55 protein-coding genes (2 of these 55 running past the window's edge) are annotated in these 55,783 nt (G+C 58.4%); 19 read left to right on the top strand and 36 right to left on the bottom strand.

Translation table 11 applies throughout. From position 1 onward, the window contains the following. The 7 genes from G518_RS0103590 to G518_RS0103560 all read right to left on the bottom strand — a co-directional run. Nucleotides 1-629: the 5' portion of an ABC transporter ATP-binding protein gene (locus G518_RS0103590; RefSeq protein ID WP_028601359.1), read on the bottom strand. 124 nt of this gene lie to the left of the window's left edge; 629 of the gene's 753 nt are visible here — the first part of the coding sequence; the start codon lies at nt 627-629; its stop codon lies off the left edge, out of view. Next, entirely contained in the window at nt 626-1,603 is a 978-nt protein-coding gene (locus tag G518_RS0103585; RefSeq protein ID WP_028601358.1) for a branched-chain amino acid ABC transporter permease, read from the bottom strand. The genes G518_RS0103590 and G518_RS0103585 overlap by 4 nt, the downstream gene beginning before the upstream one ends. After that, nucleotides 1,600-2,457 (bottom strand): branched-chain amino acid ABC transporter permease, encoded by an 858-nt coding sequence (locus G518_RS0103580; protein ID WP_028601357.1) that lies wholly within the window; start codon nt 2,455-2,457, stop codon nt 1,600-1,602. The genes G518_RS0103585 and G518_RS0103580 overlap by 4 nt, the downstream gene beginning before the upstream one ends. Before the next feature lie 127 nt (nt 2,458-2,584). Then, nucleotides 2,585-3,781, bottom strand: a complete 1,197-nt coding sequence (locus G518_RS0103575) for an ABC transporter substrate-binding protein (protein ID WP_028601356.1) — start codon at nt 3,779-3,781, stop codon at nt 2,585-2,587. A gap of 37 nt (nt 3,782-3,818) precedes the next feature. Further along, nucleotides 3,819-4,628 (bottom strand): SDR family NAD(P)-dependent oxidoreductase, encoded by an 810-nt coding sequence (locus tag G518_RS0103570; RefSeq protein WP_028601355.1) that lies wholly within the window; start codon nt 4,626-4,628, stop codon nt 3,819-3,821. A gap of 46 nt (nt 4,629-4,674) precedes the next feature. Further along, complete coding sequence (locus G518_RS0103565; protein ID WP_028601354.1) at nt 4,675-5,862, bottom strand: lipid-transfer protein; 1,188 nt, start codon at nt 5,860-5,862, stop codon at nt 4,675-4,677. A gap of 58 nt (nt 5,863-5,920) precedes the next feature. Next, nucleotides 5,921-7,486, bottom strand: a complete 1,566-nt coding sequence (locus tag G518_RS0103560; RefSeq protein WP_028601353.1) for an AMP-binding protein — start codon at nt 7,484-7,486, stop codon at nt 5,921-5,923. A 248-nt stretch (nt 7,487-7,734) separates the two neighbouring features. Here G518_RS0103560 and G518_RS0103555 point away from each other — a divergent pair, with 248 nt between their 5' ends. Further along, nucleotides 7,735-8,433 carry a hypothetical protein gene (locus G518_RS0103555; RefSeq protein ID WP_028601352.1) on the top strand — a complete coding sequence of 233 codons (699 nt, stop codon included), beginning with the start codon at nt 7,735-7,737 and terminating at the stop codon, nt 8,431-8,433. A gap of 221 nt (nt 8,434-8,654) precedes the next feature. Here the strand turns inward: G518_RS0103555 and G518_RS0103550 are convergent, their stop codons facing one another. Together G518_RS0103550 and G518_RS0103545 are read right to left on the bottom strand one after the other, a co-directional pair. Next, the gene (locus G518_RS0103550) at nt 8,655-9,437 is read right to left on the bottom strand and encodes an anti-sigma factor (RefSeq protein WP_028601351.1); all 783 of its coding nucleotides are present in this window, start codon (nt 9,435-9,437) and stop codon (nt 8,655-8,657) included. A gap of 7 nt (nt 9,438-9,444) precedes the next feature. After that, nucleotides 9,445-10,020, bottom strand: coding sequence for a sigma-70 family RNA polymerase sigma factor (locus tag G518_RS0103545; RefSeq protein ID WP_028601350.1), 576 nt, complete (start codon nt 10,018-10,020; stop codon nt 9,445-9,447). 169 nt (nt 10,021-10,189) lie between these two features. Here G518_RS0103545 and G518_RS0103540 point away from each other — a divergent pair, with 169 nt between their 5' ends. Then, entirely contained in the window at nt 10,190-10,786 is a 597-nt protein-coding gene (locus G518_RS0103540; protein ID WP_051235987.1) for a ferritin-like domain-containing protein, read from the top strand. Further along, entirely contained in the window at nt 10,786-11,217 is a 432-nt protein-coding gene (locus tag G518_RS33740; RefSeq protein ID WP_245597886.1) for a c-type cytochrome, read from the top strand. The genes G518_RS0103540 and G518_RS33740 overlap by 1 nt, the downstream gene beginning before the upstream one ends. A gap of 91 nt (nt 11,218-11,308) precedes the next feature. Here G518_RS33740 and G518_RS0103530 read toward each other — a convergent pair whose 3' ends face one another. The 4 genes from G518_RS0103530 to G518_RS0103515 form a co-directional block, all read right to left on the bottom strand. Next, on the bottom strand, nt 11,309-11,623 hold the full coding sequence (locus tag G518_RS0103530; protein WP_028601348.1) for a DUF2322 family protein: 315 nt from the start codon (nt 11,621-11,623) through the stop codon (nt 11,309-11,311). A gap of 224 nt (nt 11,624-11,847) precedes the next feature. Further along, the gene (mnmC, locus tag G518_RS0103525) at nt 11,848-13,836 is read right to left on the bottom strand and encodes a bifunctional tRNA (5-methylaminomethyl-2-thiouridine)(34)-methyltransferase MnmC2/FAD-dependent 5-carboxymethylaminomethyl-2-thiouridine(34) oxidoreductase MnmC1 (protein ID WP_028601347.1); all 1,989 of its coding nucleotides are present in this window, start codon (nt 13,834-13,836) and stop codon (nt 11,848-11,850) included. A gap of 8 nt (nt 13,837-13,844) precedes the next feature. After that, nucleotides 13,845-14,273: a hypothetical protein gene (locus tag G518_RS0103520; protein WP_036593230.1), complete on the bottom strand. Its 429-nt coding sequence runs from the start codon at nt 14,271-14,273 to the stop codon at nt 13,845-13,847. Next, nucleotides 14,270-14,542 (bottom strand): oxidative damage protection protein, encoded by a 273-nt coding sequence (locus G518_RS0103515; RefSeq protein WP_028601345.1) that lies wholly within the window; start codon nt 14,540-14,542, stop codon nt 14,270-14,272. Before G518_RS0103515 ends, G518_RS0103520 begins: the two co-directional genes overlap by 4 nt. Before the next feature lie 259 nt (nt 14,543-14,801). Between G518_RS0103515 and G518_RS0103510 the strand changes: the two genes are divergently transcribed. Beyond that, the gene (locus G518_RS0103510; protein WP_028601344.1) at nt 14,802-16,094 is read left to right on the top strand and encodes an O-acetylhomoserine aminocarboxypropyltransferase/cysteine synthase family protein; all 1,293 of its coding nucleotides are present in this window, start codon (nt 14,802-14,804) and stop codon (nt 16,092-16,094) included. A gap of 42 nt (nt 16,095-16,136) precedes the next feature. Here the strand turns inward: G518_RS0103510 and G518_RS38245 are convergent, their stop codons facing one another. Beyond that, on the bottom strand, nt 16,137-17,183 hold the full coding sequence (locus G518_RS38245; protein ID WP_051235939.1) for a helix-turn-helix transcriptional regulator: 1,047 nt from the start codon (nt 17,181-17,183) through the stop codon (nt 16,137-16,139). Nucleotides 17,184-17,239: 56 nt separating this feature from the next. On the opposite strand from G518_RS38245, the gene G518_RS0103500 reads away from it, so the two are divergent. From G518_RS0103500 to G518_RS33730, 5 genes are all read left to right on the top strand, one after another. Further along, complete coding sequence (locus G518_RS0103500; protein ID WP_084651401.1) at nt 17,240-18,253, top strand: Bug family tripartite tricarboxylate transporter substrate binding protein; 1,014 nt, start codon at nt 17,240-17,242, stop codon at nt 18,251-18,253. Nucleotides 18,254-18,256: 3 nt separating this feature from the next. Continuing rightward, nucleotides 18,257-18,958: an aspartate/glutamate racemase family protein gene (locus G518_RS0103495; RefSeq protein ID WP_028601342.1), complete on the top strand. Its 702-nt coding sequence runs from the start codon at nt 18,257-18,259 to the stop codon at nt 18,956-18,958. 29 nt (nt 18,959-18,987) lie between these two features. Beyond that, a complete protein-coding gene (locus tag G518_RS0103490; RefSeq protein ID WP_036593227.1) occupies nt 18,988-19,368 on the top strand; it encodes a RidA family protein in 381 nt (126 codons plus the stop codon). Between the two features lie 233 nt (nt 19,369-19,601). Next, nucleotides 19,602-20,924 (top strand): ammonium transporter, encoded by a 1,323-nt coding sequence (locus G518_RS0103485; protein WP_028601340.1) that lies wholly within the window; start codon nt 19,602-19,604, stop codon nt 20,922-20,924. 2 nt (nt 20,925-20,926) lie between these two features. Further along, the gene (locus G518_RS33730) at nt 20,927-21,220 is read left to right on the top strand and encodes a hypothetical protein (protein ID WP_084651399.1); all 294 of its coding nucleotides are present in this window, start codon (nt 20,927-20,929) and stop codon (nt 21,218-21,220) included. Nucleotides 21,221-21,376: 156 nt separating this feature from the next. Here G518_RS33730 and G518_RS0103475 read toward each other — a convergent pair whose 3' ends face one another. The 5 genes from G518_RS0103475 to G518_RS0103455 form a co-directional block, all read right to left on the bottom strand. Beyond that, complete coding sequence (locus G518_RS0103475) at nt 21,377-21,925, bottom strand: VOC family protein (RefSeq protein ID WP_028601339.1); 549 nt, start codon at nt 21,923-21,925, stop codon at nt 21,377-21,379. 75 nt (nt 21,926-22,000) lie between these two features. Next, nucleotides 22,001-22,225, bottom strand: a complete 225-nt coding sequence (locus tag G518_RS0103470; protein ID WP_028601338.1) for a DUF2783 domain-containing protein — start codon at nt 22,223-22,225, stop codon at nt 22,001-22,003. 8 nt (nt 22,226-22,233) lie between these two features. Continuing rightward, complete coding sequence (locus G518_RS0103465) at nt 22,234-23,901, bottom strand: FAD-dependent oxidoreductase (RefSeq protein ID WP_028601337.1); 1,668 nt, start codon at nt 23,899-23,901, stop codon at nt 22,234-22,236. A 248-nt stretch (nt 23,902-24,149) separates the two neighbouring features. Continuing rightward, the gene (locus G518_RS0103460) at nt 24,150-25,112 is read right to left on the bottom strand and encodes an MBL fold metallo-hydrolase (RefSeq protein ID WP_028601336.1); all 963 of its coding nucleotides are present in this window, start codon (nt 25,110-25,112) and stop codon (nt 24,150-24,152) included. Between the two features lie 79 nt (nt 25,113-25,191). After that, nucleotides 25,192-26,025 (bottom strand): IclR family transcriptional regulator, encoded by an 834-nt coding sequence (locus G518_RS0103455; RefSeq protein ID WP_051235935.1) that lies wholly within the window; start codon nt 26,023-26,025, stop codon nt 25,192-25,194. Nucleotides 26,026-26,153: 128 nt separating this feature from the next. Here G518_RS0103455 and G518_RS0103450 point away from each other — a divergent pair, with 128 nt between their 5' ends. Together G518_RS0103450 and G518_RS0103445 are read left to right on the top strand one after the other, a co-directional pair. Beyond that, complete coding sequence (locus tag G518_RS0103450; RefSeq protein WP_028601334.1) at nt 26,154-26,696, top strand: NADPH-dependent FMN reductase; 543 nt, start codon at nt 26,154-26,156, stop codon at nt 26,694-26,696. A 197-nt stretch (nt 26,697-26,893) separates the two neighbouring features. After that, complete coding sequence (locus G518_RS0103445) at nt 26,894-27,418, top strand: disulfide bond formation protein B (protein WP_028601333.1); 525 nt, start codon at nt 26,894-26,896, stop codon at nt 27,416-27,418. A 135-nt stretch (nt 27,419-27,553) separates the two neighbouring features. On the opposite strand, the gene G518_RS0103440 is transcribed toward G518_RS0103445, so the two are convergent. The 5 genes from G518_RS0103440 to G518_RS33725 all read right to left on the bottom strand — a co-directional run bounded on the left by G518_RS0103440 (nt 27,554) and on the right by G518_RS33725 (nt 33,223). Next, the gene (locus G518_RS0103440) at nt 27,554-28,336 is read right to left on the bottom strand and encodes a DUF169 domain-containing protein (protein ID WP_028601332.1); all 783 of its coding nucleotides are present in this window, start codon (nt 28,334-28,336) and stop codon (nt 27,554-27,556) included. Nucleotides 28,337-28,656: 320 nt separating this feature from the next. Continuing rightward, on the bottom strand, nt 28,657-30,003 hold the full coding sequence (argA, locus tag G518_RS0103435) for an amino-acid N-acetyltransferase (RefSeq protein ID WP_028601331.1): 1,347 nt from the start codon (nt 30,001-30,003) through the stop codon (nt 28,657-28,659). Nucleotides 30,004-30,164: 161 nt separating this feature from the next. Further along, entirely contained in the window at nt 30,165-30,917 is a 753-nt protein-coding gene (locus G518_RS0103430) for an alpha/beta fold hydrolase (protein ID WP_245597885.1), read from the bottom strand. Continuing rightward, nucleotides 30,910-31,923, bottom strand: coding sequence for a Bug family tripartite tricarboxylate transporter substrate binding protein (locus G518_RS0103425; RefSeq protein ID WP_036593225.1), 1,014 nt, complete (start codon nt 31,921-31,923; stop codon nt 30,910-30,912). The genes G518_RS0103430 and G518_RS0103425 overlap by 8 nt, the downstream gene beginning before the upstream one ends. Nucleotides 31,924-32,023: 100 nt before the next feature. Next, the gene (locus G518_RS33725) at nt 32,024-33,223 is read right to left on the bottom strand and encodes a LysR family transcriptional regulator (RefSeq protein WP_281170508.1); all 1,200 of its coding nucleotides are present in this window, start codon (nt 33,221-33,223) and stop codon (nt 32,024-32,026) included. 102 nt (nt 33,224-33,325) lie between these two features. On the opposite strand from G518_RS33725, the gene G518_RS0103415 reads away from it, so the two are divergent. From G518_RS0103415 to G518_RS0103400, 4 genes are all read left to right on the top strand, one after another. Further along, nucleotides 33,326-34,549 (top strand): CoA transferase, encoded by a 1,224-nt coding sequence (locus G518_RS0103415; protein ID WP_028601328.1) that lies wholly within the window; start codon nt 33,326-33,328, stop codon nt 34,547-34,549. Nucleotides 34,550-34,555: 6 nt separating this feature from the next. Then, nucleotides 34,556-36,232 (top strand): acyl-CoA dehydrogenase family protein, encoded by a 1,677-nt coding sequence (locus G518_RS0103410; RefSeq protein WP_084651393.1) that lies wholly within the window; start codon nt 34,556-34,558, stop codon nt 36,230-36,232. 88 nt (nt 36,233-36,320) lie between these two features. Beyond that, nucleotides 36,321-37,070 carry a 2OG-Fe dioxygenase family protein gene (locus G518_RS0103405; protein ID WP_028601326.1) on the top strand — a complete coding sequence of 250 codons (750 nt, stop codon included), beginning with the start codon at nt 36,321-36,323 and terminating at the stop codon, nt 37,068-37,070. 73 nt (nt 37,071-37,143) lie between these two features. After that, on the top strand, nt 37,144-37,593 hold the full coding sequence (locus G518_RS0103400) for a universal stress protein (RefSeq protein WP_028601325.1): 450 nt from the start codon (nt 37,144-37,146) through the stop codon (nt 37,591-37,593). A 91-nt stretch (nt 37,594-37,684) separates the two neighbouring features. On the opposite strand, the gene bktB is transcribed toward G518_RS0103400, so the two are convergent. After that, entirely contained in the window at nt 37,685-38,869 is a 1,185-nt protein-coding gene (bktB, locus tag G518_RS0103395; protein WP_028601324.1) for a beta-ketothiolase BktB, read from the bottom strand. A gap of 641 nt (nt 38,870-39,510) precedes the next feature. Between bktB and ppk2 the strand changes: the two genes are divergently transcribed. Then, nucleotides 39,511-40,416: a polyphosphate kinase 2 gene (ppk2, locus tag G518_RS0103390; protein ID WP_028601323.1), complete on the top strand. Its 906-nt coding sequence runs from the start codon at nt 39,511-39,513 to the stop codon at nt 40,414-40,416. A 14-nt stretch (nt 40,417-40,430) separates the two neighbouring features. Here the strand turns inward: ppk2 and G518_RS0103385 are convergent, their stop codons facing one another. Continuing rightward, a complete protein-coding gene (locus tag G518_RS0103385) occupies nt 40,431-41,237 on the bottom strand; it encodes a glycosyltransferase family 2 protein (RefSeq protein WP_169457890.1) in 807 nt (268 codons plus the stop codon). Nucleotides 41,238-41,308: 71 nt separating this feature from the next. Between G518_RS0103385 and G518_RS33720 the strand changes: the two genes are divergently transcribed. Then, nucleotides 41,309-41,857: a dTDP-4-dehydrorhamnose 3,5-epimerase family protein gene (locus G518_RS33720; protein WP_169457889.1), complete on the top strand. Its 549-nt coding sequence runs from the start codon at nt 41,309-41,311 to the stop codon at nt 41,855-41,857. Nucleotides 41,858-41,885: 28 nt separating this feature from the next. On the opposite strand, the gene G518_RS0103375 is transcribed toward G518_RS33720, so the two are convergent. The 4 genes from G518_RS0103375 to G518_RS0103360 all read right to left on the bottom strand — a co-directional run bounded on the left by G518_RS0103375 (nt 41,886) and on the right by G518_RS0103360 (nt 46,484). Next, complete coding sequence (locus G518_RS0103375; protein ID WP_051235929.1) at nt 41,886-42,674, bottom strand: SDR family NAD(P)-dependent oxidoreductase; 789 nt, start codon at nt 42,672-42,674, stop codon at nt 41,886-41,888. 113 nt (nt 42,675-42,787) lie between these two features. Next, nucleotides 42,788-43,726, bottom strand: a complete 939-nt coding sequence (locus G518_RS0103370; RefSeq protein WP_028601320.1) for a LysR family transcriptional regulator — start codon at nt 43,724-43,726, stop codon at nt 42,788-42,790. Between the two features lie 95 nt (nt 43,727-43,821). Beyond that, nucleotides 43,822-44,823: a Bug family tripartite tricarboxylate transporter substrate binding protein gene (locus G518_RS0103365; protein ID WP_028601319.1), complete on the bottom strand. Its 1,002-nt coding sequence runs from the start codon at nt 44,821-44,823 to the stop codon at nt 43,822-43,824. A 50-nt stretch (nt 44,824-44,873) separates the two neighbouring features. Further along, nucleotides 44,874-46,484: a sulfatase family protein gene (locus G518_RS0103360; protein ID WP_028601318.1), complete on the bottom strand. Its 1,611-nt coding sequence runs from the start codon at nt 46,482-46,484 to the stop codon at nt 44,874-44,876. 1,048 nt (nt 46,485-47,532) lie between these two features. On the opposite strand from G518_RS0103360, the gene secD reads away from it, so the two are divergent. Further along, nucleotides 47,533-50,046 carry a protein translocase subunit SecD gene (secD, locus tag G518_RS0103350; RefSeq protein ID WP_028601316.1) on the top strand — a complete coding sequence of 838 codons (2,514 nt, stop codon included), beginning with the start codon at nt 47,533-47,535 and terminating at the stop codon, nt 50,044-50,046. A 254-nt stretch (nt 50,047-50,300) separates the two neighbouring features. After that, entirely contained in the window at nt 50,301-50,834 is a 534-nt protein-coding gene (locus tag G518_RS0103345; RefSeq protein ID WP_156909258.1) for a hypothetical protein, read from the top strand. Between the two features lie 156 nt (nt 50,835-50,990). On the opposite strand, the gene G518_RS0103340 is transcribed toward G518_RS0103345, so the two are convergent. From G518_RS0103340 to G518_RS0103315, 6 genes are all read right to left on the bottom strand, one after another. Beyond that, on the bottom strand, nt 50,991-51,578 hold the full coding sequence (locus tag G518_RS0103340) for a BPSL1445 family SYLF domain-containing lipoprotein (RefSeq protein ID WP_028601314.1): 588 nt from the start codon (nt 51,576-51,578) through the stop codon (nt 50,991-50,993). A gap of 104 nt (nt 51,579-51,682) precedes the next feature. Continuing rightward, nucleotides 51,683-52,309 carry an RluA family pseudouridine synthase gene (locus G518_RS0103335; RefSeq protein ID WP_245597884.1) on the bottom strand — a complete coding sequence of 209 codons (627 nt, stop codon included), beginning with the start codon at nt 52,307-52,309 and terminating at the stop codon, nt 51,683-51,685. 31 nt (nt 52,310-52,340) lie between these two features. Beyond that, complete coding sequence (locus G518_RS0103330; RefSeq protein ID WP_028601312.1) at nt 52,341-53,645, bottom strand: c-type cytochrome; 1,305 nt, start codon at nt 53,643-53,645, stop codon at nt 52,341-52,343. Continuing rightward, entirely contained in the window at nt 53,642-54,397 is a 756-nt protein-coding gene (locus G518_RS0103325; RefSeq protein WP_156909257.1) for a c-type cytochrome, read from the bottom strand. Before G518_RS0103325 ends, G518_RS0103330 begins: the two co-directional genes overlap by 4 nt. A 41-nt stretch (nt 54,398-54,438) precedes the next feature. Continuing rightward, complete coding sequence (locus tag G518_RS0103320) at nt 54,439-55,488, bottom strand: 6-phosphofructokinase (RefSeq protein ID WP_028601310.1); 1,050 nt, start codon at nt 55,486-55,488, stop codon at nt 54,439-54,441. Nucleotides 55,489-55,504: 16 nt separating this feature from the next. Further along, on the bottom strand, nt 55,505-55,783 hold the 3' portion of the coding sequence (locus G518_RS0103315; RefSeq protein ID WP_051235923.1) for an OmpA family protein. The gene runs 306 nt beyond the window's last position; only the last 279 of its 585 coding nucleotides appear in the window; its start codon lies off the right edge, out of view — the gene reads right to left on this strand; it ends in the stop codon at nt 55,505-55,507.

Here is a 55,783-nt window from a genome sequence, read left to right as displayed (position 1 = left end):
ACGGCCTCCATGTTGTGCTCGATCAACAGCACGGTGCGGCCCTGTGAAACGTTCTTGATCAATTGCAGGGCAGATTCAATTTCATGATGCCCGATGCCCGCCAGTGGTTCATCCAGCAACAAAATCTTGGGATCCGGTAGCAACGTAACTCCCAGCTCCAGCGAGCGCTGTAAGCCGTAGGGCAAGGTGCCCGCAATGTCGTTGCGGTAGGCAGTCAACCCAGTCAACTCCAGGATGGAATCCAATTGCTCGCGAAACTGCTTGTCGAAATGGCGGCTAATCCAGAACGGCTGGAATCCGGGCCGTCGGGATTGCGCCGCGATAAGCAGGTTCTCGTTGACAGTCATGTCGCCGAAGATTTTGATGATCTGAAAGCTCCGGCCGATTCCCATGCGGGCGCGCTCGTATGCCGGCCGCTTGCTGATGTCTTGGTCGCCGCAGTACACCTGGCCCGAATGGCGCATTTGCCGCCCCGCCAACACGTTCAATAGAGTCGTTTTTCCAGCGCCGTTGGGCCCGATCAAGCCGTAGATACGTCCCTCCCGGAACTCATGGTTTACATCGTTGACTGCTTTCAAAGCGCCGTAGCTGACGGTCACACCCTGACACTTGAGTGCGACGTTGTTCATTTGATGCCTCGCTGGCGCAATTTCCGGCTGTTTTGGTATGCAGCGAAACCCTTCTCCAATCCGCCGACAATGCCGCGCGGGAAGAATATGGTGGCGAGAATGAACACCAGCCCCAGGACTCCGTACCAGTACTTGGTCCAGCCGCTCAGCCACTCCTTCAGTACCTCGAAGACGATCACGCCAACCGTTGCGCCCCACAGCGTGCCAGAGCCACCCAGAAGGGTCATGATGATCACATCACCGGAGGTCGTCCAGTGGAGCATCTGCGGGTTCATATACATCAACAGGGATGCCAACAAGGCCCCTGCCAGACCGCTCAAACCACCTGAAATCACAAAGGTAATCTGTTTGTAGCGGTTGACGTTGAAGCCGAGTTGGTCGGCGCGGGTTTCATTACTTCGGATGGATGCGATCACACGGCCAAATGGTGAGCTTCGCAGGGAGATCACCGCGAGCATGACCAAGGTGTAAACGCCCAGAACAAACCAGTAGTAATTCACTGGGTCGTAGAAATCAATGCCAAATAAATTGGGGCGCTCGACACCAGAAATACCGTCAGTTCCACCGGTGAAAGCGCGCAGCTTGCTGTCTGCCAAGATGAATATCAATTGGGACAAGGCCAAAGTCACTAGTGCAAAAAAGATGCCAGATACCCGAAGGGCAAAAAAACTAAATAGCAGTGCAAAAGCTGCACCTAATACTATGGCAAGGCCCGCGCCAGTGAAGAAAGAAAATCCATATTTTTGAGTTGCAAGAGCCACTGCATAGCCTCCCACACCCAAGAAAGTGGCATGCCCGAACGACACCATTCCCAATGCACCAAATACAAAATCAAAACCGATAGCGAATATTGCCCAGATGGCTGACAGAGTTACCAGTTGAATCAGAGCTTCCTCTGGGTGAACGAAGGGCAACAAGATACCTGTCACCGCCAGCATTAAGCCGAAGTAGATGTCGAATCTCAATATCTTCATGCGGTCCTCGCTGTCCGGAAGAACAAGCCTTGGGGGCGCGTCAGAAGAGTGCCAATAAGTAAGGAAAAGGTCATGATGTCAACCCAACTAGGCAGGTAAACATAGCCTATGGCTCGCACCATCCCAATTAATAGAGACGCAGCTATAGCCCCTCGGATATTTCCAAGACCTCCTAAAATAACGACAATGAAGCAGTCAATGATGGTATTGGTTGCCATGCCCAACTCAATGGGGAAAAGAGGCGCTGCAATCGAACCAGCCAAACCCGAAAGGCCGCAGCCTGCAGCAAAAACCGCCATGCGAATTGCACCCACTGGTAAACCCAGTATTCGAACCATTTCGGCATCACTGCTTGCCGCTCTCACGAGCATACCGAAGGTGCTTTTTTCTAACACGAAATACAGGCCAATTGAGACAATGGCGCCGAAGCCGATTACAAACAATCGATAGATGGGTAGAGTGCTCCCGAGCATATCAACGGTGCCACTCAATACTGCGGGAATTGCGACTTCCTGGTATCCAGGGCCCCAGATGAATCGCACCATGTCACTCAGAACCAGAATCAGGCCAAATGTCAGAATGAGCTGATAGAAGTGAGGGCGCTCATAGAGCGGCCGAAGTGCCAGCTTTTCGACCACAGCTCCCACTAATGCGGTCAAGAGCGTGGCGGAAAGAACCCCAACCACGAATGATCCCGTCCGCTTTCCGGCTTCATACGAGACATATGCTCCCAGCATGTAAACCGCACCGTGGGCAAAATTGATCACACCCAGCATTCCGAAAATAAGCGTGAGTCCAGCTGCTAGCAAAAACAGCAGCATTCCCAGACTCAAGCCAATCACAACAGTTGACATATCAATAACCGATTACGATTCGAATGGGAGAGCAGGTAACGGAAGAGGCTTTTCTAGGTGCTGTCGGACTTGGCAGTTGCCAGCGATCCAAGTCCGACTGGCTCCTAGGCCCATGCGCCGAAAAGCTTCAGCTCTTGCAAGCTGTGAAAAGCTTTGACTCTGGGAAAACTTTGGTGATCTTCATGGTCAAAGCGGGCGCAGGCGCGGTGCCTTGCACGACTTCTCCCCAAAAGCCGACTTGCAGCGCCTGATGATCACAAGCACGCATGGTTTTTTTGCCCTCTACAGAATTTTCACGGGTGCTGTTTGCGAACGCATCCACCCACTTTTCCTTATCCCAGGATCCTGTTTTTTCAACCGTGTCCAGCCACCACGACATGCCATCGTAGGCCTCTCCCGCGGCCATGGGGGGCAGCGCACCGAATTTCTTTTGGTAGGCCTCAACGAATTTGCGGTTGGCAGCGTTGTCGATGGAGTAGTGGTAGCGCAAACCGGTATTAACCCCCAGTGAAGTCGGTCCTACGGCTGCTGCCATAGTTTCATCAGCGGCGACAGGGCCAAAAACAACTTTTCCCTTGCTAAGGTTTACTTGCCCCGCTTGTTTAAGGAAAGTGACCACGTCCGAACCCGTTAGCATCAATATGACGCCATCTGCATCTGATTTGGCAATCTTATCCACAATAGATGAATAGTCTCTATTGCCGAATGCTGGGAAATCTTCCCCAACAATTTTTATGCCTTTTTGCGTGGCTTCTTTTTTAACCCACTCCCATCCATCTCGCGTCGCCTGGTAATCAGCGGTCACGGCATAAATTTTCTTCAGCCCTTTTTCCTGTGCATACACCAATGCCATGCGATTTTCCATATCCAGATTATTGGATGTGCGGAAAGCATAGCGAGAACCACCAGGCACAGTAATTTTGTCGTCAGCTGAAATTGTGATGAGATGAGGTATTTTCCGCTGCTTGGTGATATTCATGATGGCGAGCGTGGAAGCAGAGCTCAACGCGCCAAAAATCATGTGCGACCCTTCTGATATCAACTTGGTCGCTTTTTGAACGGCTGGCTGTGGCTTGGTTTCGTCGTCTTCCCACGCCATGTCGATGGGAACACCCAGTACTTTTCCACCGCGCTCGTCAATAGCGATTTGCACGCCTTTTCGCATATCCTCGCCCAACAAGCCATATGGCCCAGAAAGTGAAATCACTCCGCCGATTTTGAATTTATCTGGTTTGGTCTGCGCATGCCCTAAAGGTGCCAGGCCTACCGTGGTTATCGCAACCACCACAACACTTTTTTTGAACCACGTTGTAAATTTATCCATGATATGTCTCCTTTAGTTGACCAAAATTAATTGAGAATTAACCAATTCGAGCTGAAATTCCGCCGTCCACCACTATTTCGGCGGAAGTAATATATTTGGATTCATCGCTTGCTAGCCACAGAGCCGTATTTGCCACATCCCAGGCATCTCCCATATGCCCCATCGGGCACTGCTGGTCCCGCTTCGCCAGCATTTCCTCTACGGATTCCGTGTGGTATCCATCAGCCAGTGATATGAGGGGCTGCCTAACCATCGGCGTGTTCATCAATCCAGGCATCAACACGTTCGACCGAATGCCCTGTTTGGCATATTGCAAGGCAACACTGCGGGAAAATCCGAGCACCGCAGCCTTTGACGCGCTGTAGGAAACGTAGGCCACACCGCTGTCGCGGATGCCGGCCACCGAACCTATATTCACGATGCTCCCTTTGCCCTTTTTGAGCATGGAGGGAATAACGTGCTTGCAGGTAAGGAACATCGATGTAACATTGACATCGAAAACCAACTGCCAGTCCTGCAGGCTTTGTTCGACAACTCCTCCAATTCGAGCAGTGCCCACGTTGTTGATCAGAATGTCGATCTCACCCAGGGTCTCCACGCAAGCTTTGACCAATTTCTCTACCGCGTCAGCATCCGTCACATCGCACTGGGCGACGTGCATGGCTCCGCCCTCGTTTTCCACGATCGCCTGGGTTTCCTGCGCTGCGCTTAGATTGATGTCACAGCCATAGACCTTGGCCCCCTCACGCGCAAACAGCGCGGCCATTGCCTTCCCATTGCCCCAGCCTGGCCCCGATGAACCACAACCGGTAATCAGAGCTACCTTGCCTTCCAAACGTTTACCCATCGCATACCCTTTTAAAAAGTGCGTCAAGCCCTAGGAGGCGGTTGGCTCAGTTCGTACGCCCGTAAAGGGTCACCACAGTGGCGCCACCCAGACCTGCGTTGTGTTGCAGAGCGTGTCGTGCGTTCGGAACCTGCCGTGCCTCGGCGGTGCCGCGAATCTGGTGCGTGAGTTCGAAACATTGCGCCAAGCCGGTGGCGCCCAGAGGATGCCCCTTGGACAGCAGCCCACCCGAAGGGTTGACAACGACCGCACCGCCATAGGTATTCGCCTCGGAGTCGACGAAGGACGACCCTTCTCCCACTCCGCAAAAGCCGAGGGCTTCGTAACCGAGTAGCTCGTTCTGAGCGAAGCAGTCGTGCAATTCGCACACGTCGATGTCCTCCGGCCCCACGCCCGCCGCCTCATAGACTTGGCGAGATGCCTCGCGCGACATCTCGAACCCCACCACAGAAATCGCTGATTTGGCGCTGAACGTGCCTTCGTAATCTGAAACGAGCGACTGCCCCAACACCTCGACGTTGGAGTTGAGCCCCATCTTTTGGGCAAACTTCTTGCTGACGAAGATCGCCGCGGCTGCACCACACGTCGGAGGACAGGCCATCAAGCGCGTCATGGTGCCGGGTACTAGTGAAGAACTGGCCAGCACCTCTTCGGTCGTGACCTCCTTGCGAAACACGGCCAATGGATTCTTTGCAGCATGCCGACTCGCCTTCGCCCTGATCTTGGCGATGGTTTCCAGAGAAGTGCCATACCGTTCCATATGCTCCCGGCCAGCTGCCGCGAAGTAGCGGATGGCCATCGGCAACTCGGGGTGGCCAAACACCTCATCCATGACGCCGTTGAATTGATCAAGCGGATCAGGTCGATCATCCCAGTGACTCTTCAAGGCGCCTGAGGGCATCTGCTCGAAACCAACTGCCAGGGCGCAGTCCGCCGAACCGTTTGCCACGGCTTTGCGGGCAAGGTAGAGCGCGGTGGAGCCAGATGCACAGTTGTTGTTGACGTTGATCACAGGTATGCCGGTCATGCCAACTTCGTAGATCGCACGCTGTCCGCCGGCAGAGTCTCCATAGACGTAGCCTGCGTAAGCCTCCTGTATGTCGGAATAGGCCAGGCCGGCGTCCTGTAGCGCTTGGCGGATCGCCTGTGCGGCCATCTCCGGGTATGGGAGGTTGTCTCCGGGCTTTTTGAAGGGGGTCATGCCTACACCGGCAACTAGAACGGGCTCTTGCATCGCGAATCTCCGGGTTGATAACGTCATCACGCGTGTTTGGGATGAATTTGCGCTGGGATCAAGACACCATCCGTTCCTGGTGTTGCCAGTACTTCTTTCGGACTTCTTTCTTGAGCACCTTGCCCACCGTGCTGCGGGGCAACTGATCAACGATTTCGACATCCTTGGGTGCCTTGACGCTGCCTAGCCGGCTCTTGACGAACTGGATGAGTTCCTTTGGCGTCACGGATTGATTGGGTCGCAACTCAATGACTGCTTTGACCGCTTCGCCCCATTTTTCGTCGGGTACGCCTATGACAGCGCAGTCCTTCACGGCCGGGTGGGCCATGACTGCAGCTTCGACTTCCGAGGAGAAGACATTGAAGCCGCCGGTGACGATCATGTCCTTCTTGCGGTCGACGATGAACAGGAAGCCTTGTTCGTCAAAGTAACCCACATCGCCTGTGCAATGCCACCCGTGGCGCTGCACCTCCGCCGTGGCGTCGGGGTTCTTGTAGTACCCTTGGGTCACGATGTCGCCCTGAGCGACAATCTCGCCGACGGCACCCGGTTGAACGAGCAACTTCCCGTCATCGTCCATGATCGCTACCCGCGTAAACGGGAAGCGACGTCCTGCGCTTAGCAGCCGCTGACGCGGCGCCACCCCTCCGTCGATCAAGTGATCTTCCACTCTGAGTACTGAGATGGCACCAGGCACTTCAGCTTGGCCGTAGATTTGCAGCATGACCGGGCCAAAGACCTCAATGGCCTCGGCAAGCTTGTCAGGCGACATAGGGGCTGCGCCGTACATGAGGTAGCGCAGGGCCGAGAAGTCAAAATCCCGCACATTGGGCTGTGCCAGAAGTGCATAGATGACCGTCGGCGGCAGGAACAGCATGTTGACTTGCTCTTGCTCCATCACCTTGAGCAGGTTTTGCGGATCGATCCCGTCCATCAGGATGACGCGGCCACCACGCGCAATGAAAGGCATGGCGACCAGCCCCGCCGTGTGGGTGATAGGTGCCGCAGCCAACACCGTCATGCGGTCGGTCACCTGCATTGCCGACATGTGGTTGGCCAGGGTTGCCGTCAAGTTGCGGTGGGTCAGCATGACCCCCTTGGAACGCCCCGTGGTCCCACCGGTGCCCATGATCATGGCCAGCGACTGCGGTTGCGAAGGTGCCGAGAACATCTCGCTCGACTGGCCCTGGATCAGTTGGTCGACGGACAGGTCCGTCCTTGCGGACTCGCCCAGCGAAATGTAATGGCGAATGCGGGGGACTTTGGCGCGGATTTCGGCTACCTGATCGGCGTAGCTCGCTTGGTAGAAAAGTACATCGCAGTCCATGTCTTGCAGGAACTCGATGTTGGTCTCCACGCTGTTGCGCGCGTTGACAGGCAACCAGACACCTTGGGCGCGTAGAACCCCTAGCAACGCTGTGAATGCGGCTTCCGCGTTGCCGCTGAGTACCGCACCATGAAAGCCGGGCTCAAATCCCAGGCCTTGTAGTCCTCTTGCGATTTGGGAGGTCAGCGCTCCTGCCTGGGCATAAGTGATAGCTGGAGCATCGTGACCGCAGTCCACAAAGCAGGGAGCATCTGGGTAACCAGCGAGGCCGGCGTCGAAAAAGTCAATCAGATTCATTGCAAGCTCCCCAGTTCGGGTTGTGTTTGCTGACCCACTGGTGCCGCCAACTGACCTGTTCCTGGCGAGAACGGAAGCGGCCGGCTCTCCCCGTTGGCGGACTGTGGATTTACAGCATTCTTTATGCGAGCATCTGAGGTGTACATATTGCCTATTCGGTACGTTTGCGTCACTATTGGTACCATTAAATCCATCGAGCGGTACCAAGTCAACCGTCTGGGTACCGTATTTAGCTAGGAAAAACCCGAATGAGAAAAGCGCTCACAGATGAAGAGTTCTTCGATGGACTAATCCAGTTGTTTCTTGCTGAAGGAGTTAGAAACCTGACGGTGGGAGAGATGGCTTCACGCTTGCGCTGCTCGCGGCGTCGCCTCTATGACATCGCGCAGACCAAAGAGGAGATCTTCTGCACCACCGTCAGTCGCTTCTTTTATGGAATTCTTGAAGAGGGCAATGCGCTGACTCGCAGTGAGAAGAACCTGACTGCAGCGATTGCTGCCTACCTTGAGGTAGGTGTGCGGGCAGCCAGCCGAATCGGTGTGCAGTTCCTCAAAGACGTTGAGGATTCGGAGGCGGCACGGACCATTTTTGACAACTACCAGCAGGCAAGAACGGTAAGACTTTCACAGCTGATCGACGAGGGCGTAAGCCAAGGCGTATTCGTCAAGTGCCACGGACTCGTGGTGTCCGAACTTATCCTGGGAGCGGCACTGCGACTGCGCCGGCCCGCGTTTCTCGCGAAAGCCAATCTGACGATCGAAGACGCTTTCCAGGAGTTTTACCGGATATTGCTGGGCGGACTTATGGTCGAAACCGCTCCGCTGAAATTGGTGGAACGTGAAGGTCAGGCCCGAAAAGCCAACGTGCGAGGTTTGTCCGAGACACAACCACCAACTGGCGATGATGAGGTCGGGACGCTGTTGTTGGACGCTTGGAACCGCGACTAGGAGGCTGTCGGACTTGGAGCGCCGATAGCGAAAATGGACCGCTGCGGCCCATTTGCAGCCGGCGATTTCCAAGTCCGACAGCCTCCTAGGCGCAGGCCCCGTACATACAAGCAGTTCAGGCACTTTCCTGTCTTGTCGTCAGCGTCCTTCGAAGCCGACGAAGGCGACGGTCTGGGATGGTCCGGATTGGCGGTGCGTGTTGCGCAGTCCGATAAGTCGCCTTACATAAGCTTCTGAATCAACGCGCCTTTAAAGAGCACGGGTCCAGTGGGGCCAGTCTCGCTGGGTACTCCCCCTTTGGGCTCGAGACTGATTGCCAACGTTGGCACTTCGCGCACATCGCTTTCCCCAGCGGTGAGGCGCAGCAGCTTATCGTTGCTGAGCACACCGAGCGATTTTGGGCCACCGGAGGGCGGGAGGGCCCAGAGTTGTAGAGACCTATCAGCTGATTCCTGGTAGTTACCCACGCGTTGCAGGATTAGCTTTTTGTTCTTGGCGTCGAAGGTCACCAGCATGGACGCCGCAGCTTTGTCGTCCGCCAGTACTGCCACATATTGAATTTGCGGTGCGGCTTGTAGCGTGGCAATCTCGCTATCCAACTCCTGGCGCACGTTCAGCCCCACAACGACTGCGGCCACTGTGGCTGCAGCGCCGACCGCACTGCTCACCCGCCAAAAACTCAGGCTGCGTAGCCAGCCGCCCCGACCTTCGTTAGAACCTCCGGCTTGAATTGCGCGGTGTCGTACTTCTGCCTGGGTCGCTTGCTCGCGATCGGCGCGGACGAGATTGTCTATCCGGGTCCAGACGACGGGTGCGGGTTGGGCGCTGGGTTGCAGTTCGTTCAGGCTGGACATCCGGCTTTGCCAAATGAGTGCCGCTGCGCGAACTGGGGCTTGTTCGCGGGCGATGGTCTCGAAGCGGCGGCGTGCTGGGCCGCGCAGTGTGCCTAAGGCGTAGCTGGCTGCCAGGCGGTCCAGCAATTCAGGGTTTTGGTGAATTTTCATGGCAGCCTCACGCGAAACGAGCCATGCAAAGGCGCAGTTGGTCCAGGCCTCTGCGTATCCAGGTTTTCACTGTGCCAAGCGGAAGCTGTAATTGGGCGGCTAGTTCGCTATGGCTCAAATCACGCATATAGGCAAGTTTGACCACTTCGCATTGCTTGCTCTCCAGCCGGCCAAGGCATTGATTCAGGGCCCATGCTTGCTCACTGGCCTGGGCGGTGTCCAGCGGAGTGGGGTCATCGCTTTGGAGCGTATCGGCGAGAGTGACGTCTATCTCCTGGGTGAGGTGGGTGCGCGCTGCGGCACGGCGGCGCAGCAGGTCCAGGGCACGGCTGCGCACGATGAGGCCCATCCAGGCCATGGGGGGGCTCAAGGACGCGCTGTATTCAGGGGCTAAGCGCCAGATGTTCAGGAAGGCTTCTTGCAGTGCGTCTTCCGCAAATTCCCGGTGGCTCACCACACGCAGCGCCAAACCATACAGCTTACCTGCGCACGCTTCATACAGCGATTTGAGGGCAGCCTCATCTTTAAGCGCAATGCGTTGAAGCAGAACGATGAGTGTGGCGTCGGAGTGTTCTGCGTTCATATGTTCATTGTGTTCTAAACCAGGTACGCAGGAAACCTGGGATTGGATTCAAACCATTTTTTTTGAAATTGCTGAATCCAGGTGGCAAGGGGCGCGCGTATTCGATTGGAGAGCTGCAAATACCAACCTCGGTAAGTGGCTCTCGATCTCACTAAAAAAAGGACCCACCATGACAACCATTATTCAATCTCCTGCCGCGGTTTCTTCAGTGGCATCCCGTCGTAACTTCATGGGCCGCACCGGCGGGCTTTCAGCCTTGGCAGTGGCTATGCTCGCAGGTAAAGATGCATTGGCACAGGGCATGGCAGGTGACACGTCCAAGGACGTCGGCATTCTGAACGTCGCTCTGGGCCTTGAGCATGAGGCTATTAATGCCTACCAACTAGGTGCCGGTAGTGGCTTGCTCCAAAAGCCAGTGCTGGATGTGGCGGTGCGTTTTCAGGCCGACCATAAAGCCCACCGCGATGCGTTGATCGCCACCATCCAGAAGCTTGGTGGCGCACCCGTCATGGAGAAAAAGCTGGATGAATATGCCAAGGCCCTGAAGGCTGACACTCTGCGCAGTCAGAGCGACGTGCTGGATCTGGCTGCCCGCCTGGAGCTGGGTGCCACCAATGCCTATCTGGGTGTGATTCCTGCGTTTGGCAACAAAGATCTGGCCAAGGTGGCAGGCCGCTTGGCTGCAGACGAAACCATGCACTACGTGCTTCTTCTTAACGCACTGGGCCGCCCGTTGCCCGCCGGCGCTTTGTCCTTCGGTGCGTGATGGCCGTGTACACCCACATCCGACGATGCGCGTGGGTGCTGTCTTTTGCGGTGACGGGGGGTATGCCAGCAGTGACGCAGGCCGAAGGCCTGGTCCCCTCGGTCAGCCGTGGACAGCAGCTGGTGGAGAGTCGCTGTTTCGCCTGCCACAGCCTCGACACCCACCGCGTAGGCCCCGCCTTGGGCGGTGTGGTTGGCCGAAAGGCAGGCAAGGCAGAGGGCTTTGTCTACTCGAAGGCGATGACCGCGGCCACCCACACCTGGAATGCTGCAGGCATCAAGGCATGGTTAACCGACCCTGAGAAAGTGGTGCCCGGGCAGGCCATGAACTACCGACTTGACGAGGCGCAGGACAGGGAAGACGTGGTGGCGTATCTGGTGAGGCTGTCTACGCCTGCGAAAAATAGGTCCGCAGGAAATGCGCCAGACTGATTAGCCAGCACGTGGCGGCTCATGCAGGTTTCAGCAAACGTGGATATTCCCCTTTTGCAAAAAGACCTGGCGTCAGACCGTAGCGTCAGAGTTACGCCGCGATAGTTTTCACCGCGTAGCCCTTACCGCTTTCGATCACTTCCAGCAGTCGGTCAATGTTGGGGTGGTTGCCAGGGTTTTTACGGGCGTCGTCGGTATGTTCTGCAAACAGAACCAGTCCCTCTTGTGCGGCCGCTGCATTGATGCTCCCGTGCTTGGCCGCCAAAGCTGCGTACACAGTCACTGAGCCTGCTTTTCCAGGTTGATTGGGGATGGTGGCTACGACGTCGCCAGCATCGTTGAGTAATTCAATAGCGGCTATATGAGCGATCGAGGGCAGGGTGCGCAGATTGTCGGCGAAGGCCATGAGAGTTCTTGGTGATTAAGTTGAACAAGTCGTAGTATCGTAAACGGAGCGATGCGCGGTGACTTCAGCCACCACGGTCCTACGGAAGCACTGCCTTGCGAGCGCGCTCGCGGGGCAACACGCACGATAGCTTGTGGCTGCACGCCGCGCCCCTTGCATCCCATCCCGCACTGGCACTCGCGCGGCCCGGTTGCCCGGCGCCCGAAAAGACCATGAATACTGTCCTAAGGCGTCAATCGCCCCGCGCGTAACTTTTCAGCCAGGCTGCGTTCCACGGGCAGAGGCTCGCCATGAAGCCAGGAGGCGAGGATTTCGCCACAGAGCACGGCCAGCGTCAGGCCGCGCGCGCCAAAACCGGTGCAGAGTTGCAGCGCGCAAGGCTGCGCATCGTCATTTGTGCCAGTAGTAGCGTGTTTGCCTCCCAAGGCGCCAACGGCGGGAAGGCGGTCGGGGAGGGTGGCGCGGACACCTGACCAGGCACGCGCTCGGCCGTCGGGCCATTGGCTATCAATAGCGGCAGCGGCCAAGGGTAGGAGTTCTGCGATGCGCTGGCGATTGTGGGCATGGTCAGCGTCTTGCAATTGGGCTTGTGGGTTGCCTCGCTCAAAGGTGGAGCCTGTGACCCACATGGCCCCATCTTGAAGCGGTACGTGAGCAATCAGGCTGCCGTGGCCGTTGACTGGAAAAGTGGGCAATGCCGCATTACTCGTATTCCCCGGCATCGGGCCAAACGCGACTTGGCCGCGCAGGGCGTTCAGGGGCAGCGATCCTCCGGTGATCGCCCGTGTATCGAAACCCGCCGAGACGACGACTAATTCCGCCTCCGCCAACATCGCGCCGCTTTCATCCAGTACGTACCACACAGGCGAATCCGCATCCGAGGAGCCTTCGAGCCTGTGCACGTTTTGGTTGCCGCGCCACTCGATGCCGGGCGCTTTCAGCATGCTGCGCACCAGCATGGCGGGCCTGATCCATCCGGCTTGCTCGTGCCAGAGGGCCAGACGGGCTTCGTCCAGCGGTGCCGCAGCCTGTTGCGCTTTTGTGATGGTTTCCGGTGCAGTGGATGAGTAGGTGGTGGAGCGGGTGGCCTTTGAATCAGATTTTTCTTGCCATGGCGTGGGGAGCCTCCGCTCGCCGGGCGCGTGGCGCTCCAATACGCCGGTCGGAGCAAATTCAATGCCTTCGCGCAGTAGCCAGCGGGCTCGCCCCAGGGTGGCTTGTGCGCCGGCTCGGGTGAGGCGTGAAAGGGGGCGGTCGTCTGGTGAGACATGGGGCGCGACCACACCGGCTGGTAAGCCACTGGCTCCAGCGGCGGGTTCGGCAGCGCGGTCCAACACGGTCACTTGCCAGCCCCGCTGGGCCAGGCTGTAAGCGCAAGAAGCACCCGCCAGGCCGCTACCTATGACGATGCAGCGGCGGGGTGTCGCTCCGCCGGGTAGCGGCAGGGGGGATGCGTCGGCTCGGGCTTTGGGCTCCCATCGTGGGTCATACACCGCGCGCAGAGCATGTCGTTTCGGTGGAAGTCCCGGTACGCGTTTGACGATGAAGCCGCAGGTGCCCAGGCGCCGGCGCATTTCACCGACCACGCACCAGCTGGCAGCCAAGGCGCCTCGTCGGGCGAGGCGAGCTATGGCCTTCATGGTGTGGATATCCCACATCTGCGGGTTCACGCTGGGGCTGAAGCCGTCCAGGTAGATGCTGTCGAACTGGCCGGTCAATTCGCTCAGCATGGCTTGAGCATCCCCAATAGCCAAGGTGAGTTGAATCTTGCCGCCTTCAAATTCCATGCGGTGGACCCCCGGCAGCAGGCCATGCCAGCGAGCTGCCAATTCTTGCGCCAGTGGGGCCAGTTCGGCAAAAGGCTCCGCACTGCGCAGGATGTGGGCAGCTTCGGGCGGCCAAGCCTCAACTGCGCTGTAGAAGAGGCGATCGGGCCTGGTGGCATCCGCGCGCCATGCATGCCACGTGGCCAAGAAATTCAGGCCAAGGCCAAAGCCGGTTTCCAGTATCTGCCACCGTGGGGCGTTGGCCCAGGCAGATGCACCGTCGGCAGCCAGCAAGCCGCACCCTCGCAAAAACACGTGGCGAGCTTGCTCCAGCCCGGCGTCACTGTCTCCTTGCGGGTTGCTGCCGCGATAAACGACGCCGAAGCGCGGGCTGACGGGTAGGCCGTCATCGCTCCAGACTACCGTTTCTTGTGTCTCCGGCTGCATCGCTGTAGTTAGTAAGGGAGGTCTTCCGGTGAAACACCAATGTAATCCGGAGCGGGATCGGTGGAAAAGCGCACGGCCGGGATATGGGTACGGCCTTCGCGCAAGGCTTGAGCTACCCTGTGCATGCCATCCATGAGCCGGCCGTCAGAACTCAACACGATGGGCCATTTCAGATCGCAGCTATCCATCAGCTTGAGGTGCTCCACAATTGCGCGCGGCGTAGGTGGAGCGTCTTCATGTTCGAACCAGTAGGGCTCGTCGAGTTCGCGGATCTGGGCAAGCGGCACATCATGTACGGGCAGCGCATGCTCTTGGGCCAACCGAATGAGCCTGTGCACATCCCAGGCCTGCAATCCGGCAGGACCGGGTCGAAAGTGATACTGACGGCGCAGTCCTGGAATCAAAGGTACGGGCTTACTGGCGCTTTCTTCGTTCAAGCGCTGGGGGGTACGTAGCCCATGGCCTGGTCAGCACCCGTGCCGAAGAAATGGTTTTCCATTTGCCGGGCAAGATACTGGCGGGCGCGCAGATCGGCCAGATTGAGGCGGTTTTCGTTGACCAGCATGGTCTGGTGCTTGAGCCAGCCTGCCCATGCCTCTTTGCTGACGCTTTCCCAGATGCGTTTGCCGAGATCGCCCGGATAGGGAGGGAAATCGAGACCTTCGGCTTCTTTGCCGAGCTTGATGCATTGAATCATGCGTGCCATTTGAACTGCCTCTCGCGTAAGCTGGTGGGTGTTGTAATTAGCAACTGACTAAATTGACTTAAGCAGTTGTTGGATTTTCACGCGGTAGCCCTGAGAATGCGCAGCATCATCCAAAAATTTGGATTCCGCGCACGGCCAGCCGTGTAGCAAACCCAGCACTTTACCCGAGCGGCGTAATGAGCCTGCCGGACATAAGCTCTTTGTGTGTCGATGGTTTGGCTGCCATCAAAAGAAAACTTGATCAAAAAGGAGATCTCTCATGTCAGAAACCTGGAAATTTGAAACTCAACTGGTTCATGCCGGCTACCAGCCAGACCCCACCACCAAGGCCGTGGCTGTGCCTATCTACCAGACCGTAGCCTACGCTTTTGACAGCGCGCAACACGGGGCTGATCTTTTCGATCTGAAAGTGCCGGGCAACATCTATTCCCGCATCATGAACCCCACCTGCGATGTGCTGGAAAAGCGCGTGGCAGCGCTTGAAGGTGGTATTGCCGGCCTGGCTGTAGCCAGTGGGCAGGCGGCCATCACGTACGCTATTCAAACCATTGCTGAGGCGGGTGACAACATCATCAGCAGCACGGCCCTCTATGGCGGCACCTACAACCTGTTTGCGCACACGCTGCCGCAACTGGGCATCACCACTCGCTTTGCTGATCACCGCGATCCACAGAGCTTCGAGAAGCTGATTGATGCCAAGACCAAGGCCGTGTTTGTGGAGACCATTGGTAACCCAGCTGGCAACGTAACGGACATCGCCGGCGTAGCCGCCATTGCCCACAAGCATGGCGTTCCGCTGATTGTGGACAACACCGTGGCTTCACCCTATCTGGTGCGCCCTATCGATCACGGTGCAGATATCGTGGTTCATTCGCTCACCAAGTACCTGGGCGGCCACGGCACTACGCTGGGCGGCATCATCGTGGATAGTGGCAAGTTTCCGTGGGCTGAGAACAAGGCGCGCTTTCCTCGCCTGAACGAGCCAGATGTGAGCTACCACGGTGTGGTCTACACAGAAGCGCTGGGTGCCGCCGCCTACATTGGGCGGGCACGTGTGGTGCCGCTGCGCAATATGGGCGCTGCACTTTCGCCCTTCAATGCATGGCAGATCATCCAGGGCATCGAAACCCTGGCGCTGCGTATGGACCGTATCTGCGAGAACACTCTCAAAGTGGCGCAGTTCCTGCAAAAGCACGACAAGGTCGCATGGGTCAGTTATGCAGGGCTAACTGACCATGAAGACCATGCGCTGGCGCAGCACTACATGAAAGGGCGTGCCTCGGGTCTGCTGACTTTCGGCGTGAAGGCGGCCGCAGGTGGGCGTGAAGCGGGTGCGAGGTTCCTCGATGCGCTGCAACTCTTCACGCGCCTGGTGAACATTGGAGACACCAAGTCACTGGCAACTCATCCTGCCAGCACCACGCACCGTCAACTGGCGCCCGAGGAGCTGGCCAAGACAGGTGTCAAAGAAGAAACCGTGCGTTTGTGCGTGGGCATCGAACACATCGACGACATCCTGGCCGATCTGGAGCAATCTCTGGCAGCGGTCTGAGGGGTTGAACTCGCGGGGCCTCCGGGCCCCACGAACCGCTGCTCAATTGATTTCGCTGCCTCTGCGAAAAGCCAGCGGAGCCATTCCATGGCGCTCACGAAAGGCTGCACCAAAGCGGCCATGGCATTGCCAGCCGGCTTCTTCGGATACTTGGCGGACTGGCAGAGCTGTTTCGCGCAGTAGCCGCGCGGCAAGATCCAGCCGTGCGTTGCGCAGGTATTGGTGAACAGATTGCCCGGTATCGGCCCGCAGGCTGCGCTGCAGTTGGGCTTCACTGCAACCGGCCTCTGCGGCCAGTTCGGCCACAGACCAGTCCCGAGCTGGGGCTTCGTCTATGCAGCTGCGCACCTTGCGCAACCCGGCGCTTCCATCGGCTTTCGTGCTGGAACGCGCAGGGCGCAGCAACTCCATGAGATCCAACAGCACGTAGGTGAGCAGTTCTACCGAGTGCGCTTGGAACAGGGGCGCAAAGGAGGGCGCTTCCACTTTCTGGCTTCGGATGCGTTCCAGGGCTGCCCGCACCCGCGCAGTCAGTGCCGCATTGCACAACACGGTGCCGTTGTTCAGATGCATGAGCCGTTCCATTTGGTGCACATCCATGTGGACGCCCAGGGAACGCAGCCAGAGGGGTATTTGCGCACGGCGCAGCCGAAACTGCACAAACGCATTGCGGCAGGCGCCGGGCACCTGAATCAGATAGCCGCCATCATGGTTTGGTGTGCGAAGCAGTGCGCGGCCTCGCTGAAAATCCAGTGAACGCAAATGGCCGCGGCTTGCACCGATGGTGCCCTTGACTTCCCCAGCGAGAAAGAACGTCAGCAGCAACTCGTCTTGCGGTTCCAGGCGAATATGCAGATCGTGCTGCAAGCGAAAGTCAAAGAAAAGAGCGGTGGCGCCTTCCCATGGCGTGTGGCGAAGTTGCGTGAGCTGGCCGCCGTCATCCGGCCAATGGGCGTTGTGCAGGCTACCGCGCAGCGTAGGCAAGCCGCCGTGTCGGGTGGCTTGCAAGCGCCACATGGTGGCGTTGAAGTCATCCTCAGGAATGGCAGGTGTGGAAGCAAACGGCACAGAATGTGAGCGAATCGGCATAGCGGGTTCTCCGGCGAGGCGCTACCTTTGCGTCTGGTCTGCAAAGGAGTTTTTTCATGACGATATGCAAAGCGAGCCTATATTCAAAGCATACGCGAGGCCGGCGATCCGTGCTGCGGGCGGTAGCGGCTGGCGCCACGGCTTTGGCCGTTCCCGGCGCTTTTTCTCAGACCTGGCCCGCCAAGCCCATCAGGCTGATTGTGCCTTTTGTGGCCGGCGGGGGGGCTGACGCCACAGCTCGCCTCATCGCCGGGAAGATGGCTGAGCGGCTTGGGCAGCAGATCTTCATAGACAACAAGGCGGGTGGCAATACGATCATCGGCGTGCAGAACCTTAAGGGCGCGCCGCCTGACGGCCACACGCTGATCTGGACCATGGATCAGACTTTTGTGCTGAACCCCTCGCTGTACAACCGTTTACCCTATGACCCGGTGAAGGACTTTACGCCGGTCGCATTGGCTATTAACTCACCCATCACGGTCATCGGTAGCACCAGGCCAGGTGATGCGCAGACTATTCAAGAGGTCGTGCAGCGGGCGAAGGCGCAACCAGGCACGCTCAATGTAGGCTCGGCCGCGATTTTGGCGCACATCGCGTTTGCGGAATTCAGCCAGTTGGCAGGTATTGACGCCGCTCGCATTACCTATAAAGGCAGCGCGGAAGTTGCACAGGGCTTGATTGCGGGCGATGTGAGCCTGGCCTTCGATGGCCTGGCACCTTATGTGCAGTTCGTGAAAACGGGGCGGGCGCGTATTTTGGCGGTGACCTCTGCGCGGCGTTTTGGTGCCTTGCCAGATGTTCCTACCCTGGATGAATCTGGCTACAAGGGCATGGATCTCTCTGTATGGTTCGGTGTGGCCGGCCCTGCTGGCATGCCAGCAGCAATCGCTCAGCGCCTGGCCCAGGAGGTGGAGTGGGCGGTGCGCCAGCCTGACGTGATTGAAAAGCTTGGCACCTTCGGGTTCGAGCCGGCTACGGCCATCAGTCCGGCCATCATGGCGGAGCGCATCGTGCGCGATGGCCAGCGTTACGCGCCGGTGATCCGCAAGCTTGGCTTCAAGCTGGACTGACGAATGAAGACTGTTGGTCTTATCGGTGGTGTGGCTTGGCCTTCCACGCTGATCTATTACCGCCTGCTGAATGAGAAGGTGCAAGCCGCGCTTGGTGTGCCCCATTCGGCGCGCTGCGTGATAGTGAGCCTGGATTTTGCAGAGGTGCTGCAAGACATGAGTGAGGGGCGCCCACAAGACGCCAGCGCGCGCATGCAGCACGCTGCGAGACAACTGAAAGCGGCCGGTGCCGAGCTGGTTGCCATTTTGGCCAACACCGGCCATTTTGCGGCTGAGGCGGTACAAGATGCCGCAGGGCTTCCTTTGGTGCATATCGCCAAGGAAACCGCCCATGCCGTGCGCGGGCAGTTGCCTAAAGCGAAGCGCTTAGGCGTGCTGGGTACCAGCCATGCGCTGCGTGCTGATTTCTTCATGCAGGCGTTCAGCGAGCAGGAAGGATTTGAGTTGGTGCTCCCAGATGCGCAGCAGCGCACTGAGTTGGATACCTTGATCTTTGGTGAACTCGCAAGCGGGCGTGTGGGACCTGATGCTGCCGCTGTAGTCGCCCGCATCTGTGCCAGCCTGGCTGCGCAGGGTGCCGAAGGCATCGTGCTGGGATGTACTGAACTGGCTGAGTTGCAGCCTTGGCTTGCTTCACCAGTCACCCTGTTTGATTCGACTGAGTTGCACGCGCGCGCGATCGTTCGCGAAATGTTGGCAGCTTGAACTACCCCTTTTTACTTTGAGGAGAACATATGCAGATTCCCGTGATTACCCCGTTGCCGTTCGCAAACGCGCCTTATTCCCGCGCCATGTTCGATGACGATTGGATCTTTGTGTCCGGCACTCTGGGCATGGACTATGAGGCGCATAAGCTGGCTGAGGGTGCAGGTGCGCAGACCGAACTGATGCTTCGCAACATAGAGCGCTATCTGGCTAAGTGCGGAGGCACTCTGAAGAACATCGTCAACTACACACTGATCATCTCTGCGCACGAGCACTTGCCAGCTGTGCTGGAGGCTCTGAGCAAGCATTTGCCCTGCAAGCCGACCGGTACCGCCATGATTGCTGGCATAGCCATCCCAGAGGCTTGTGTGGAGATGCAGGTCATCGCTCGTAAGTCACACCAGGGTTAATGCTCCTTTGGCATCCTGCTGGCTGCCCATGGAACATAGCGCGTTGATGTGAGCCCAGACACGCAACCGCAGCACAGCTCCCACCATGATTTAACGCCCCGTTTCGGGGCGTTCGTCTTATGGGTTTTGAGTTGAGCGCCCCATAAAGGGCAGATAAGGGAGCGCGAACCCCTTCTGAGCTTGGCACGGCTCGTGCATTGCATTTTGTATCTTCGGTAACCTGAGGGCACGAGATGTATTCAAGTTTGATTCGGGCTCTTTTATGGATTGCGGCGCTGGCCGTTCCCTTGCAAACCCGGGCTGAAGTGGCGCCAACCGCCCCGGGTCTTGTGCAGCAGGCCACGCTGCACCCTGCAGATACGGCCTGGGGGATGGTGTCGGTCTGTCTCGTATTGCTGATGACTTTGCCTGGCGTGGCACTTTTCTACGCTGGCATGGTGCGACGAAAAAATGTGCTGAACACCATGGTCAGCGTGATGGCGGTGGCGGCACTAGTCAGCGTATTGTGGTTTGCACTTGGCTATTCGATTGCCTTCACGCCAGGCAATGCGTTGATCGGGGGTACGGAGCGGTTCTGGTTTTCCGGGCTCGATTTTCAGAAAGAGACCGGGCTGGTCGCTGTGAGCCACTTGGCGCCGAACATTCCTGAATCTGTGTATTCCATGTTTCAGCTCGCGTTTGCCATCATCACGCCTGCCTTGATAGTGGGGGCGTTCGTAGAGCGCATGCGCTTTTCCGCCATGCTGTGGTTTGTGGGGATGTGGACACTGGTGGTGTATGCGCCCATCGCGCATTGGGTGTGGGAGCCCGGCGGTTGGTTGGCGCGCATGGGGGCTTTGGATTTCGCTGGGGGTACGGTGGTGCACATCAACGCGGGCGCTGCCGGGATCGCCTGTGCCTATGTTTTAGGTCCACGCCGTGGCTATGGCAAAGAGGCTTTCGAGCCCTACAACCTGGGCCTGACGATGACCGGGGCTGCATTGCTCTGGGTGGGGTGGTTTGGCTTCAATGCGGGCTCAGCAGTGGCGGCCGATGGCCGCGCTGGCTTGGCATTGGCCGTGACCCACATTGCAGCCTCCGCTGGCTTGCTCGGCTGGATGTTGGCGGAATGGATAGGTCGCCGGCGCCCTTCTTTGTTGGGCACCTGTTCGGGTGCCGTGGCTGGTTTGGTGGCAATCACGCCGGCTTCAGGCTTTGTAACTCCGGGCTCGGCGCTGTTGATAGGGGTTGTGGCCGGGCTGGCTTGTTACTGGGGTGCCACCGGGCTCAAGCGCTTGCTTCGTGCCGATGATTCGCTGGACGTGTTTGGGGTGCACGGCGTGGGCGGCCTGGTGGGCTGCGTGATGACGGGCCTGTTAGCCGACCCTGCTATTGGCGGGGTTGGTGCGAGCCTGATGACCCAGGTGGTGAGCGCACTGGCCGTGATGGCCTACAGCGGCGTGGTGACTGCGCTGTTGCTCTGGCTGACCAACTTTATTGTCAGCCTGCGTGTCAATGAAGACGAGGAGCTAGAGGGGTTGGATCTTTCCCTTCATCGGGAAAAACTGGGAGCATAGCTATGAAAGAATCCCAGCGTCTCGCCATAGCGGCACACATGCACGTGATGCTGCGGCGAAAAACGGGTCGCGTGACGGATACCGAATGGATGGCGAAGAATGTGGAGTACGCAGCTGAGATCGTGCGCTATGCACGCACGAGAGCCCGTGAGGACGTACTCCCGGAATTAGCCGATCTTGCCGACCGCCTGCAAGAAGCCATGTTTCCGGCGGCTCCGGTGCCGGCACCTACGGCTGCAGCAGCAACGTCAGACGGGGGGAATCTACTCGCCCGTTATGTGGGCCGATTGAGGTAAGTCAGGCGAAGCGGTATTGGTTAATCGTTCGCCGAGCAGCGAGTGTCATCGAAACAAAAATCCGTTCGGGCTGAGCCAGTCGAAGCCTCGCGGGGCGCTTCGACCCTTCGAACCTCAGGACAGGCCAAGCTCAGCATGAACGGTTGTTTGGAGGTCTCAGTGCGCCCCAACCTTGCCACTGCCGTCATGCATCCAGCGGGCGTGATCCGGGGCTTTTTTGGTGCGGTCCCATTCGTTCAGCATCTCCCACTTCACGCGATCAAGCTCTTTGTCCATCTTGGGTGTGGATGTGTTGGCTGCCAGTTCCAGACGGTGACCACTGGGATCGAAGAAGTAGATTGATTTGAAAATGGTGTGGTCAGTGGGGCCAAGCACTTCAATGCCATCCGCTTCCAGCCGGGCTTTGGCCTTCATCATGGTCTCCACGGAGTCCACTTTCAGCGCGAGGTGCTGGGTCCAGGTGGGGGTGTTCTGATCGCGCCCCATCTCCGGGCGAGTGGGCAGCTCGAAGAACGCCAGTACGTTGCCGTTGCCGGCATTCAGAAAGACGTGCATATACGGATCAGGCTCCTTGGTGGAGGGCACTTCGTTTTCTGCAATGGCAAGAATGAAGTCCATCTCAAGGTATTTTCCGTACCACTCGACGGTCTCCTTCGCGTTCTTGCAGCGGTAGGCGACGTGGTGGATTTTTTCAATGATGGCCATGGTGAGTCTCCTTGGAAAATCGTGAATCAGGTACAGCGAACCCATAGAACGCCAGCGCGTTCTATGGGCACTTTCTTAGATGCCGTCACGTGCGATTTGCATCGCTTCGCGAAGCACGGCAATATCGCCAATGTGGTTGGAGAGCAGCAAAACCAACCGCGCATTGACCATGGCGCTTTGCTCATCGCTCAGGTCTCTGTGGGTGTCGATCAGTGCTTCGTAGAAATCGTCGCCGGGCGAGTAGGCATTGAAGTAGCGCTTGCCGGGTTCAGAAAAATTGGGTTGGGTGTTCAGGGGCATGGAAACTCCTAAGCGTTGCAGGTGGCGCGAGCCACCGCTGTGCTGATCTTTGAAGCATCAAATGAGCGCCAGCGCGCAGCCACATGCTGATCGGGTCGGGCCAGATAGGTTGTGCCAGGCTGCAAGTCATAGCGCTGGGCGATGCAGCCCTTGCTATCGATCAGGGTTTTCAGGCCGGCAGGCGCCAAGCCTGTGCGCGCCACCACGATGGGCTCCACTGCGATGCTTGCATTCGCAAGCGCAGCCAGGGATTGCGTCGTAGCCGAGTCCAGCGCGCTTGCATCATCCACATAGTGCAGCGCCTGAAAACGGTTACCAAGCTGATGCAGCAACCAGGCTTCGCCTTCCGATGTGCTGATGGGAGCATCTGCCATGGGGGCGCCAGGAACCATATAGCCCTTGAAGGCCTCGGTATCCGGTGTGTTCAAGCTTGAATCGGCCAGCCAGGTGGGGACTGAAAGACGTCCTGAATTGACCAAGGCCCGTGCGAAGGGGTGTTTGGCGGCAAGTTCCAGCACGGCATTACGGAAAGTGCGGCTTGTGTTGCTCTTGGGTGTAATGAAATCGGTAGAGCGGGTCGAATTCATGATGTTCTCGTCCGCCGCAAAAACGCGCTCTTCCGTATAGGAGTCGAGCAGGGTGGCGGGTGCCTGACCGTCCATCACCAGCTTGAGCTTCCAGGCCAGGTTGTCAGCGTCTTGAATTCCGCTGTTGGCGCCGCGCGCGCCAAAAGGCGAAACCTGGTGAGCGCTATCGCCTACGAACAGCACCCGCCCGTGATTGAAGCTGTTCATGCGCCGGCACTGGAAGGTATAGATGCTGACCCACTCCAGCTCAAACTCTCGCTCATCTCCCAGCATGGCCTTGATGCGAGGGATCACCTTCTCCGGCTTTTTCTCTTCTACAGGATCGGCATCCCACCCCAGCTGAAAATCTATGCGCCAAACGTTATCTGCCTGCTTGTGCAGCAATACCGATTGATTGGGGTGAAAGGGCGGATCAAACCAGAACCAGCGCTCAGCGGGGTAGTCTGCCTTCATCACCACATCAGCGATGAGGAAGCGGTCCATGAAGATCTTGCCTTCAATGTCCAGCCCCAGCATGGTGCGTATGGGGCTGCGCGCACCATCTGCCACCACTAGCCAATCCGTGGTGAGAGAGTAGGGGCCGTCCGGCGTTTCCACCCCCACCGTGACTTTGTCTTCGCCCTGGACCACGGAAATGACCGTGCTCTTGAAGCGCTTTTCCAGGCCGGGCAGCTCGTTCGTGCGCTCGACCAAGTATTGCTCCAGGTAGTACTGCTGGAGGTTGATCATGCCGGGACGGTGATGGTGCTCTTCCGGGCGGAGGTTGAAGCTGAACACCTCGCTCTCGCGCAGAAAGGTTCGCCCCACATCCCATGAAACCCCTTTGCGCACGAACTTGTCCCCGCAGCCCATGCGGTCAAGCACTTCAAGCGTATGTTTTGCATAGCAAACACCGCGTGAACCCAACGAAACAGTGTCATCGTTATCCAGCAGCAGCACCTTCTGCCCCTGGTTAGCCAGATCAATGGCCGTTGCCAGCCCCACAGGCCCGGCCCCTACCACCACCACAGGGTAATGCCCAGCCCGCCCCTCAATCAGCTCAGGCGGCCGAACAAACTCGAACTTCGGGTACGTGAACGTCTTCTGCACTGCTTGTCTCCAGCTTGTTCTCTCTATTCAACGTGGTTTGCATCATCCCCCGCCGGCGTTAGCTCTCCAACAACTCTGGAGGCTGCGGAGCAAGCCATTCCAGTGCCACCGCGGAGCGGGCTTTGCCCGGCCGCTGGTGGCGTCCCCTGGGGGATGGCGCGAAGCGCCTCAGGGGGAGCTTCACTCTGGCTTTGCCAGGCCGCTGGCTGCGTCCCCCTTGGGGGAAGGCGCGTACGCGCCTCAGGGGGTTACTCTTGAAGCGAGTGCCACATCTGCTGATCCCGCTCCGCTGTCCAAATGCGCGGGTCCCGAATACCGCTCGCTTCATCATGGGCGCGGGTCACATCAAAAGGCAGGCAATGCTCGTAGATGAACACGTGGCCGAAGTCAGGGTCCATCTTCTTGCGGGTATGGGCCATGGTGGCCTTTAGGTCCATGCCTTGAGCCACGGCTTCCTGGGCGCTGGTGTAGAGCGCACTGGTGAAATCGCGTGTGTATTTGAGGCCGCTTTCCACCGCTTCGGGCGTCAAAAGGCTTGGGCCACGGCCGGGAACGAGCTTGTCGAACTTCATGGCTGACAGGTTGTCCAGCGTTTGCGGCCAGTCGGCAAGATAGGCGTCGCCGGTGTAGCAAGCAGCATCTGCCTCCACCAGGTCACCGGAGAAGCATATATTTTGGCTCGGCAGGTAAACGATGGTGTCGCCCTTGGTGTGGCCACGTCCTACCTGCTTGATCTTGACTTCCAGCTTGCCCATCCAGAGCGTCATCTCACCATTGAAGGTGAGGGTGGGCCAGGTCAGACCGGGTACGCTTTCAACGGCCTGGAAAAGGCGCGGAAAACGGCCAATCTCGGAATCCATGTCTTGCTGGCCGCGCTCTACGATCAAATCGTAAGTGTCTTGGCTGGCAATGATCTGCTCCAGGCCTTCACTCTTGTAGCCGCTGGCACCCAGCACGCGCACGGCATGGTAGTGCGTGAGGACGACGTACTTGATGGGCTTGTCCGTGATCGCGCGAACCTTCTCAATGACGCCTTGCGCAGCCACAGGTGTGGCGGTGGCATCAATGATCATCACGCTGTCATCGCCAATGATGATGCCGGTGTTGGGGTCTCCCTCGGCTGTGTAAGCGTAGGCGTTGTCAGAGAGCTTGTCCCAGCTGATCTTCTTTTCTTCCAGATCGGCGTGGGATGCAAATTTCTTTTCGCTCATGGGCGTCTTTCCGTGGGGTGGCTTGTGTGAGCCGAATTCTCCCTTGAATTTTGTTATTGGTCAATAAGTTCGTTAATGTTTAATTTTTTGGCGGAGAGTATCCCAACCGGCTGGAGGCTCTATCCGCGTGTTCGCGGAGCAAGCGACCCGCCGGGCTATCGATGCTGGCGTCGAACACGCCGTGCGGGCCGATCATGGTGATCACCAGCGCTATCTTCCCGTCGGCCGCAAACACCGGGGCGCACAGGGTATTGACGCCCGGCTGCGGCATAGAAAGGCCGCGCCCCATGCCAGTGGCGCGAATTTCGGCCAGCAATTGCTGAATTTCAGGTGAATCAAAGGCGGCTGATTGGCCACCCACCACACGGCGATGCTCGTCCTCCAGCATGGTGCGCACCATTTTCTCGGGCAAGTAGGTGGCGAAAACCCGCCCCGTGATGGTGTTGAAGAGCGACATCACCGTGCCCACTCGAAGGTTCACATGCAAGGGGTAGCGCGGCTCGTCCAGCCGGACGACGGTAGGCCCGAGCTGGCCCCAAACGGCTAAAGCAATGCTGAGGTCAGAGCTGGTGGCAAGCAACGCTGCTTCCTGACTGGCTTCGGTCACGGGATCGAGCTGCTGCAGCGCAGCCAGGCCTAACTTGAGCGCTCCCGGGCCCAGTTCATACAGGCCAGTGAGCGGGTGCTGCTTGACCAGGCCTACGCTCATATAGCTCACCAGATAAGGGTGTGCTTTGCCCGGGGGCATGTCAGCCAGACGGGCAATATCCTTCAAGGGCAGGGGCTGCGCTGCGTCTGTAAGCGTATCCAGTACGCGCATGCCAACCTCGATGGACTGGATGCGGCGCTGCCGTTTGGAGTCTGCTGAGGTTTCATCAGGCGGCAAGGAGGTAGGGGTGGTGTCGTTGGGCATCAGTCTTGTCATTATCGGAGCCTGCGTGTGCGGCACGGGTGCATACTGCAGAAAGCAAAGGTCTGCTGCGGCAGGGCTGTTCGCGAACTGCCATCATTCTTTCACTTAGCCATCCAAGGAAAAATCGTATGAGCCTCAATATTGCCGTCGTGGTCGGTAGCATCCGCAAGGATTCCTTCAACAAGCAGTTTGCTGATGCGCTGGTCAAACTGTTCCCGGCTGACGTGAAGGTGCAATTCATCCGCATCGACGATCTGCCCCTGTACAGCCAGGATGACGATGGCAATCCCGCTCCGCAAGTGACGCGGCTGCGCGAAGAAATCAAGGCTGCCAGCGGCGTGCTGTTCCTCACGCCTGAATACAACCGCTCGGTGCCTGGCGTGCTTAAGAACGCCATTGATCACGCTTCACGGCCTTGGGGAAAGAGCGTGTGGGCCGGCAAACCCGCCGCAGTGGCTGGCGTTTCTGTAGGTGCTATAGGTACGGCGCTGTCTCAGCAACACTTGCGCAACATACTGTCTTACCTTGCCATGCCCACCCTCTCAGGACACGAGATTTTCATCCAATGGAAAGAAGGCCTGGTGGAGAACGGTGAAATTGGCCCTAACAGCAAGGAATTTGTGCAAGGCTTTGCCAATGCTTTCATTGACTGGGTGAAAAAGACAGCCTAAGCAGGTGTGAACGCCGTGTTTTCTCATCAAACCCGCCTCAAGGCGGGTTTTTTCAGTTCTTGGTGAGTCGATAATCGCGGATATGGAACCTCTTGACGCATTTGAGTGTCAGGAACATGCATGTTGCTTGGCTTTCGCCGACATCCTGGATAAATGAAGCCGGCAAACTGCGCACGAACCATTTTTCGGAAATCATCTTGCTCACAAACTGTTTTGCTCGCCCGCGCCGGGTCTTCGCCGCCATTGCCGTCATTTGCGCGGCCATGCTGGCCTTCGGCATTCTCTATCTTCAAAATGTGGTGGGGCTCGAGCCTTGTCCCATGTGCATCGTGCAGCGGTACGCGCTGATCATTGTGGGGGTGTTCAGCGCATTCGCCGCGTTCTCCAGGAAGCCTGGCGCTTGGCGCCTTTGGGGGCTGCTGGCGGTGGCCATGTCGGCTTTTGGTGCTTTCACCGCTGCCCGCCAGAGCTGGCTCCAATGGAACCCACCTGAGTTCGCCACCTGTGGGCGTGATATCTACGGCATGATCGAATCGTTCCCGCTGCAGAGCGCCATTCCCATGATCTTCAAGGGCAGCGGTGATTGCAGCGCGATCGACTGGACTTTCCTGGGCGGCACCATCGCCAACTGGTCCTTCGTGTGGTTTGTGATCTTCGCCATCGTGATCCTGGCTGTTCTGCTGCGCTTGCCACGGCGAGTCAATGGCGGGTTCTCAGCTTAGAAACTGAGTGAATTGATAAGGCGCCTGACCTCGGCGCCACACAAATCCCGCACCTCCTGCCTGGCATGCGGTTGCCTGGCCTTGGTGTCTTCCCTCTCTGGGCTTTAGAGCCTGCTCTTGCCGCCGCTGCTGTCACTAAGAGCTGGATTTCGTTGGATAGCTTGCGGCCATCCCAGCCCTTACGTCCATCTGGACCCCGTAAGGAGCAATCGGATAGCGCAATCCATTCTTGGCCAGTGCGTTCATTCCCTCGATTGCTTTGGGAAGATATTTGGGCGGCAAAGCCATCAACATCTCATCGTCGGGTACACCGCCATAGCGCCGTTCTGCAAAGCAAGGCAGGGAAAGGCTCGGCTCGCCAGTGGCCAATGCGCGCCCCCAGGAATCTGCGCAGGCGGTTTCACCCACTACGCTCCAGTTGAAGGGCCGATATTCTTTCCACTGCAATCCATTGATCAAAATGATCATCTGGGCTGGGTTGGCGTAGATAAGGCACACATCTGGAGGATCAAGCCGTGCGGAGGTCAGTGGAGACACCGCCATGGCTTTGTATTTACCGCTGGGAACCACGTTCAACGCGGCCTGCCGCCCATGCGCATCTTCGAGCGTGGCGTGCCACACGCCTACATAGGGTTTTCCACTTAGCCACTCCTCATCCTGGGGCGCCAAACCGATCACGGCGCGACATTGCTGGCCCACCAGATCTTCCGCGGTAATGCCAACAGTCCAGCCCAGTCGCGAGCCCATGCTCACTATCTGGTCGGTCGTATGGACACTCTTTGGGCGACGGATTCCCGGCACCTTCTCCATCTCCTCTACCTCTTCAAACATCTTGATGCCGGTGACCGTGGTCTTAAGCCGCAGAAACCGGTTGAGCTCTTCTCCGAGATGCTTCCAATCGTAGGTGGTGTTGTTCATTTTTAGTGTTCCGTGGTTGGCAGTCTCCACCGCGGGGGCCCATGTTGAACCACGAAGTGGATGCCATCCATCCTAAGAGATGTCGCAGAACTTGCAAGTTTGCTTGGCTTGGCTGGTCACTGTGTGAACACGGCGCGGAATGATCGTGCGTGAACGATCTCCGCACCAAGGAATGGTTCAAGGCACCCGGGCTAGACATAGCCTCGAGCTTTAAGCGTCCGTCCAGTGTGGCCTGCGCGTTTTTTGGCGATGAACAGGGATACGATTTTTTTGGCTGTGCGTGAATAGTCGCGCACAGCGGAGCGCCTTAGAACACGGCCTTACAGCTTCTTCACCAACACCTGGCTCTTGCGGTCCCAGTTGTATTTGCGCTTGCGGGCTTCCGGCAACCAATCTGGGTCTACAGGCTGAAAGCCCCGCTTGATGAACCAATGCATGGTGCGCGTGGTGAGCACAAAAATACTGCTTAATCCCATGGCGCGCGCGCGATGCTCCACACGGCGCAGGATCTTCTCGCCATCTCCCTGGCCTTGCGATTGCGGTGACACCGTCAGTGCCGCCATTTCGCCGGTCTTGGCCTCAGGATATGGGTACAGCGCGGCGCAGGCAAAGAGCACGCCATCGTGTTCCACGATGCTGTAGTTGCCAACGTCTCGTTCGATTTCTGTGCGGCTGCGTTTGACCAGCGTGCCGTCTTTCTCGAAGGGCTCAATCAGTTGCAGGATGCCGGCCACATCGTCTGAGGTGGCTTCGCGCAGGCTTTCAAGCTTTTCATCCACCACCATGGTGCCAATGCCATCGTGTACGTAGATTTCAAGCAGCAGCGCGCCATCCACGGAGTAGGGCAGGATGTGGCTGCGTTCCACGCCATGCAGGCAGGCGCTCACGCAATGGCGCAGGTAATAGCCTGGGTCAGTGGGTAGCTCGGGTGGCGGCAGGCGGGCCATTAGCGCTTGTGCGTCTGCCAATGGAAGCTCAGTGTCTATGGGGTTGTCTTCGCTCTCGGGTTCAGTAGGGCGCACACGCACGCCGGCCGTTTCGGTGACGAAAATCAGTTTGTCGGCCTGCAGCGCAATGGCGACTGACGTGGCCACTTCCTCCATGGCGAGATTGAAAGCTTCACCGGTAGGAGAAAAACCAAACGGGGAGAGCAGCACCAGGGCGCCACCATCCAGCGAGCGCGTAATGCCGGCCGTATCAATTTTGCGCACCACACCGCTGTGCTTGAAATCCACGCCGTCGATGATGCCCGTGGGCCGCGCAGTGATGAAATTGCCGGAGATCACCCGCACCGTCGCACCCGCCATGGGGGTGTTGGGCAGGCCTTGGCTGAAGGCCGCTTCGATTTCATAGCGCAATTGGCCAGCGGCTTCCTGCGCGGAATCCAGCGCCACTTCATCAGTGATGCGCATACCGTGCGAGTAGCGCGGTTCGTGCCCCTTGGCACGGAGCTGTTCGTTCACTTGCGGTCGGAAACCGTGCACGAGCACGATCTTCACGCCCATGCTCTGGATCAGCGCCAGATCGGTGGCAATAGAGGCAAGCTTGCCTGCCGCAATGGCTTCACCTACCACCCCCACCACAAAGGTCTTCCCCCTGTGCAGGTGAATATAAGGAGCAACGGCGCGAAACCAGGGAACGAAGGTGAAATTGAAGACTGTAGACATGCGGCGCGAGCGTGAATGGCGTCACTCTATTAATGCTTTTTATTTCATTTAAGAGCAGCGTCTTTAATCATTTTTGGTGTGCCACAGTGTAGTGTCCTTACGGGTCGTTCGGACCGGCTCCTCCGTGAAAGTCGGTAGAGCGCGGGGCTACCGCCCCGGCTTCAAAAAATCAACCAATCCGTCATCGCATGAGCCACATCGCACGGCTGCTCCATCGTGCTCATGTGACCACAATGCTCGATGACCTCCAGCCTAGACCCGGACATGAGTTCCTGCATTTGCTGATGCCGTGCCAGCGGGCTCCAAACATCCTCACGGCCGCACAAAAGAAGCGTAGGGGCCGTGATTTTGGGTAGCAACTGCGTTGCATCAGGCCTGTGCAACAAGGCGTGAATCTGTGCTTCAAACTGATCAGGCGTGAACCGCTCGATCATTTGGAGGATCTCTTCGAAAACTTCGGTATCCCAGCGTGAGGGGTGGACCATGCCACGCGCCCACTCTCGGCCCATCGAACGCATGCCCTCGCTGCGGGCCAAAGCCAGCAATTTCATGCGTTGCTCTGCCTCCGCTGTGCCCACAGTGCCGGACACGCGCGCCTGAAACCCGGTGTCCAGCAGAGCAAGGCGCTGCAGCCTCTCGGGCGCTATCCGCGCGATCTCCAGAGCGCACCGGCCTCCCATGCTGTGGCCCGCTACGCTGAAAGAGCGGCCCGGAGGTAGAAGGTGCAGAGCCTGCACCGCCATAGTCTCGATGGAATCAGCCATACCATGAGTGGCCACCACGCAATCGACCAGCGGCGAGAGTACCTTGATCTGCTCCGTCCAGACGGCGCCATCGCAAAGCAGGCCCGGGATCAGCAAGAGCAGCGGCTTGGCATCTGCATCAAGCAAACGGCCGCTCTTTCGGTTAGTCAAGCTTGGCCCCAGATTTGACGACGATTTGCGCCCACATGTCTTTCTCTGCGACTACAAAGCGTGCAAATTCCTCAGGCGTGCTGGCGACGACTTCCGCGCCGGTCGGGCGGATCTGGGCCTGGATTTCCGAGGTTTTCAGTGACTGCGCCGCAGCCGCGTAGATGCGCTGTACCGTGGCGGCCGGGGTGTCTTTGGGTGCCCAGAGGCCGTACCAATTGGTGAGCACATACCCAGGCAAACCTGCTTCGATCATCGTCGGCAGATCGGGCACCAAGGCCATCCGGGCGGGGGATGTCACCGCCAAGGCGCGCAATTTTCCAGAGCGAATATGCTGCATGGAAGATGAAGCAGGATCGAACATCACCTGGATCTGCCCGCCAATGAGATCGGTCAGGGCGGGGGCGGCCCCTCTATAGGGTACGTGCACCATATCCGCACCAGTCAATTGCTTGAACAGTTCGCCGGCCAGGTGGGCTGCGCCTGCATTGCCGGATGATCCGAAGGAGAGTTTTCCAGGATTGGCCTTGGCGTAGGCGATGAGTCCCTTGACATCGTTCACCGGCAGTTGGGGGTTGATCACCAGCAGCATGGGAACACGGGTGAGCTGGGTGATAGGGGTGAAATCCTTGATCACGTCAAACGCCACCTGCTTAAAAAGCGCGGGGTAGGTTACATGCACGGAGGCATTGACGAGTAATGTTTCTCCGTCTGGCTTGGCCTGGGCTACAGCTTGGGCTCCAAGCATGCCACCGCCACCTGGGCGGTTATCCACGACCAGAGTGGCCCCCAGGGATTGGGCAATTCCGTTGGCAGCAATGCGCGCGATCTGATCGGCTGGCCCGCCAGCAGGATGGGGCACCACCACACGGATAGGGCCTTTGGGCCAAGCTTGTGCGCGGGCTGGGAACGCGAGTGTGGGCAGCGCGCAAGCGACGGCGCTGGCCACGAAACGGCGGCGGCTGGTACCTTCAGCCGCGTGATGCAGCACATTCTTGTTTGGGGTCATGATGTCTCCTTGAGGCACCGGCAATAGCCGGTATGTATATCGTGCCCCCATCCGCCCATGCTTTCGATGCATCGCAATGGGTAGCGATGCGTTTTACTTGTCACCCGGGGACGGCTTGCACGAGTGCTTCCTGGAAAGCGCGGAGCAATGGAGTGGGGGCGAAACTGGCGCGAACAGTGAAGCCAATCGAGCGAGGAGCATGCTTGGCAGGCACTTTCAAAGTGTCAAGCAAACCCGCTTGTAGCTCTCTTTTCCATTGACTGGGTGGCATCAAGGTGAGGCGATCACTTTGATGCAGCATGGCGCATACCAGCGTCGGGCTGTTGATGTACACCCCTTCCGGCGTTGGGAGGGATTGTGCTGAAAAAATATGCGCCAGCGCTTGGCCAGCAGGGGAGCCTGGCATGGGCAGTACCCATTGCGCCGCACTTAATTGCGAAAGCGTTAAACGACGTTTTTTCAAAAGCGGATGGCCGGCACGCACTACGATAGAGAGCGGGTCTTGAAACAGAGGAGTTTGGTTTAGATCACGCGGCACTTCAGGCCTTAATGCGCCTACGACGATGTCTATCTCCGCTTGGCGCAGCTTGATCATCAAGGATTCATAGGTGCCGTCCACCACAGATACTTGCAAGCCGGCCCATCGCGATGTCACGTTCTGGATGGCCTCAGGAACGATAGTTCCCGTGGAGTAGGGCAGGGTGCCGATGGTGAGCTGCCCTCGCATATTTCCCAGCAGCGCCGCCGCATCTTCTGTCATGGCTCGCATCTCCACCAAGGCAAGCTCAGCTTGGCGCGCCACCCAGGCTCCTCTGCTGGTAGGACGCAAACCGCTAGCCAGTCGATCAAAAAGCGGTTCACCGGCCAAATGCTCCATCTGAGCCAGCGCCTGTTGCACTGAGGCCTGCGAAACCCCAAGTAAGGCGGCCACCTGTCTTTGGCTGCCTGCTTTGGCGAGTAGAAGAATCGCTTCCAGTTGCGCAGCGGTCGCTTGCGCGGCCAATCGGCCGCCTTGAAGTGGTACTCGCCAGGGGCCAGCATCTGCCCGGGCGAGATGAGTCAGGGTTTCTCGCGCACGCTTGAGGAGGGCATCACCAGCTTCCGTGGGATGCATGCCTCGGTGGCTGCGATCGAAGAGAAGAACGCCCAGCTCTCGTTCCAACTGGGCAATCGCCCTCGCGGTGGCCGGCTGCGAGACGTGCAGGGCTCGCGCGGCAGCAGATGTGCCGCCATGCGTTAGAACCGCCATAGCGGCGCGTAAACCTCTCAGTGATAACGCGCCCAATTTTCCAGCCTTCACGTTCCTGGTGGATCCCAGGTTTTACGCTATCGTAGATGAGATTCAAGCTGACTCAATCAGGGCGTGCAAACCCCTTCTGAGCCGGGACGGCATACTTCGTTCATGTACAACATTCTCAACGGCATTCGCGTCGTCGAATGCGCCTCCTTCATTGCCGCACCCTCATGCGCGTTGCATCTGCAGCAAATGGGCGCGCAGGTCATACGCATCGATCCCGTCGGTGGCGGACCAGATGCCCGTCGCTGGCCACGAGGGCCAGTAGGCAATAGCTTGTACTGGGATGGGCTCAATAAAGGTAAGTTGTCTGTAGCGATCAATTTCTCCAGCGAGGAAGGCAGAGAGCTCATCACTCAGCTGGTCTGCGCCCCCGGAGAAGGTGCGGGTCTTTTCGTTACCAACTTTCCGGCAGACGGATTTCTCTCGCATGAGCGTATGGCCAGGTACCGTGCGGATCTCATTACCGCTCGGGTGATGGGGTGGGCAGATGGATCGCCCGCAGTGGACTACACGGTGAATGCGGCCATCGGCGTTCCGTACATGACCGGGCCTGTCACTCAAGATGGTGAGCCTGTGAACCATGTGCTGCCTGCCTGGGATTTGCTCACGGGCGCTTATGCGGCCTTCGCACTGCTGGCGGCCGAGCGGCACCGGCAGGCCACGGGTCTGGGTCAGGAAATCCGCGTTCCCCTGTCAGATATGGCAATAGCTTCACTGGGGCATATAGGGCAGATCGCAGAGGTGTTGACGCAAGGCGATAGGCCGCGCATGGGCAATACGCTTTTCGGCGCTTTCGGGCGTGATTTCATCACCGCAGACCGCCAGCGCCTCATGGTCGTGGCGATCACTTCACGTCAATGGAGTGGCCTGCTCGCTGCATTAGGCCTGGCCGATGTGGTGGGCCGGATAGAAAGCGCGCGAGGGGTCAGCTTTGCGAAGGACGAGGGCTTGCGCTTTGAATACAGAGATGTGTTGACACCGCTGGTGGAAGCGGCTGTTGCATCACGTGATGCCGCCGATCTTTCCAGCGCATTTGATGCCAACGGTGTTTGCTGGGGAGCGTACCGCACGCTTGCGCAGGCGCTTTCAGAAGAGCCTCGTCTGGTGGCGGAGAACCCCATCTTCTCCCAAGTGGCTGACGCCAACGGCGCCACTTATCCTCTCCCCGGCGCTGCGGCCACCCTGGTGCAAAGCACCCGTGGGGTGCCAGGGCGCGCGCCTCGCCAGGGGGAACACACGGACCAGGTTCTCGCAGAGACCCTGGGTTTTTCATCGGCACAGATTGGCAAGCTGCATGACAGCGGTTGCGTGGCCGGCCCCCTTGCTTGAAACGCCATGGATACTCAAACAGGTATTTCGTCCGCATCTGCAGAAGCTGCTCTCTCAAGCGAACAATTGCAAGAGGTAGCCGCTGCAGCAGAAACCTATGGCCAGCAGGCCTTGGAAGCAGCGCGCCAGCTGCTGTGCATTGATGGCGCTATCGATCCCCAGCTTGCTCACAAGCATCAACGTGCCTTGCACGGCTTGGCCTGGATTGCTACCACGGTAGCCGCTATCACAAGCGCCATGAACTGGGCGCATCGGCTGGCGCAAGCGAACAGCCTTTCCCACATCAACCAACTCGTGCTTCGCGTGGGGGTGGGCGAGTATCTGGAACAGCTCTCCGGTGGCATCCTGATGGGAGCGCATGAAATATTTCGTCCCCATGAGCTGGCGCTTGAACCGGCGGCGCAGGCGCTTCGCTCGAATGATGCGGTGGCACGACTGCTTTGCAAAGGGAATACGCCTGAGAGCCGTGCGGCGCTGATGGCCGCTGTCATAGCAGGTGAAGAGGTGTCGGAAGATCTGCCGGACTCTGATCTCAACATGGTGCGGGAACAGTTCAGGCGGTTTGCCGTCGAACGTGTAGAGCCCCATGCCCAGCGTTGGCATCTGGCCGACGAACTCATTCCGGATGAGATCGTCGAGGCGATGGCGGAGCTGGGCGTGTTTGGGGTTTGCATAGGCGCGGAGTACGGCGGCTTAGGTATGGGCAAGCTGGCCATGTGCGTCGTAACGGAAGAGCTCAGCCGGGCCTGGATTGCTGCTGGCTCGCTGGGCACGCGCTCAGAGATTGCCGGTGAGCTGATTGCACTGGCGGGCACCCCGGAGCAAAAGGCGCGCTGGCTTCCTCAGATCGCTTCAGGTGCTGTGTTGCCCACGGCAGTGTTCACTGAGCCAGACACCGGGTCCGATCTGGGCTCGCTACGCACCCGCGCCGTGCGGGCGCTGGATGGCTCCTGGCGGTTGGAAGGCAATAAGACCTGGATCACACATGCCTCGCGCAGCGATCTGATGACCGTGCTCGCCCGCAGTGATGTGGACACCAAAGGCTATGCGGGTCTAAGCATGTTCCTGGCCGCCAAGCCGCGGGGTACACCGCAAGATCCTTTTCCGGCGCAAGGCATGAGCGGCGGGGAGATCCCTGTTCTTGGCTACCGGGGCATGAAGGAATACGAGATCGCTTTCAATGATTTTGCGGTTTCGGAAGATGGCCTCCTCGGAGGCGTTCAGGGGCAGGGCTTCAAGCAACTGATGCAGACCTTTGAAGGCGCGCGTGTGCAGACAGCCGCTCGTGCAGTAGGCGTGGCGTGGAAGGCCTATCAACTGGGGCTGCGCTACGCCCGCGATCGCCGCCAGTTTGGTGCTGCCATCCTGACGTTTCCGCGCGTCGCGGACAAGCTGGCGACGATGTTGGCAGAAACGGTGCTGGCGCGTGAACTCACCTATTTCGCTGCTGGTGAGAAAGACAAAGGGTTGCGGTGCGATGTGGAGGCCGGCATGGCCAAACTCCTTGCGGCACGCGTGGCCTGGTGCAACGCTGATGCCAGCCTGCAGATTCACGGCGGCAATGGTTATGCACTGGAGTTTGAGATCAGCAGGGTGCTGTGCGATGCACGCATTCTGAACATCTTTGAAGGTGCTGCCGAGATCCAGGCTCAAGTGATTGGCCGCGGATGCTTGGCGAGATGATCCTGCTCAAAGTTCTAGCGAGTAAATTCACCTTGTCGTGACTGGGCTACTGCCGCTGTCTTATGCTCTCGTTTTTCTGCCGTGCACCATGTCACACACTCCATTTCCGCCCCCGTTAACCGCCCCGGATCAACTCAATGCTGCGTTGCGCAACGAAGGTTTCGCTGTACTCGACGCCGCAGCCGTGCGCGCGCTGGCAGGGGTCAGCGCAGAAAAGCTTGAAGTCATCGCGCAGGATTGGAATCATCTGGCGCCTGATCGCTATCTCAAAGATGGCGGCAGGTACCGGTCCCGGCGCCACGCATCATTCGTTACCCAAGACGGTGAAGCCCAAGCCATCCCACACCGCGCACATTGGCAGCCGGTAGAGTACAACGCACTGCACGGCGGCATGGAGCGCTGGTTCGAGCCGGTGTTGGATGAGACCATGATTCGGCCCGAATGGCTCTCGCTCTTGAGGTGGTTGGTGAATGTCGCCTCTGCTCTACGCGGTGAGCAGCCCTGGTTCATGGAGGCGCACCAGTTCCGAATAGACACCCACGGCGGCATTGGGCGGCCTACTCCGGAAGGCGCACACCGCGATGGCGTGGATCTGGTGGCTGTCTTTCTGCTGGCCCGGGAAGGGATCAAGGGCGGGGAAACGCGCGTGTTCGAACTCACCGGCCCCCGCGGCCAGCGTTTTACGCTCAGAGAACCTTGGTCTGTGCTGCTGCTGGACGATAAGCGCATGATTCATGAATCAACCCCGATTCAACCCATCGCAGAAGCAGGCCATGGCCACCGGGATACCCTGGTTGTAACTTTGAGGTCCGGGGGATTCCAAGACCCTGAAACTTGATCCGGATCAAGCGAATCTCCGCTACTGGCTGCAAAATGGCATAGTCAGTCATCGTCAGTAAAAGGAGTTACTTATGTTCAAACACATCCTCGTTCCGGTAGATGGTTCAGACACCGCGCTGGCTGCAGTTGACAAGGCAGCAGGCTTGGCGAAGGTGTTCGGTAGTGCCGTATCCATCATCTACGTGATAGATCCGTACCCCTTTACGGGAGTGGGGGCTGATTTTGCGTATGGCCAAGACCAATATCTGGGCGCCGCTACTGCCGAAGCCAACTCTGCAGTGCAAGTAGCCGCAGAGCGCGTGGCGGCATCGGGTATCCAGGCCGACACCCGGGTGATCGAATCACATACCGTATGGCGTGGCATCCTGGAGGCAGCCGAAACCGCTGGCGCAGATCTGCTGGTCATGGGATCGCACGGCCGCAGAGGATTGGAAAAGCTGGTTCTCGGAAGCGTCACCCAAAGCGTGATCTCGCGCGCCAAGATCACCACTATGGTGGTGCGCAGCGATTCGCCGGAATAGTGTGAACACGCCCTAATCCCGCGACGTGCTCGTTCGCCAGTAGGCAAAAAAAAAGGAGCCTGTGATGGCTCCCTTTTTTTCGGAGTGCGAGTTACGCGCGTTCGAAGATAGCGGCAATGCCCTGGCCGCCACCAATGCACATAGTCACCAGCGCGTATTTGCCCTGGATGCGTTGCAACTCATACAGTGCCTTCACTGTGATGAGCGCGCCGGTCGCGCCAATGGGGTGGCCAAGGGAGATGCCTGAACCATTGGGGTTGACCTTGGCTGGGTCTGCGCCCAAGCCTCTGGTAACGGCGCATGCCTGAGCAGCGAAGGCTTCGTTCGCCTCAATCACATCCATCTGATCGATCTTCATGCCCAATTTCTTGAGCAAGATCTGCGTGGCTGGCACTGGGCCGATGCCCATGGTCTTAGGCTCTACACCAGCGTGCGCATAACCCACCAAACGGGCCAGCGGCTGGGCTCCACGCGCTTTCGCGGCTCCGGCTTCCATCAGCACCACGGCGGCGGCGGCATCATTGATACCGCTGGCGTTGGCTGCAGTCACGGTGCCGTTTTCTTTCAAGAAAACGGGTTTCATTTTCTGAAAATCTTCCAGCGTCGCGCCGGCGCGGAAATGCTCGTCTTTGTCGAAGGCGATCTCGCCCTTGCGGCTCTTGAGCATGATGGGCACGATCTGACCGGCGAAGCGGCCTTCGGCCCAGGCCCTTTCGGCGCGGCGATGGCTTTCCAGCGCCAGCGCATCCTGATCTTCCCGGGTGATCTTGTGTTCCACCGCTACGTTCTCGGCGGTCACGCCCATGTGGATGTTGTGAAACGGGTCGTGCAGCGCACCCATCATCATGTCGACAAGCTTGGTGTCACCCATGCGGGCGCCAAAACGGTTGGTGAGGCTGGCGTAAGGCGAACGGCTCATGACTTCCGCGCCGCCACCAATGGCAACGTCGTAGTCGCCCAGCAAAATGCCCTGGCTGGCGGAAACGATGGCCTGCAGGCCAGAGCCGCACAGACGGTTGACGTTCATGGCCGGGGTTTCTTTGGGGCAACCGCCGTTCATGGCCGCCACGCGGGAGAGATACATGTCGCGTGGTTCCGTATTCACCACGTGGCCAAACACCACATGGCCCACATCCTTGCCCTCTACCTGCGCACGCGCAAGAGCATCCTTGACCACTGCTGCACCCAGATCGACCGGGGCAATGTCCTTCAAGGCACCGCCAAAAGTACCGATGGCGGTGCGCACACCACTGACGACAACGACTTCACGAGCCATGCAAATCTCCTTTTATTGGGAATGGAATCTGTGCAAAAACGGGCAAGGTTGAAGAGCTAGGACCACTCTCTCCAGCCTAACATCTCAGTATGCCATTGGCGGGAGCGTCGCGCCTGGGCAGCCAGTCGCCGAAGAGACCTTGGCTATAAGGGAGTTAATTAGCTCTATGGCTTCACATGCCAACCCACCCTCGATGGCGCTTTTTATCTCGCACCCTTCTGCTCTGAAGATTTCCTTAGTCTGCTCGTGAGCCTCAACGGGCTAGTTTGCGCGAATCAGAGACGCTCACGTCCGGCGTTACATTGAGGTTAAAGGCAGTTTGTAATAGTTAGTGACTTTGGTGAGCGGCTTTGCGCTGGGTGGACGAATTGCCTGATTGTGGGTCAAGAATCGGATGACAGACGGACCGCTGCGGCCCATTTACTGCCCGCGATTTCCGAGTCCAACCGGCACCTGGTCCAGGGGGCACTACGACGCCCTTCGTAGGCTTGGAAATGCGACGAGCGCAGGCTTTTCCGAGCAGGCCTCCAGATCGCCTCCGCAAGCAACAGGCCCCGAGTGCTTTACCCCACTACTGTGACAGTCACACGTTTGACACATCTCATGGGTAATCTGACGGTTGTAATTTGCGGAGAACTATCGTGAGTGATGACGAACTGATGCTGCGCCTGCGCCATGAGCTGGTAGATGGGTACGACGAAGAGCTTGAGATGGAGCTCGAAGACCGAAACGTCGATGAAATCGCCGGTATGACGCTCGACGCGGACGACTACAAAGAGAGTCGGCAGCGCTATTTCCGTGAACTCTTTCGCTTGCAAGCTGAGCTGGTGAAGCTCCAGGACTGGGTGGTGAGCAGTGGCCACAAGATGGTGATCATCTTTGAGGGGCGTGATTCGGCTGGCAAGGGTGGGGTGATCAAGCGCATTACGCAGCGCCTGAACCCGCGCGTGGCGCGCGTGGCTGCACTGCCCGCACCCAATAGCCGAGAACGCACTCAGTGGTACTTTCAGCGCTATGTATCCCACCTGCCTGCTGCCGGTGAGATGGTGTTGTTCGATCGCAGCTGGTACAACCGCGCTGGCGTCGAACACGTCATGGGTTTTTGCAATGACGACGAGTACGAGGAATTCTTCCGTTCGGTGCCGGAGTTTGAACGCATGCTCGTGCGCTCCGGAATCCAGGTTGTCAAATACTGGTTCTCAATCTCCGACGAGCAGCAGGAACTGCGCTTTCTAAGCCGTATCCACGATCCGCTCAAGCAGTGGAAGCTGAGCCCCATGGATCTCGAAAGCCGCCGCCAATGGGAGGCGTACACGCAGGCCAAGGAGGTGATGCTGGAGCGAACCCATATCCCGGAAGCGCCATGGTGGGTGGTTCCTGCCGATGACAAGAAAAAGGCCCGTCTCAACTGCATCGCGCATCTGCTGAGCAGGGTGAACTACACAGAGGTTGAGCGTCCCGTCATTACGCTTCCGCCCCGGGTCCGCCATGAGGACTACAGACGCCATGCGGTGCCCGGTGAAATCATCATTCCGCAGATCTACTGAGGTTGATTTCGTTTCTAACGCTGTGCTGAGTTAGGGGTGTGAGCGGCAAGAAAAGTCGCGAGCTCGTAGTCTCGCGTCTTGATGGCCATCTGCAAGAGATGAATTACAAGCACTTGCCGCTCTGCGGGGTTGGTAATCCGGGCTTGCCACGCTTGCAGTTCTTTCAATCTGATTTCAGGCGCCCAGTCCTTGCGCGGCGGACTGGGGAAGGTAATCGCCGTCGGCAGGGTACCGCTGGCGCAGCGGCACTTGGGATGGCCCAGGAATTTGCGGAACATGTGCCAGTCTGTAGGCTGGCCAGGCGGCGTGGCCGTCCACCCCTGAGGTAAGCGTCGATAGAAGCTCAAAGTGTGCCCCGCGCACGACAGGGGTATGCGGTTGCCCACTCTGAGCAACTCGTCCCGGAACGGTGGTTGAATCAGGTCGACGGAAAAGAACACGACCTGCTTCTCCAGCACGTGCAGGGGAAGAGAGTGAGCGAAGTCGGCACCCTGCAGCAAATGAAGCAGTTGCGCCACATGGTCAGGAAGCCACAGGTCGCGATCGCACAGGTAACACACGATCTCGCCTTGGGCATGCGCCAGCGCGGCGTGGCGGTATTGTTCGCCCCGGCCCGGACTCTTGGGGTGATCGAAGAACCGCACGCGAGGCTCGCGTGCGGCCAGCTTGTAAAGAAACGGCTTTTGGTCTTCGGGCACACCGTCGCCAATGATGAATACCTCCACCGGCACTGTTTGGCGCAGCGCGCTGTCCACGGCCAAGCCGATCAGCGGGCCATGGTCGAAAGTTGGAATCACCACGGTGGCCGCAATACTATTCATGGAATTCATCTTACATTCTCATGGCTTACTTGCCGCGGGCTTCTGGCCTAGATGCGCATACATTAGTTCAAATGCCTGTACATCGCACCGCCATCGAAGGCCTGTTGGTTCTCAACTGGGACATGCATCATGACGAACGCGGCTATTTCAAACAGACCTACCAGCACGGAGAGTTGGCGCAGGCTCTTTGCCGCGAGCCCCGGCTGCGGCAGGGCAACCATTCGCGTTCACAAGCAAGGGTGTTGCGCGGCTTTCATATCGAACCGTGGGACAAGCTGATTTATGTGCCTCGCGGCCTGGCGACCTGTGTGGTGGCGGATGTACGTCCTGATAGCCCTACCTTCGGTGCGACCGAGCACTTCCTGCTGGGCGATAGCCCTGGCCGTTTAGACCGCGTGTTCATCCACCGAGGCCTGGCCAATGCTTTTTACAGCCATGCGGAGACCGACTATCTAAACGACGTGTCGGAGGAATACAACCCAACCGGCAGGGGCGGTGTGGTTTGGAACGATCCGCATTTGAACGTACCCTGGCCAGACACTAACCCCATTCTGTCGGAAGCAGATCGCCAACACCCGACGCTGAAAGCACTGTTTCCCAGTCACCCTTTCTTGGCATGAGGCCGGGTGTCAGTAGCTAAAGCGGCGCTTATGCGTTTCTTATGTCGTCTACAGGCTCTGCGCCAAAGTCAGCCCGTTGTAGCCAGGCCAGTACGCGGCGTGCGGCATCTTCGGGCGAGGTGAGCTGACCCTCGTTCTTTAGCCGTTCAAAGTTACCGCGGTCAGGGAAACTGGATTGGTTTGCACCTCTGAGGTGGCTTTGCATATCCGTATCGATCACACCGGGCGCGAGGGAGCACACCTTGGCGCCATTGGGCTGACCTGCTTCGTCAAGGGCCAGGCAGCGCGTGAAATGATCCATGCCCGCCTTGGCGGCGCAATAGGCCGCTTGAGAGGCCATGGCGCGGCGGCCCAGCCCAGAAGATATGTTCAGCACCTTGCGTGCAGCGTGCCAGTGGCGTGTACTGCCCAGAAACGCGGCAGTGAGTTGCATAGGGGCTTCCAGGCCTACCCGCAAGGCCTGGGCTAGATCTACAGGATTCGCATCTCGCAGCGGGACGATGTCCGGAATGACCCCGGCGTTATTGATCAGGCTCGCACTGACAAAGTTGTGGGGGCTTTGCGTGGCCAACCACTCCGCTAGCCGGGCGCTGACGGCTGCACCCTCGGTCAGGTCGGCGGTCCATTGGAAGAGGGTGGCCCCAAGCTTATCGGCGCGAGATGGCAGAGACTCCGCTACCCCTCGCGATATGCACAGCAGCGTGTGCCCCGGTTGAAGCAACTGCTCGGCCATGGCCAAGCCCATGCCGCGCGATGCGCCAGTGAGGATGAAAAGGTGCTGAGGTGGGTGGGGGGTGGGCGGGGCCATAGGCCTCATGTTAGAGGATTCTTCCAATCAAAATGCTTTACATCTTTCGTTAGGCCCGCAGGCAAGGCCGCCAGGTAAATATTCTCTAACCATCCGCATATTCCCCACCATTCAAGGACGGGTCAGGTTTGAGTGTCGACAATCCTGCGGCTCACCAGACGCAGTTGCTCGATGAACGCGCGGGCTGCGGGCGTGGGCTCCCGTTTCTCATGCCACACCACGCTGATTGGTGGCAGTGTGAGATCGAGAACAAAGGGTAGCAATTGAGCCAATCCCAACTTCACGTCGTCCTGGAATGCCTCAACAGGCATCGGGCAGATGATGTCGGAATTGAACATCAGCGAACGCATGACCAAATAGGACGTGGATTCCACCGGAGTCCTGGGAGGGGCCACCAATGCCCGGCGAAACATATCGTCGAGAGCTGGCCTCGTTCGTACGCCGGCTGGAGGCAGTATCCAGGGATAGGCCAGCACATCGCTCCATCCTGGATGAGAGAGTGTGGTCAAGGGATGTGCCGTTCTCACTCCCAACCGGAAGACTGATTCGTACAGGGGCTCGGTACTGAGTTCCTTGTCTTGTCCCGTGTAGAAGCGCCCCACCAGCAAGTCAATGCTGCCGGCCTTGAGGTCCTTGAACATCGCGTCGGAATTGCCTTCCAGCACCGTGGTAGTAATTCGGGGAGCCGTTTGTAATAGCTGAGACAACGCGAAGGGAACCAGATATGGCGTGGAGACTGGAAGCGTACCGATGGTGATGTGTCCGGCTGCGCCGCTATGCCACATGCCCAGCTCTTTCTCGGCGTCCTGCAACTCTGCCAGCACCAAACGCGCACGCCGGCACAGTATTTCCCCCTGCGGGGTGAGCACACTGCCGGTTCCGCTGCGCTGCACCAGCACTTCACCCGTACCCTGTTCGAGTTGCTGCAAAGCCTTGGTGGCCGCTGGCTGCGTGACGTGGATGGCTTCAGCGGCGCGTTGCAGTGACCCTGTCTCAGACAGTGCCACCAGAAGGCGAAGCTGGCTGAGGCGGATGCGGTGGTGAAGCGGTGAGGTACTCATGAGCAGGCGGATCCCCTTACGACGGATGGATCATGCCCGAACCAGGAGCTTCAGGGATCGTAAACACCTTCCTACGCCCAGACGCGCCCGCGCACTCACTCCGGCTTCAATCCCAGGCTCTGAATCAGCTTCGCCATCTTCTCGTCATCGCGCCGCAGTTTCAGCGCCAGCGCTGCTGCGCTGGTATCTGGCACGGTGCCCATGCCTACGGCCTTCATGCCTTTGACGACGTCCGGCTCTGTTAGCACCGCTGCGATATCGCGGTTCAGGCGCTGCGCCACGGCGGGAGGCGTACCGGGTGGTGCGAAGATCGCGAACCAGAACTCGCTTTCGTACCCCGGAGCCGTCTCCGAAATCGCCGGGATGGATGGAAAATCTGGCAGGCGCTTGGCGCCCGATACGCCGAGCGCTACCAGCGCACCGCTCTTGATGTGCGGTTCTGCTGTACTCATCGCGATGAACATCAGATCGGAATGCCCGGCCAAAACGTCGTTAAAGGCTTGTGGGCCTCCTTTGTAGGGCACATGGTTCTGTTTGAGCCCGAGCTGTTGCTCCAGTAGCGCCATGTTCAGATGGTGAGGTGACCCAAGGCCCGCAGAAGCGTAGGCCAGCTTTCCTGGTTGGACACGCGCTTTGGTCACGTATTCCGCCATGTTGGCAACCTTCAGCGAAGGGTGGGCGACCAGGACCATTGGCGATGCGCCCAGTTCGATGATGGGAACGAGATCCTTGAAGCTCTGCGTAGCGCCACCCTTGAGCAGGCGGGGTGAAACCGTCAGGTATGAGTCTGCCGCGATGACAAGCGTATGCCCGTCCGCAGGCGCCTTGGCTGCTTGCGCCACCCCCAGGGTGCCTCCTACTCCCGGTCTGTTGTCTATGACCACTGACTGCCCAAGCCGCGGGCCGAGACGCTGCGCGATCAGGCGCGCCACAGCGTCCATGGCTCCACCGGGAACCGTAGGGGTGATCAAAGTGATCGTCTTGCCCGGGAACTCGGCGGCGGTGGCGGTGGCAGACCAGAGAGAGAGCGCTGACGCGGCAGTGGCTGTGGCGGCAGCGCCAAGCAGGCTGCGGCGGCTGATAAACGTTTTTTCCATGTTTTTGTCTCCTGAGATCATCACTGTGGGGTCTATAGCGGGGATCACGTTCAAGCGCGTCCCATCGGAAACGGCGATCGATCGTCTGCCAGCATGAGTTCGCGTGCGAGCGACTCAAACAGAGTGGCGCGCACGCTGGCGTGCGCAGGGTCGTCGATCAGATTGTTGAGTTCGTCCGGATCTTTTCGCAGGTCGTACAGCTCAGTCCACCCGGGTTGGTCGTAGGTTGTAAGCCTGTGGGTCTCAGTGATCACCGTGCGTGCACGGACGGGTACCTTGAGGCCGAAAGTCGGCGCATGGCCATCCTCTTCCACTAATACAGCATCCCGGCCCGCCTTGTTATCTTCAGATAGGACGGACTGCAGGTCGCGCCCTTGCATTCCGTAGAAAGGGGCTAAACCGGCCTTGGCCAGAATCGTGGCGGGAATGTCGATGGTCGAGGCCAGTGCCTGCGTAGAGCTGACGGTGTCTTGCGAATTTCCTCTGCCTGGCTCGGACCAGATAAAGGGAACGCGTACGAGGCTCTGGTAGTGCAACGCCGCTTTGAGCAGCAGACCGTGGTCGCCCATGAAGTCCCCGTGGTCGCTGGTGAATATCACGATGGTGTTGTCATCAAGCCCAAGCGTCTTCAGGTGCGCGAGGATGCGGCCCACGACATCATCAATCATTGTGATCATCCCGTAGGTCAATGCCAGCGCGGCCTTTGCTTCGCGCTCATGGGCCGCGAAGCTCACCGTCGAATTGATTCGTCCTGCACCGCTGGCACGTTCCCGGTGCAGGGCTGCCACCGGTGCAAAGGATTCGTCCGCTGCTTGATAGAACGAGCGTGGAAGAACCATCTGCGCAGGGTCGTACATGTCCCAGTACTTGCCTGGGGGCGTGAATGGATGGTGCGGGTCAGCGAAGGAGCAATGCAGAAAGAATGGTTGCTCGCTCCCTGCAGCGTCGTCCAGAAATGCCAGCGTCTTGTCACCTACCCAGGCAGAAGGGTACTGGTGTTCGGGCACGCGTGTTCGGTAGGCTTGTGGCGCCGGATACCGGTCATCCGAAATGGCGTTCCCAGGCCCACGGAGTTTGTCGATATCACCCGCTACCTCGCGCAACCAGCGCGCATAGTCGCCTTCCACCATGTCACCGTGCATGGTGCACAGATCAACGTGATCGAACCCGTAGTAGGGCGTCTGTACACGGTGTGCCGGGTCGGTGCGCCAACGGCGAACCATCTCTTGCTCATACCCGCCTTCGCTCCAGCGTGAGGTGATGGCGTCTGCATGCGCGTCTTGAGGGGGGCGCAAGCCCTCGGGCACCGGATCGCGAGGGGCTTCAGCCGGCATGTCGGTCATGTTTTGCAAATGGCATTTGCCGACGAGGCCAGTCCGGTAGCCATCGTCCCGCAGCAGATCCACAAAAGTAGTGGCATTGCGTGCCAGCGGAATGCCATTACAGCGCGTGCCGTGCACAGAAGGCATGCGGCCGGTCATCAAGGAAGCCCGGTTTGCCATGCATACGCCCGTGGCGACATACATGCGATCAAAGCGCGTACCTCGCCTTGCCAGTGCATCCAGGTGCGGTGTGCGTACCTGTGGGTTGCCGTAACAACCGAGGTGGTCGGCGCGTTGCTGATCTGACGTGATGAGAAGGAAGTTGGGCTTTTGGCGCATGGGGCTGGTCCTGTTGTCTGCGAGAGGTAATACGCGCTCGTGTGGGATGCGGCGCAGTCTAGGGATGTGTGTCCTGCTCCGGTAGTGAAATTAATTACGTTCGCTATAACCAAAGGTGATACAGCTAAAACTGCATTGCAGCCACCGTATCTTCCGAATGGCATGAAACTGCGCCACCATGAGCTAGGCCAACAAGAAAAACCTTCAACAAGAGCTGCATCCCTACGTATTGGCTGCGGTCCTTGTTGATGCCAAGGCTGCCCCTTGGGCAGGTTTAGTGAATCTCTTGCATCGCGATGCCACAGGCCATGCGTCTCGGATTTATCTGCAATGGACCTCGTCCTGCTTTTATGGGAAATTGGCGCCGGACTACGCCTGACGTCGTAGAATTAAGAAGCAAGGCTGTCTGATTTGTAGGACGCGCTTGCACGGATTCCTTTTTTTGTCAGCCCGCACTGGCAGGGATCAAGTGGTCAATTGAACACTCATGGATCGAACACACTTCAGGATTGACTGGTGATCAGGCACGATCGGACACTTCTGGTTCGACGAGAAGCCATGGGCTGGCTACCACAGGTGATGGTGCGGTCCGTTGTTCTGGTTCTTCTGCTTCTTACCACGATGCTGGGGGCCAGCCTTGGAAGCCGTGGGGGCTTCCTGGCAAAAGCGGCTGCGAGCTCTTTTGCTACTGGCTTTCAGCCTTTGCGAAGTGGTGGCGGTCAGATTCGCCAAAGCAGCGTTCGTGACTCTAGTCACGCAGTCGCTCATGGCGAGTGGCAGTTGCCTGCTAAGAAGGGCGGGAAGACCCCTGAGAAGGCAGCAGCAGCTCAAAGCGCGCTTTTCATTGCACTGTTAGACCCGGTTGCGTTGGCGTTCTCCAGGGAAGACCCAGCGCGTTCCCATACGGTCGCTCTCGGATATCAGACCCGCGCCCCTCCATCCGCAGAGATGTGATTGCCTGCGCGCAGCTTGCGCGCGCCCTTTGACAACTCCGACAACCGCGAGCCGCAGCGCGTAGGCGCTCGCGCGCTCCTCTGCACTGTTCATCATGAAAAACTCACCATATATGGTGGCCGTATACGCGGTCATCATCGTGGTCGGCATCCTGTTTGCACTTCCAAATGTGCTGCCGACTCGAACGCTGGAACGTTTCCCCGCGTTTTTGCCAACCAATACCGTTTCACTGGGGCTCGACTTGCGTGGAGGTTCGCATCTTGTCTTGGAAGTAGATGGGGCAGATCTTTTGAAGGAGCGCCTTCGTAATCTGACCGAAGACTCCCGGCGCATCTTGCGAGAGGCCGAAATTCCCGTCTCAGCTGTGCAGCAAACGCAGCAAGGAGTTTCTATCGTGCTGCGCGACTCATCGAAACGCAATGAAGCGCTGGACGAGCTGCAAGGTTTGGTCAATCCTGTTGGCAGCGCTGGCAGGGACCTCGAACTTTCCCGCCAGGGAGACGATCGCATCGATCTTCTCCTGACGGATCAAGGCTTGCATGCCTCTATCAGCTCCGCAGTTGAGCAAAGCCTGGAAGTCATCCGGCAGCGAGTGGATCAGGTAGGCGTATCAGAGCCTACTATTCAGCGGATTGGCGCGGACCGCATTCTCGTTCAGTTACCAGGTTTGCAAGATCCTGGTCAATTGCGTGCATTGCTGGGCTCCACAGCCAAGATGAGTTTTCACCTCATGGGTGATCCAAGCATGCCGACCGGGGTCGACATGCTGAAAGATGAGCAGGGTAATACTTATCCCGTCCTGAACCGGATAGAGTTGTCCGGTGATCGGTTGACGGACGCGCGCGCCGGCTTTGACTCAAATACGAACGAGCCGGTCGTCAATTTTCGCTTCGACAGCACGGGGGCAAGAGCATTTGCCGAGATCACGCGCGCCAATGTGGGAAAGCCTTTCGCCATCGTGCTGGACGAAAAAGTGCTTAGCGCGCCGGTGATTCGCGAACCCATCATTGGCGGGTCTGGCCAGATTTCTGGCAGCTTTACTGTGCGAGAAGCCACTACGCTTTCTGCCCTGCTCAGGGCTGGCGCACTTCCTGCCAAGCTGACGGTCATCGAAGAGCGCAGCGTTGGCGCCGACCTCGGTAGCGACGTGATTAAAAAGGGCGTCTTCGCTGGTATCGCTGCTTTCGTATTTGTGTTCCTGTTTATGTTCCTGCTGTATGGTCGCTGGGGGCTGGTCGCCAATCTCGCACTGGCACTGAACATCGTACTTACCCTCGCGGGGTTGAGCTTGCTGGGGGCAACGTTGACCTTGCCGGGCATTGCAGGCATCGTACTGGGCATAGGACTTGCAGTCGACGCGAACGTGCTAATCAACGAACGTATCCGAGAGGAGACTACGAAGGGCAAGAGTGCATTGGCAGCCATCGATGCCGGATTCAAGCGGGCTTACGCCACTATCATGGACAGCAATGTCACTGCGTTGATCGGCACGGTGCTGCTGTTCTGGTTTGGTTCAGGGCCGGTACGTGGCTTTGCTGTGACCATGGCGTTGGGCATCGTGATTTCCATGTTCACCGCGGTGTCGATCGTCAAGGTCATCATGCTATCCATCGCACGTAGGCGGCGGCTCAAAACCATTCAGATTAGCCCACTGTTCGGCTTTCGCCTGGTTCCAGATGGAACACGTATCGATTTCATGAAAGCCCGATTCATTGGGATCGGCCTTTCCATTCTCCTTTCGGCAGCCTCTGTTGCGCTGTTCTTCAAGCCTGGGCTCAGTTACGGAATCGATTTCCGTGGCGGAATCCAAGTGGAAGTAGAAACTAGCGCACCCGCTGATCTTTCGGTGTTTCGAGATCGTCTGAGTGCTCTTGAGTTGGGGGAAGTTTCCTTGCAGGAGTTTGGCGATGCTAACCATTTGCTCGTGCGGGTTGAGCGTCAACCTGGTGGAGAGGAGCGCCAGACTGCTGCGGTTGAAACTATCAAAGCTGCGGTCACAAATATCGACCCGAACGCGAGGTTCGAACGCACCGAGGTAGTTGGTCCAAAAATTAGCGGGGAACTGGCCACAGCCGGCATTCTTTCTGTGATCCTCGCGAGCATTGCAATGCTCATCTACATCTGGGTGAGGTTCGAATGGCCATTCGCCGTTGGCGCCATCGTGACGCTGGCACTGGATGTCACCAAGACAGTAGGTTTCTTCGCGCTGACGGGTCTCGACTTCAATCTGACGGCGATCGCCGCGCTTCTGACCTTGGTTGGGTACTCGGTGAACGATAAGGTTGTTGTTTATGACCGTATGCGCGAGAACATGCGGTTGTACAAGACGATGTCGCTTCGTGATGTGATCAACAAGTCGATCAATGAAACCTTGACACGCAGCCTCTATACGTCGGTGACGGCATTTCTGGCGATGCTCCCTTTGGCCATCTGGGGGGGTAACGCGGTGGAGAGCTTTGCCGTTCCAATGGTTTTCGGGATTGTGATCGCTGCAACATCGTCCGTGTTTATTGCAGCGCCTATCCTTCTGTTTCTTGGGGACTGGCGTGCCCGTCGTCAAGCCCGAGTGTCTGCAAGAGTGCGGCCAGTTGATGTTGAACTGGTATGAGATGGCTTTGCCCATGGAGAGTGGGCGTTATCCAGGCGGAACTAGGGTGACCGACGTGGTGACTTTACTCACCCGAGTGAATCGCGGCCGCACTTATGGGACTAAGCAAGCCGCAGGCTTGGCAGCCCGTCGCTGCCGGGTCAACGGTGCGCGGGCGTTGGATGGACTGTTTTTTGGGTTACGTTGAGCACGCCGTGAGAAAGGTCCGATTCATGCTGGGTTGGCGATCATTCGCAAAGTTTGCTAGGAGCTTTGTGCGCCAATCTCTGCTCGGTGGGCAGACGGCGTCATTCACGCGTCTGCGTGTGCTCGTGATCGCCTTCGCAGTGATCCCGTTCCTGTGTGCTTGCTCCGAGGGCTACCCCGCATATGATGAACCCATCATCGACCCGATGGATCTAACGCAGGATGAACGCATTGCTGCAATGAATGAACTCGGGGACACGGCTCATCCAAAAGCTCACTGGGGGTACGACCTGAGCGGCCGCTGCACCCTTGAGATCGAGACGACACGAAAAGGTGAAGACCGTTCATTCCTCAGCGTTGGTTTGGGGACCAAGGACGTACGTGTGAAATACGACAAGGTAGACAAGGTTTACGAAGTTCAACTGACAAGACAAAACGTAGTTGATGGTGTTTCAATCGGTGTCTTGGAGAGCGTTCAGCAGATCGACTCATTGCTGATGTCAGGATTGCTTCGGGCGGCGCAACTCGGCTGTCAATCAGAAAACAAGAGGCGTTGCCTGCGACCGCTTTCTTCAGGTCATAGCTTGCGCAGTCAGTGTTGAGCCTTGGCCCAATCGTTCAGCAGGAGGTCCACTGGAGAGGTTTTTCACGGATATACATCCAATGAGGCCTACAAAGAGAAGTCCGCCGTTCAGCCTGACGAGCCTAACGGCGGACCATAAGCATCTCTGAAAGAATTTACTAGCGCGATGCTGCGATCAAAGCGTGATCTTGTTGATCTTTGCACCTTGCACGGACACACCCACTTCCAAGCCCACATTGGTCAGCACGAAGCTGGTCACGGGTTGCTGAATTGTCTGGGTGTCCACGGAACCGTTGGCACCGACTTTACCCATGGTTACAGTGGCGTCCGCACCAGCACTCCAGCCGTTGCTTGCGCGGAATTTGTTCAGTGCGTCGGTTGTATTGAATACATAGATGATGGCCTTGGACTGACCGCCAGCCTGGAAGCCCACAGAGCCTGCAGTGGTGCTGTAGTAATCAGTGGTCCGGCCGCCAACCTTCAGCGCGCCGCGACCGTATTCGGCGCCAACCACAAAGCTACCGCCAATTACTGCAGGGAACACCAGTACGCCTGCAGCCTTCTGCACCATTTCCCGTGAACCTGGCACTGTGCTGTACAGGCGCGAAAGCGTGGCGTCCACTTGGGAATCCATGGATGTGCGGTCCATGCGAGGCGCTGGCTCTGAGCCAGGAGGCGTGGTGGTACAGCCCACCATGGCGACGCCACCCAATGCAATAGCGGCGGCCAGGAAGGCGGAACGGAATGGGGTCTGATTTGTCATGGTTTGAGCTCCTTAAATATTGATGGCCTGATTGTGGGGTAACAAAGTCTCTGTGAATGTCAGAAAAAGCCGCGAATTGTGTGTAGGCGAATTCCTAGGAAACGCTAAAACGGCACTTGGCTTTGGAGATGGAGTGCTGCTCCAGATTCCGGGTGGGTCAGTCGCAACTCATAGGCGTGCAGCATCAACCGCGGTGCGCCATCCTCAGGCCCATAAAGCGTATCGCCCACTATGGGGTGGCCCAGTGCCTGCATATGCAAGCGCAATTGATGCGTTCGTCCGGTAATGGGCTCCAGCAGTACCCGTGTTCTGTGCTCTGTCACGTCATGAGCCAGCACCTTCCAGCGGGTCTGGCTAGGCTTTCCATTCTCCAGGTCGATCTTGGAGCGTGGCCGTCTCGGCCAATCGGCCATCATGGGCAGATCAATCTCTCCCCACCCGTCTGAAGACCCGGGAGTGGCTGGCAGCCCGTGAACGATGGCCTCGTACCGTTTGTGGACACGGCGCTCAGCGAAAGCCGATGAGAGGCTTCGTTGCATCTCTATGTTGCGTGCCAGTAGCATCAGGCCGCTGGTGGCTTGATCGAGTCTATGTACCACCAGGGCATCGGGCCAACGCTTTACAGCCCGGCTGGCCAGGCAATCAGCTTTTTCAGCGCCGCGTCCGGGTACGGCCAGCAGGCCTGCCGGCTTCTCGATGGCCAGCAAGTATTCATCTTCGTGAAGAACCACGCAGTCGAACCTTGGTTCACCATGCACTTGATCAATCAAGTGTGCTCCGGGATTCGGCTCGCATGGTGTGCACATCAAGCACCGAAACCTCCGGTGCCTGATTGCCCCAACTATTGCGGATATAGCTCAGCACCGAGGCCATTTCCGCGTCGCTCATGCTCAATACGAAAGGTGGCATGCCGAATGGCCGGGGGTGCCCGGATGTCGAGGCACCAAAACCTCCGTAGAGCAACATCTGCAGCAAATTCTCCGTTCGCGGTAGGGTCACGGCACGGTTACCTGCTAGCGGAGGGTAGGCCCCCGCTATCCCCTCACCCTGGCTGCCGTGGCAGGAAGCGCAGCGTTCATCATAGATTTTCTGGCCCGCTATGGTTCTGCTGCTGGATTGCCGGTTCGCCAGCCCTGGCTGCGGGGAATCTGCGTTCGTTTGTGGCAGGGATTTAAGGTAGATGGCCATGGCCGTGAGATCTTCCGACGAAAGATACTGTGTGCTCTGGCTCACTACTTCGGCCATGGGGCCGCTGGTGGAGGCACCGCGTGCGTAGCCAGTTCGCAAGAGTTGAACGATGTCCTCCACCGGCCACTTGCCGACGCCGGCTTCACGATCAGAGACTAGCGAAGGTGCATACCATCCCTGGGCTGGTATCAAGCCGCCTGAGAAATCTTGCCAGTCTGCACCGGCCAGCCCGTCTCGGGGCGTATGGCAGGCCGAGCAATGGGCGACCCCACGTACCAGGTAGGCACCGCGGTTCCATTGCTCACCACGCGCTTGCTCTTCGCGGTAGCTGCCCGGCTGAAAGTAGAGTGCACGCCAGACGGCCAAAGCTGCCTGCGTTCCAAACGGCCAGCTCAGTTGATGATCTGGCACGGCAGATCGTACAGGCGGAAGGCTCTTCAGGAAGGTATACAGGGCATCGGAGTCGGCCCGCACCAACTGCGTGGTATGGGTGTACGGAAACGCCGGGTACAGCAGGCGCCCATCGCGCGAGCGACCATTGTGAAGGGCACGCCAGAAGGCTGCGGCATTCCACTGCCCAATGCCCGTATCCGGGTCAGGGGTGAGGTTGCTTGAATACAAAGTACCGAAGGGCGTGGCAATGGTGCGACCACCTGCCCAAGGGGCACTTGCACGTGTCGTATGGCAAGCCATGCAATTGCCTGCACGCGCGAGATAGGCGCCGCGTTCACGCAGGGCAGTGGGGTCGCCTTCGATTTTTTGTTCGCCTGCTGCGGAAACATCGATCCCATCGTTGTAGTTCACGTGCCACAGCCAGCCCAAGGCGAGCATCACCACCAGAGTCGCGCCGAGCAGGATTTTTCTGGTGACGCTATTCATCGCGCTGCTCCTGGAGCCTGAGCGCTGCCGCATTTCAGGTCTTGGGGGCCTTCCGCACGCATAGGAAGAGTAGAAGCATTGTGGGCGTCGGCGGGGACAGGCTGGCTGGCGAGCCAGGTTATGGCGGCGTAGGCGTCTTTATCGGACAGTCGCTGCACAATAGTTGCCATGCAGTCGGGGGTGTGGGCTCGCCGTTGGCCGGTCCGCCAGCCTCCCAATTGGGCCATCAGGTAATCCACCGGCAGACCGAGCAGGCCGGGCACATTAGGCTGCGCGCCGGTGAGGGCGGAGCCATGGCATTGCACGCAGGCGGGAACACGCAGCGCTGCGTCGCCGTGCAAGACGAGAGTCCGCCCGCGTTCCAAGACCGCAGGGGCTGGCGTGGTGGCGGGAGTTGCTGATAAAGGGTAGGGGGCCTTCATGGCCGCAAAATGCTGGGCGATCTCCATCAGGTAGGCGTCGTCCAGCAAATCGACCATGCGCGTCATCAAGCCATAGTGGCGCCTGCCATCCCGAAAATTGAGCAATTGGTTGTACAAATACCCTGCTGGTTTGCCCGCCAGCCGGGGGTAATAGCCATCGGGTCCTGCGCGGCCTTGTTCGCCATGGCAGGACGTACAGGCAAGGGTGCGCTGCGCAATGCTGTCTTCAAATGCCGGTGCCGCCGCCGCAGTCCCCATTGCCAGGGTAGTCAACAGGGCTGCCGTCCAGCTCGTCATCAAGGCCGACGCCAGTCTGCGAAGGCTGGTCATGCCAATTACTCCAAAGGTCATGCCGTCACTGTAACGGCACTTTAGCCTTCCCCAAGACAAACACCAATCTCACGCGCTGTTTGCAGTAACGGATGATCAAGTGGCACCTGACGGGTGCGGTCGGCGACTTCGGCGAGCGAGACGCTGCTCATAGCGCCGCGCTCGAACGTGACCATTCGATTGAACTGACCTGCTTCCACCATCTGTGCGGCGTGGTTGCCAAATTGGGTGGCCAGTACACGGTCGAACGGCGTGGGTGCGCCGCCCCGTTGTACATGACCCAGGACCGTGGCGCGCACCTCGCTGCGCAGATGTGGCTCCAGGAGCGTACGCAGGTGGTAGGCCACACCGCCAAGGCGTATGGGATCGGGGCTGTTTTCGATCGTGCGCTCAACCGTCATTTGCCCACCGCGCGGCTTGGCGCCTTCGGCGATACAAATTACGGTGTAGCGGGGCCTGGCCTCACGTTGCCGGCACAGCTCAATCAGGGCTTCGGTGTTGAAATCGATTTCTGGAAGCAAGATGGCATCAGCTGCACCGGCAATGCCCGCCTCAAGCGCTATCCACCCCGCGTAACGCCCCATGGTCTCCACGATCATCACGCGACCATGGCTTTGACCTGTGGTCTGCACCCGCTCCAGCGCTTGTGTGACCGTAGCGACCGCGGTGTCGAAGCCAAAGCTACGCTCGCAGCCTTCCAGATCGTTATCAATGGTTTTTGGTACGCCGACAATGGGCAGCCCTCGGAGGGACAGCCCATGCGCAATCGTCATGGTGCCATTGCCGCCGATAGCCACTAGAGCGTCCAACCCCAGGGTACGTGCTTGTGCCAGTGCTCGTTCGGTAGCCTGCTCGGTGGCTAATGGATCGGCGCGGTTGCTGGTTCCCAGGATGGTCCCGCCAGAAAACAAAATGCCGCTCACCGCATCCCAATCGAGTGGGCGTGTGCGTCCTTCAAGGAGACCGGCAAAACCGTCTTCGATGCCAATCACTTCAGCCTGGCAGCAACCAAGCAGCGATTTGGTGACCGCGCGGATAACCGCATTCAGCCCTGGGCAGTCGCCGCCTCCAGTGAGTACACCGATCCGCATTCCAGAATGCCCCAATTTAGCGAACGATGATTACAACGCGGCGGTTCTTGGGCTCATCCACCCCGTCTGCCGTAGGAACCGCAAGTTCTCGTTCTCCCCGGCCCACAGCGTGAACCAACACTGGCGGAAAACCACGCTGGATCACCAGCTCCCGGATGGCGCTCGCGCGTTGCAGCGAAAGCTTGTCGTTCAATTCCTGCGTGCCTACAGAATCCGTGTGGCCAACGATCAGAATTTCGCCACCTGGGCGAGCTACGGCCTGCGCGAGAATTCCGCTCAGAGCCCCTTCGGATTC

Origin of the sequence: Ottowia thiooxydans DSM 14619 (genome assembly GCF_000422885.1) — a bacterium.
GTDB classification, from domain to species: Bacteria; Pseudomonadota; Gammaproteobacteria; order Burkholderiales; family Burkholderiaceae_C; genus Ottowia; species Ottowia thiooxydans.
The sequence above is the reverse complement of the archived record's forward strand: the minus strand, read 5'-3'. Positions and strand labels throughout refer to the sequence as shown.

Excerpts from the sequence above, each read along its gene's own strand:
- G518_RS0103440 (WP_028601332.1), bottom strand. The coding sequence starts at position 28,336 with ATGAACAACACCACCTACGATTGGAAGCATCTCGGAGAAGAGCTCAAC.
- G518_RS0103415 (WP_028601328.1), top strand. The coding sequence starts at position 33,326 with ATGTACAACATTCTCAACGGCATTCGCGTCGTCGAATGCGCCTCCTTC.
- G518_RS0103485 (WP_028601340.1), top strand. The coding sequence starts at position 19,602 with ATGTATTCAAGTTTGATTCGGGCTCTTTTATGGATTGCGGCGCTGGCC.
- G518_RS38245 (WP_051235939.1), bottom strand. The coding sequence starts at position 17,183 with ATGCCGATTCGCTCACATTCTGTGCCGTTTGCTTCCACACCTGCCATT.
- G518_RS0103540 (WP_051235987.1), top strand. The coding sequence starts at position 10,190 with ATGACAACCATTATTCAATCTCCTGCCGCGGTTTCTTCAGTGGCATCC.
- G518_RS0103450 (WP_028601334.1), top strand. The coding sequence starts at position 26,154 with ATGAGCCTCAATATTGCCGTCGTGGTCGGTAGCATCCGCAAGGATTCC.
- G518_RS0103425 (WP_036593225.1), bottom strand. The coding sequence starts at position 31,923 with ATGACCCCAAACAAGAATGTGCTGCATCACGCGGCTGAAGGTACCAGC.
- G518_RS0103365 (WP_028601319.1), bottom strand. The coding sequence starts at position 44,823 with ATGGAAAAAACGTTTATCAGCCGCCGCAGCCTGCTTGGCGCTGCCGCC.
- secD (WP_028601316.1), top strand. The coding sequence starts at position 47,533 with ATGAAAAACTCACCATATATGGTGGCCGTATACGCGGTCATCATCGTG.
- G518_RS0103325 (WP_156909257.1), bottom strand. The coding sequence starts at position 54,397 with ATGACCAGCCTTCGCAGACTGGCGTCGGCCTTGATGACGAGCTGGACG.
- bktB (WP_028601324.1), bottom strand. The coding sequence starts at position 38,869 with ATGGCTCGTGAAGTCGTTGTCGTCAGTGGTGTGCGCACCGCCATCGGT.
- G518_RS0103385 (WP_169457890.1), bottom strand. The coding sequence starts at position 41,237 with ATGAATAGTATTGCGGCCACCGTGGTGATTCCAACTTTCGACCATGGC.
- G518_RS0103495 (WP_028601342.1), top strand. The coding sequence starts at position 18,257 with ATGAAGACTGTTGGTCTTATCGGTGGTGTGGCTTGGCCTTCCACGCTG.
- G518_RS33730 (WP_084651399.1), top strand. The coding sequence starts at position 20,927 with ATGAAAGAATCCCAGCGTCTCGCCATAGCGGCACACATGCACGTGATG.
- G518_RS0103575 (WP_028601356.1), bottom strand. The coding sequence starts at position 3,781 with ATGGATAAATTTACAACGTGGTTCAAAAAAAGTGTTGTGGTGGTTGCG.
- G518_RS0103545 (WP_028601350.1), bottom strand. The coding sequence starts at position 10,020 with ATGAACGCAGAACACTCCGACGCCACACTCATCGTTCTGCTTCAACGC.
- G518_RS0103400 (WP_028601325.1), top strand. The coding sequence starts at position 37,144 with ATGTTCAAACACATCCTCGTTCCGGTAGATGGTTCAGACACCGCGCTG.
- G518_RS0103360 (WP_028601318.1), bottom strand. The coding sequence starts at position 46,484 with ATGCGCCAAAAGCCCAACTTCCTTCTCATCACGTCAGATCAGCAACGC.
- G518_RS0103510 (WP_028601344.1), top strand. The coding sequence starts at position 14,802 with ATGTCAGAAACCTGGAAATTTGAAACTCAACTGGTTCATGCCGGCTAC.
- G518_RS0103340 (WP_028601314.1), bottom strand. The coding sequence starts at position 51,578 with ATGACAAATCAGACCCCATTCCGTTCCGCCTTCCTGGCCGCCGCTATT.
- G518_RS0103460 (WP_028601336.1), bottom strand. The coding sequence starts at position 25,112 with ATGAGCGAAAAGAAATTTGCATCCCACGCCGATCTGGAAGAAAAGAAG.
- G518_RS0103455 (WP_051235935.1), bottom strand. The coding sequence starts at position 26,025 with ATGCCCAACGACACCACCCCTACCTCCTTGCCGCCTGATGAAACCTCA.
- G518_RS33720 (WP_169457889.1), top strand. The coding sequence starts at position 41,309 with ATGCCTGTACATCGCACCGCCATCGAAGGCCTGTTGGTTCTCAACTGG.
- G518_RS0103555 (WP_028601352.1), top strand. The coding sequence starts at position 7,735 with ATGAGAAAAGCGCTCACAGATGAAGAGTTCTTCGATGGACTAATCCAG.
- G518_RS0103560 (WP_028601353.1), bottom strand. The coding sequence starts at position 7,486 with ATGAATCTGATTGACTTTTTCGACGCCGGCCTCGCTGGTTACCCAGAT.
- G518_RS0103515 (WP_028601345.1), bottom strand. The coding sequence starts at position 14,542 with ATGGCACGCATGATTCAATGCATCAAGCTCGGCAAAGAAGCCGAAGGT.
- G518_RS0103580 (WP_028601357.1), bottom strand. The coding sequence starts at position 2,457 with ATGTCAACTGTTGTGATTGGCTTGAGTCTGGGAATGCTGCTGTTTTTG.
- G518_RS0103370 (WP_028601320.1), bottom strand. The coding sequence starts at position 43,726 with ATGAGTACCTCACCGCTTCACCACCGCATCCGCCTCAGCCAGCTTCGC.
- G518_RS0103330 (WP_028601312.1), bottom strand. The coding sequence starts at position 53,645 with ATGAATAGCGTCACCAGAAAAATCCTGCTCGGCGCGACTCTGGTGGTG.
- G518_RS0103405 (WP_028601326.1), top strand. The coding sequence starts at position 36,321 with ATGTCACACACTCCATTTCCGCCCCCGTTAACCGCCCCGGATCAACTC.
- argA (WP_028601331.1), bottom strand. The coding sequence starts at position 30,003 with ATGTCTACAGTCTTCAATTTCACCTTCGTTCCCTGGTTTCGCGCCGTT.
- G518_RS0103375 (WP_051235929.1), bottom strand. The coding sequence starts at position 42,674 with ATGAGGCCTATGGCCCCGCCCACCCCCCACCCACCTCAGCACCTTTTC.
- G518_RS0103410 (WP_084651393.1), top strand. The coding sequence starts at position 34,556 with ATGGATACTCAAACAGGTATTTCGTCCGCATCTGCAGAAGCTGCTCTC.
- G518_RS0103550 (WP_028601351.1), bottom strand. The coding sequence starts at position 9,437 with ATGAAAATTCACCAAAACCCTGAATTGCTGGACCGCCTGGCAGCCAGC.
- mnmC (WP_028601347.1), bottom strand. The coding sequence starts at position 13,836 with ATGCAGCCGGAGACACAAGAAACGGTAGTCTGGAGCGATGACGGCCTA.
- G518_RS0103490 (WP_036593227.1), top strand. The coding sequence starts at position 18,988 with ATGCAGATTCCCGTGATTACCCCGTTGCCGTTCGCAAACGCGCCTTAT.
- G518_RS0103470 (WP_028601338.1), bottom strand. The coding sequence starts at position 22,225 with ATGCCCCTGAACACCCAACCCAATTTTTCTGAACCCGGCAAGCGCTAC.
- G518_RS0103585 (WP_028601358.1), bottom strand. The coding sequence starts at position 1,603 with ATGAAGATATTGAGATTCGACATCTACTTCGGCTTAATGCTGGCGGTG.
- G518_RS0103500 (WP_084651401.1), top strand. The coding sequence starts at position 17,240 with ATGACGATATGCAAAGCGAGCCTATATTCAAAGCATACGCGAGGCCGG.
- G518_RS0103475 (WP_028601339.1), bottom strand. The coding sequence starts at position 21,925 with ATGGCCATCATTGAAAAAATCCACCACGTCGCCTACCGCTGCAAGAAC.
- G518_RS0103570 (WP_028601355.1), bottom strand. The coding sequence starts at position 4,628 with ATGGGTAAACGTTTGGAAGGCAAGGTAGCTCTGATTACCGGTTGTGGT.
- G518_RS0103530 (WP_028601348.1), bottom strand. The coding sequence starts at position 11,623 with ATGGCCTTCGCCGACAATCTGCGCACCCTGCCCTCGATCGCTCATATA.
- G518_RS0103320 (WP_028601310.1), bottom strand. The coding sequence starts at position 55,488 with ATGCGGATCGGTGTACTCACTGGAGGCGGCGACTGCCCAGGGCTGAAT.
- G518_RS33740 (WP_245597886.1), top strand. The coding sequence starts at position 10,786 with ATGGCCGTGTACACCCACATCCGACGATGCGCGTGGGTGCTGTCTTTT.
- G518_RS0103565 (WP_028601354.1), bottom strand. The coding sequence starts at position 5,862 with ATGCAAGAGCCCGTTCTAGTTGCCGGTGTAGGCATGACCCCCTTCAAA.